Origin of the sequence: Terrabacter sp. 2RAF25 (assembly GCF_052115265.1) — a bacterium.
Classification (GTDB): Bacteria; Actinomycetota; Actinomycetes; order Actinomycetales; family Dermatophilaceae; genus Terrabacter.
Window position 1 is genome coordinate 171,479 of the sequence record NZ_JBFRGJ010000003.1, and the last position, 57,671, is coordinate 229,149.

The 57,671-nt window shown below is 71.3% G+C and carries 52 protein-coding genes (1 of these 52 cut by a window edge); 18 read left to right on the forward strand and 34 right to left on the reverse strand.

Going from position 1 to position 57,671, the window contains the following annotated elements; genetic code table 11:
• The 10 genes from mrdA to ileS all read right to left on the reverse strand — a co-directional run.
• Window positions 1–1,428, reverse strand: partial view of a penicillin-binding protein 2 gene (mrdA, locus tag AB4091_RS09755; RefSeq protein WP_442291552.1) — the 5' portion only. Its footprint begins 612 nt before the window's first position; 1,428 of the gene's 2,040 nt are visible here — the first part of the coding sequence; it begins with the start codon at window positions 1,426–1,428; the stop codon falls past the left edge of the window.
• The gene (locus tag AB4091_RS09760) at window positions 1,425–1,925 is read right to left on the reverse strand and encodes a rod shape-determining protein MreD (protein ID WP_442291553.1); all 501 of its coding nucleotides are present in this window, start codon (window positions 1,923–1,925) and stop codon (window positions 1,425–1,427) included. The genes mrdA and AB4091_RS09760 overlap by 4 nt, the downstream gene beginning before the upstream one ends.
• Complete coding sequence (gene mreC / locus AB4091_RS09765) at window positions 1,922–2,779, reverse strand: rod shape-determining protein MreC (RefSeq protein ID WP_442291554.1); 858 nt, start codon at window positions 2,777–2,779, stop codon at window positions 1,922–1,924. The genes AB4091_RS09760 and mreC overlap by 4 nt, the downstream gene beginning before the upstream one ends.
• Window positions 2,780–2,783: 4 nt before the next feature.
• Complete coding sequence (locus AB4091_RS09770) at window positions 2,784–3,809, reverse strand: rod shape-determining protein (protein ID WP_442291555.1); 1,026 nt, start codon at window positions 3,807–3,809, stop codon at window positions 2,784–2,786.
• Between the two features lie 97 nt (window positions 3,810–3,906).
• Window positions 3,907–4,329, reverse strand: coding sequence for a nucleoside-diphosphate kinase (gene ndk / locus AB4091_RS09775; RefSeq protein ID WP_442291556.1), 423 nt, complete (start codon window positions 4,327–4,329; stop codon window positions 3,907–3,909).
• Window positions 4,330–4,338: 9 nt separating this feature from the next.
• Window positions 4,339–4,761 carry a DUF4233 domain-containing protein gene (locus tag AB4091_RS09780; protein WP_442291557.1) on the reverse strand — a complete coding sequence of 141 codons (423 nt, stop codon included), beginning with the start codon at window positions 4,759–4,761 and terminating at the stop codon, window positions 4,339–4,341.
• Between the two features lie 103 nt (window positions 4,762–4,864).
• Window positions 4,865–5,308 (reverse strand): hypothetical protein, encoded by a 444-nt coding sequence (locus AB4091_RS09785; RefSeq protein ID WP_442291558.1) that lies wholly within the window; start codon window positions 5,306–5,308, stop codon window positions 4,865–4,867.
• Window positions 5,309–5,335: 27 nt separating this feature from the next.
• Window positions 5,336–6,727: a bifunctional folylpolyglutamate synthase/dihydrofolate synthase gene (locus tag AB4091_RS09790; RefSeq protein WP_442291559.1), complete on the reverse strand. Its 1,392-nt coding sequence runs from the start codon at window positions 6,725–6,727 to the stop codon at window positions 5,336–5,338.
• Window positions 6,724–7,326 carry a GNAT family N-acetyltransferase gene (locus AB4091_RS09795; protein WP_442291560.1) on the reverse strand — a complete coding sequence of 201 codons (603 nt, stop codon included), beginning with the start codon at window positions 7,324–7,326 and terminating at the stop codon, window positions 6,724–6,726. Before AB4091_RS09795 ends, AB4091_RS09790 begins: the two co-directional genes overlap by 4 nt.
• Complete coding sequence (ileS, locus tag AB4091_RS09800) at window positions 7,323–10,616, reverse strand: isoleucine--tRNA ligase (protein ID WP_442291561.1); 3,294 nt, start codon at window positions 10,614–10,616, stop codon at window positions 7,323–7,325. The genes AB4091_RS09795 and ileS overlap by 4 nt, the downstream gene beginning before the upstream one ends.
• Before the next feature lie 371 nt (window positions 10,617–10,987).
• Here ileS and AB4091_RS09805 point away from each other — a divergent pair, with 371 nt between their 5' ends.
• Complete coding sequence (locus AB4091_RS09805; RefSeq protein ID WP_442291562.1) at window positions 10,988–12,007, forward strand: M28 family metallopeptidase; 1,020 nt, start codon at window positions 10,988–10,990, stop codon at window positions 12,005–12,007.
• Between the two features lie 36 nt (window positions 12,008–12,043).
• Here AB4091_RS09805 and AB4091_RS09810 read toward each other — a convergent pair whose 3' ends face one another.
• On the reverse strand, window positions 12,044–12,688 hold the full coding sequence (locus AB4091_RS09810) for a head GIN domain-containing protein (RefSeq protein WP_442291563.1): 645 nt from the start codon (window positions 12,686–12,688) through the stop codon (window positions 12,044–12,046).
• A 162-nt stretch (window positions 12,689–12,850) separates the two neighbouring features.
• On the opposite strand from AB4091_RS09810, the gene AB4091_RS09815 reads away from it, so the two are divergent.
• On the forward strand, window positions 12,851–13,384 hold the full coding sequence (locus tag AB4091_RS09815; protein ID WP_442291564.1) for an NUDIX hydrolase family protein: 534 nt from the start codon (window positions 12,851–12,853) through the stop codon (window positions 13,382–13,384).
• Window positions 13,385–13,592: 208 nt separating this feature from the next.
• Here the strand turns inward: AB4091_RS09815 and AB4091_RS09820 are convergent, their stop codons facing one another.
• Complete coding sequence (locus tag AB4091_RS09820) at window positions 13,593–15,590, reverse strand: TIGR03960 family B12-binding radical SAM protein (protein ID WP_442291565.1); 1,998 nt, start codon at window positions 15,588–15,590, stop codon at window positions 13,593–13,595.
• Between the two features lie 118 nt (window positions 15,591–15,708).
• On the opposite strand from AB4091_RS09820, the gene AB4091_RS09825 reads away from it, so the two are divergent.
• Window positions 15,709–16,833, forward strand: coding sequence for an MBL fold metallo-hydrolase (locus AB4091_RS09825; RefSeq protein ID WP_442291566.1), 1,125 nt, complete (start codon window positions 15,709–15,711; stop codon window positions 16,831–16,833).
• 19 nt (window positions 16,834–16,852) lie between these two features.
• Here the strand turns inward: AB4091_RS09825 and AB4091_RS09830 are convergent, their stop codons facing one another.
• The 5 genes from AB4091_RS09830 to rbfA form a co-directional block, all read right to left on the reverse strand.
• Window positions 16,853–18,715 carry an AMP-dependent synthetase/ligase gene (locus AB4091_RS09830; RefSeq protein WP_442291567.1) on the reverse strand — a complete coding sequence of 621 codons (1,863 nt, stop codon included), beginning with the start codon at window positions 18,713–18,715 and terminating at the stop codon, window positions 16,853–16,855.
• A 156-nt stretch (window positions 18,716–18,871) separates the two neighbouring features.
• Window positions 18,872–20,122: a rod shape-determining protein RodA gene (rodA, locus tag AB4091_RS09835; protein ID WP_442291568.1), complete on the reverse strand. Its 1,251-nt coding sequence runs from the start codon at window positions 20,120–20,122 to the stop codon at window positions 18,872–18,874.
• On the reverse strand, window positions 20,086–21,057 hold the full coding sequence (locus AB4091_RS09840; RefSeq protein ID WP_442291569.1) for a bifunctional riboflavin kinase/FAD synthetase: 972 nt from the start codon (window positions 21,055–21,057) through the stop codon (window positions 20,086–20,088). The genes rodA and AB4091_RS09840 overlap by 37 nt, the downstream gene beginning before the upstream one ends.
• A gap of 44 nt (window positions 21,058–21,101) precedes the next feature.
• A complete protein-coding gene (gene truB, locus AB4091_RS09845; protein ID WP_442291570.1) occupies window positions 21,102–22,052 on the reverse strand; it encodes a tRNA pseudouridine(55) synthase TruB in 951 nt (316 codons plus the stop codon).
• Window positions 22,049–22,555, reverse strand: coding sequence for a 30S ribosome-binding factor RbfA (gene rbfA, locus AB4091_RS09850; protein ID WP_442291571.1), 507 nt, complete (start codon window positions 22,553–22,555; stop codon window positions 22,049–22,051). Before rbfA ends, truB begins: the two co-directional genes overlap by 4 nt.
• A 194-nt stretch (window positions 22,556–22,749) precedes the next feature.
• Here rbfA and AB4091_RS09855 point away from each other — a divergent pair, with 194 nt between their 5' ends.
• The 5 genes from AB4091_RS09855 to AB4091_RS09875 all read left to right on the forward strand — a co-directional run bounded on the left by AB4091_RS09855 (window position 22,750) and on the right by AB4091_RS09875 (window position 26,267).
• Window positions 22,750–23,826 (forward strand): sigma-70 family RNA polymerase sigma factor, encoded by a 1,077-nt coding sequence (locus AB4091_RS09855; protein WP_442291572.1) that lies wholly within the window; start codon window positions 22,750–22,752, stop codon window positions 23,824–23,826.
• Window positions 23,819–24,769 (forward strand): STAS domain-containing protein, encoded by a 951-nt coding sequence (locus tag AB4091_RS09860; RefSeq protein ID WP_442291573.1) that lies wholly within the window; start codon window positions 23,819–23,821, stop codon window positions 24,767–24,769. The genes AB4091_RS09855 and AB4091_RS09860 overlap by 8 nt, the downstream gene beginning before the upstream one ends.
• On the forward strand, window positions 24,766–25,185 hold the full coding sequence (locus AB4091_RS09865) for an STAS domain-containing protein (RefSeq protein ID WP_442291574.1): 420 nt from the start codon (window positions 24,766–24,768) through the stop codon (window positions 25,183–25,185). Before AB4091_RS09860 ends, AB4091_RS09865 begins: the two co-directional genes overlap by 4 nt.
• Entirely contained in the window at window positions 25,182–25,487 is a 306-nt protein-coding gene (locus tag AB4091_RS09870; protein ID WP_442291575.1) for a phosphatase RsbU N-terminal domain-containing protein, read from the forward strand. Before AB4091_RS09865 ends, AB4091_RS09870 begins: the two co-directional genes overlap by 4 nt.
• A 231-nt stretch (window positions 25,488–25,718) precedes the next feature.
• Window positions 25,719–26,267 (forward strand): ABC transporter substrate-binding protein, encoded by a 549-nt coding sequence (locus AB4091_RS09875; protein WP_442291576.1) that lies wholly within the window; start codon window positions 25,719–25,721, stop codon window positions 26,265–26,267.
• Window positions 26,268–26,426: 159 nt separating this feature from the next.
• Here AB4091_RS09875 and infB read toward each other — a convergent pair whose 3' ends face one another.
• The 4 genes from infB to rimP form a co-directional block, all read right to left on the reverse strand.
• Complete coding sequence (gene infB, locus AB4091_RS09880) at window positions 26,427–29,372, reverse strand: translation initiation factor IF-2 (protein WP_442291577.1); 2,946 nt, start codon at window positions 29,370–29,372, stop codon at window positions 26,427–26,429.
• 180 nt (window positions 29,373–29,552) lie between these two features.
• Entirely contained in the window at window positions 29,553–29,987 is a 435-nt protein-coding gene (locus AB4091_RS09885) for a YlxR family protein (protein ID WP_442291578.1), read from the reverse strand.
• Window positions 29,984–31,030 carry a transcription termination factor NusA gene (gene nusA, locus AB4091_RS09890; protein WP_442291579.1) on the reverse strand — a complete coding sequence of 349 codons (1,047 nt, stop codon included), beginning with the start codon at window positions 31,028–31,030 and terminating at the stop codon, window positions 29,984–29,986. Before nusA ends, AB4091_RS09885 begins: the two co-directional genes overlap by 4 nt.
• A complete protein-coding gene (gene rimP, locus AB4091_RS09895; protein ID WP_442291580.1) occupies window positions 31,030–31,626 on the reverse strand; it encodes a ribosome maturation factor RimP in 597 nt (198 codons plus the stop codon). Before rimP ends, nusA begins: the two co-directional genes overlap by 1 nt.
• Window positions 31,627–31,760: 134 nt before the next feature.
• Here rimP and AB4091_RS09900 point away from each other — a divergent pair, with 134 nt between their 5' ends.
• The 5 genes from AB4091_RS09900 (at window position 31,761) to AB4091_RS09920 (ending at window position 38,162) form a co-directional block, all read left to right on the forward strand.
• Complete coding sequence (locus AB4091_RS09900) at window positions 31,761–32,780, forward strand: hypothetical protein (protein ID WP_442291581.1); 1,020 nt, start codon at window positions 31,761–31,763, stop codon at window positions 32,778–32,780.
• Window positions 32,777–33,745, forward strand: a complete 969-nt coding sequence (locus AB4091_RS09905; protein ID WP_442291582.1) for an aminoglycoside phosphotransferase family protein — start codon at window positions 32,777–32,779, stop codon at window positions 33,743–33,745. Before AB4091_RS09900 ends, AB4091_RS09905 begins: the two co-directional genes overlap by 4 nt.
• Window positions 33,746–33,871: 126 nt before the next feature.
• Window positions 33,872–35,245 carry an MATE family efflux transporter gene (locus AB4091_RS09910; protein ID WP_442291583.1) on the forward strand — a complete coding sequence of 458 codons (1,374 nt, stop codon included), beginning with the start codon at window positions 33,872–33,874 and terminating at the stop codon, window positions 35,243–35,245.
• Between the two features lie 44 nt (window positions 35,246–35,289).
• Window positions 35,290–37,332, forward strand: coding sequence for a thioredoxin domain-containing protein (locus AB4091_RS09915; protein WP_442291584.1), 2,043 nt, complete (start codon window positions 35,290–35,292; stop codon window positions 37,330–37,332).
• A 35-nt stretch (window positions 37,333–37,367) separates the two neighbouring features.
• A complete protein-coding gene (locus tag AB4091_RS09920) occupies window positions 37,368–38,162 on the forward strand; it encodes a response regulator transcription factor (RefSeq protein WP_442291585.1) in 795 nt (264 codons plus the stop codon).
• A 6-nt stretch (window positions 38,163–38,168) separates the two neighbouring features.
• Here AB4091_RS09920 and AB4091_RS09925 read toward each other — a convergent pair whose 3' ends face one another.
• From AB4091_RS09925 to AB4091_RS09955, 7 genes are all read right to left on the reverse strand, one after another.
• On the reverse strand, window positions 38,169–38,591 hold the full coding sequence (locus AB4091_RS09925; protein ID WP_442291586.1) for a hypothetical protein: 423 nt from the start codon (window positions 38,589–38,591) through the stop codon (window positions 38,169–38,171).
• A 397-nt stretch (window positions 38,592–38,988) separates the two neighbouring features.
• Entirely contained in the window at window positions 38,989–39,780 is a 792-nt protein-coding gene (locus AB4091_RS09930; RefSeq protein WP_442291587.1) for an FAD:protein FMN transferase, read from the reverse strand.
• Between the two features lie 32 nt (window positions 39,781–39,812).
• Entirely contained in the window at window positions 39,813–40,436 is a 624-nt protein-coding gene (locus AB4091_RS09935) for an FMN-binding protein (RefSeq protein WP_442291588.1), read from the reverse strand.
• Window positions 40,437–40,461: 25 nt separating this feature from the next.
• A complete protein-coding gene (locus AB4091_RS09940) occupies window positions 40,462–41,880 on the reverse strand; it encodes a ferredoxin reductase family protein (RefSeq protein ID WP_442291589.1) in 1,419 nt (472 codons plus the stop codon).
• A 193-nt stretch (window positions 41,881–42,073) separates the two neighbouring features.
• On the reverse strand, window positions 42,074–42,856 hold the full coding sequence (locus tag AB4091_RS09945; RefSeq protein ID WP_442291590.1) for a TSUP family transporter: 783 nt from the start codon (window positions 42,854–42,856) through the stop codon (window positions 42,074–42,076).
• Window positions 42,853–43,638, reverse strand: a complete 786-nt coding sequence (locus tag AB4091_RS09950; RefSeq protein WP_442291591.1) for an HAD family hydrolase — start codon at window positions 43,636–43,638, stop codon at window positions 42,853–42,855. The genes AB4091_RS09945 and AB4091_RS09950 overlap by 4 nt, the downstream gene beginning before the upstream one ends.
• Entirely contained in the window at window positions 43,635–45,413 is a 1,779-nt protein-coding gene (locus tag AB4091_RS09955; protein WP_442291592.1) for a proline--tRNA ligase, read from the reverse strand. Before AB4091_RS09955 ends, AB4091_RS09950 begins: the two co-directional genes overlap by 4 nt.
• A 408-nt stretch (window positions 45,414–45,821) precedes the next feature.
• Here AB4091_RS09955 and mmsA point away from each other — a divergent pair, with 408 nt between their 5' ends.
• From mmsA to AB4091_RS09980, 5 genes are all read left to right on the forward strand, one after another.
• Window positions 45,822–47,360, forward strand: coding sequence for a multiple monosaccharide ABC transporter ATP-binding protein (mmsA, locus tag AB4091_RS09960; RefSeq protein WP_442291938.1), 1,539 nt, complete (start codon window positions 45,822–45,824; stop codon window positions 47,358–47,360).
• A 62-nt stretch (window positions 47,361–47,422) separates the two neighbouring features.
• The gene (gene mmsB, locus AB4091_RS09965; RefSeq protein WP_442291593.1) at window positions 47,423–48,715 is read left to right on the forward strand and encodes a multiple monosaccharide ABC transporter permease; all 1,293 of its coding nucleotides are present in this window, start codon (window positions 47,423–47,425) and stop codon (window positions 48,713–48,715) included.
• A 101-nt stretch (window positions 48,716–48,816) separates the two neighbouring features.
• Complete coding sequence (locus tag AB4091_RS09970) at window positions 48,817–49,920, forward strand: substrate-binding domain-containing protein (RefSeq protein WP_442291594.1); 1,104 nt, start codon at window positions 48,817–48,819, stop codon at window positions 49,918–49,920.
• Between the two features lie 150 nt (window positions 49,921–50,070).
• Window positions 50,071–50,874 (forward strand): methyltransferase domain-containing protein, encoded by an 804-nt coding sequence (locus tag AB4091_RS09975; RefSeq protein WP_442291595.1) that lies wholly within the window; start codon window positions 50,071–50,073, stop codon window positions 50,872–50,874.
• Window positions 50,875–51,035: 161 nt separating this feature from the next.
• Window positions 51,036–51,884 (forward strand): GNAT family N-acetyltransferase, encoded by an 849-nt coding sequence (locus tag AB4091_RS09980; protein ID WP_442291596.1) that lies wholly within the window; start codon window positions 51,036–51,038, stop codon window positions 51,882–51,884.
• On the opposite strand, the gene AB4091_RS09985 is transcribed toward AB4091_RS09980, so the two are convergent.
• From AB4091_RS09985 to AB4091_RS10010, 6 genes are all read right to left on the reverse strand, one after another.
• Window positions 51,868–52,284 (reverse strand): DoxX family protein, encoded by a 417-nt coding sequence (locus AB4091_RS09985; RefSeq protein ID WP_442291597.1) that lies wholly within the window; start codon window positions 52,282–52,284, stop codon window positions 51,868–51,870. The two genes, AB4091_RS09980 and AB4091_RS09985, sit on opposite strands and share 17 nt — an antisense overlap.
• 26 nt (window positions 52,285–52,310) lie before the next feature.
• Entirely contained in the window at window positions 52,311–53,156 is an 846-nt protein-coding gene (locus AB4091_RS09990) for a GNAT family N-acetyltransferase (protein WP_442291598.1), read from the reverse strand.
• Between the two features lie 186 nt (window positions 53,157–53,342).
• Window positions 53,343–53,999, reverse strand: coding sequence for a uridine kinase (locus tag AB4091_RS09995; RefSeq protein WP_442291599.1), 657 nt, complete (start codon window positions 53,997–53,999; stop codon window positions 53,343–53,345).
• Window positions 54,000–55,160, reverse strand: a complete 1,161-nt coding sequence (gene ispG, locus AB4091_RS10000) for a flavodoxin-dependent (E)-4-hydroxy-3-methylbut-2-enyl-diphosphate synthase (protein WP_442291600.1) — start codon at window positions 55,158–55,160, stop codon at window positions 54,000–54,002.
• Window positions 55,161–55,208: 48 nt separating this feature from the next.
• The gene (locus tag AB4091_RS10005) at window positions 55,209–56,555 is read right to left on the reverse strand and encodes a M50 family metallopeptidase (protein WP_442291601.1); all 1,347 of its coding nucleotides are present in this window, start codon (window positions 56,553–56,555) and stop codon (window positions 55,209–55,211) included.
• Window positions 56,556–56,640: 85 nt separating this feature from the next.
• Entirely contained in the window at window positions 56,641–57,567 is a 927-nt protein-coding gene (locus AB4091_RS10010; RefSeq protein ID WP_442291602.1) for a hypothetical protein, read from the reverse strand.
• Between the last annotated feature and the right edge of the window lie 104 nt (window positions 57,568–57,671).

Here is a 57,671-nt window from a genome sequence, read left to right on the forward strand (position 1 = left end):
CAGCCAGTAGTCCTCCTTCCACGTGCGGTCGGGCACGCGGCCGGCAGCCTCGCCCGGGACGTCGATGCCGGTGCGCCGTCCGAGACCGAAGGCCTTGGCCATGGTCACGAACGGGTCGGCGACGTCAGTGGGAGCGGCGAGGCCGCCCTGGGCCAGCCAGGCGGCGTACGCGAGGCGGTAGAAGACCGTGTCGCACGAGACGACGAGGGCCCGGTGCAGGTCGATCGGGCCGTAGCCGCGCGACTCGAAGTTGTTGAAGAGGCGTCCGCCGATCGACACGTTGGGCGAGCAGTCGTAGCGGGCGGTCAGCTTCGCCCCGGCGTTCACCGCGGCCGGCACCGAGACGACCTTGAAGGTCGAGGCGGGCGGGAACGTCTCTGCGGTCAGGCGGGAGGTCAACGGGCTGGCGTTCACCGGGCTCGTCAGTCGCGCGAGCTCGGCGCTGCTGATGCCACCGGCGAAGGCCGACGGGTCGTAGGACGGGTAGCTCGCGGCGGCGACCACCGCTCCGTTCGTCACGTCGAGCACGACGGCGGCGCCGGTGTCGGCCCGGAGCCCGAGCGAGTGCGCACGGGTCACGGCCCCCGCGAGCGCCGCCTCCGTGCGCGCCTGGAGGCGCGAGTCGAGATGGGTCACGACGTCGCGACCGGCGACGGGCGGCGTCACGCTGACGGTGTCGGTGACGAGGCCGCGCGGGTCGATGGCCACGACCGTGCGGCCGTTGGTGCCGCGCAGCACCGAGTCGTACTGCGACTCGATGCCCGAACGACCGACGAGGTCCTCCGCGTCGACCCGACCGCCGCTCCCGGAGACCTCGTCGGCGTTGGCGCGCGCGACCCAGCCGAGCAGGTGCGGAGCGAGCGCCCCAGCCGGGCGGGCGTACTCGCGGGCAGGCTGCGTGGTGACGTCGACGCCGGGAAACTTCTCCGGCTGCTCGACCAGGGTGAGCGCACGGCGGGCGTCCACCCCGGCTGCCAGCGGGACGGGCACGTAGGGAGAGCCGTTGAAGCAGGCAGGTGCCGCGGGAGCACCCGCGGTGCCGCACAGCATCGTCTTGCCCCACAGCCGGTCGAAGGGCAGTCCGAGCACGGCCGCGACACGAGCCACGAGGTCACGCCCACCGTCCTTCGACTCGACGAGCTCGGCCCGCTCCACCGTGACGACCGTGTCGAAGCTGTTGCCGACGAAGGGGACGCCGCGGCTGTCGAGGATGCGGCCTCTCAGGGCGTGCTCGGTGACCGTGCGCGTGTTGACCGTCGTCTCCGTCCTCGCGAGCTCGGGGCCCTGGACGAGCTGGAGCTGGCCGAGCCTGCCGAGGAGCAGTCCGAAGAGCGTGACGAGCAGCACGAGCACCACCCCGGCCACGCCGACCCGCCGCGGGGCCCGCGAGCGCCGGGACCGTAGGCCGGGGACGCCGCGACGGCTCACCCGAGCCTCCGACGCACCAAGGCTCGGTCGACCACGAGAAGGGCGGGCAGCAGCATCACTCCGAAGAGCATGGTCGAGACGAGGCGTGTGGCGTCGACGGCAGTCTCGACGCCGCCCTCGGCGAGCACGGCCGAGCCGACCCGGCCCGCCAGCACCACGACGGCCGCGCAGAGCAGCGCTGCCGGGGCACGCAGCCACGAGCGGGACGACGAGCGCCGGAACAGGCCCGCGACCAGTCCCGCCAGCATCGTGACCATCGCCATCAGGCCGAGCGGGCTGCCCACCGGAGGCACCAGCTCGACGACCCAGCCGGCGAGCAGCCCTGCGAGCGCCCCGTGCACCGGCCCTCGCAGGACCGCCGTGGCCACGACCCCGACCAGCACGAGATCGGGCACCCACGCCGGCGGGACGCCGAGTCTCGGGAGCAGGGTGGCCGTGAGCAGTGCCGCCACGACGACGTATGCCGTGCGCAGCACTCCCAGCAACGTCGGCCTCATCGTCTCGCGGCCGTCGGTCGCGACAGCGACGTCCGGGTGGTCGCCGCCGCCGACCTCGGGGCCGAGCGAGGGCTCGGCACGATGACCGCGACGACGTCGATCGCGTCGGGGTCGGTCGCCGGGCGCACCGTGGCACCCCGCGTGAGCTGGCCGCGGTCGGGGTCGACCGCGGTCACCGTTCCGACGACGATGCCTGCGGCATACGGCGTCTCGTCGACGCTGCCGAGGGTGCGCACGACGTCGCCGACGACGGCCGTGCCCGGTGCGATGGTCGACAGGCGCAGCGACCCGCGCGGACGCGACTCGGCGTCGCCGGCCACCGGAGACCTGACGGTGCCCAGCGTGCCGGCAGGCCCGACGCGCACGGCGACGACCGAGCCGGCGCTGCCCAGCACCTGCACGTCGCTGGTCCACGGCGCCACGGCGACGACCCGGCCGACGAGGCCGTCGGCGGACACCACGGTCGAGTCGGCCCGGACGCCGTCACGGGATCCCACGTCGAGCGTGACGGTGCGACCACCGAGCGGGCTCAGGTCGGTCGCGACCACCCGAGCGGCCAGCACGGTGCGGCCGGCTGTCGTGGCGGAGCCGAGCAGCTCGTCGAGCCGCCCCAGGTCGGCCGCGCGCCGCTGCTGGTCGGCGACGAGGGTGCGCAGGCGCACGTTCTCGCTCTCGACGGCGGCGAGCTCGTCGGGCTGGGCCCCCGAGAGCGCACGCTGCACCGGGCCCAGGACGAGGCCACCGGCCCGACGCACGCCGTCGGCCACGGCCCACCCGGCGAGGTCGGACAGCATGACCGCAACGGTCAGCGACGCCAGGACGACGAGGAGGCGGCGGCGGGCTGTCGACGGCATACGGCTAGAGGCGGTGGTCGCCGACGAGCACCCGTTCGAGGCTCGCGAACTCGTCGACGCAGCGCCCGGCGCCCCGAACGACCGCACGGAGCGGGTCCTCCGCGACGCGCACCGGCACCCCGAGCTCGTGGCGCATGCGCTCGTCGAGCCCCCGCAGCAGGGCGCCGCCGCCCGTGAGCGTGATGCCGCGGTCGAGGATGTCTCCGGCGAGCTCGGGAGGGCAGACGTCGAGCGTCGCCCGCACGAGCTCGATGATCTGCAGCACCGGTGCCTCGATGGCGCGCCGCACCTCGACGGAGCCGACCTCGACGGTCTTGGGCAGCCCGGTCACGAGGTCGCGACCCCGCAGGCGGGTCGTCAGCTCCTCCCGGAGCGGGAACACGGACCCGACCGCCACCTTGATGTCCTCGGCGCTGCGCTCACCGAGCAGGAGGGAGTACTCGCTCTTGACGTGGCTGACGAGGGCCTCGTCGATCTCGTCGCCCGCGATGCGCAGCGAGCTGGACGTGACGATGCCGCCGAGGCTGATGACGGCGACGTCGGTGGTGCCACCGCCGATGTCGACGACCATGCTCGCGGCCGTCTCGTAGACGGGCAGCCCGGCACCGATGGCCGCGGCCATCGGCTCCTCGATCATGTAGACCCGTCGGGCGCCGCAGCGGGTCGCGGCGTCCTCCAGGGCCCGCCGCTCGACGCCCGTGACCTCGCTCGGGACGCACAGCACCATGCGGGGGCGCACGAGCCGCGAGGTGCGCACCTGGTCGATGAACCAGCGCAGCATCCGCTCCGTCTCGTCGGCGTCGGAGACGACACCGTCACGCAGGGGGCGCACCGCCCGGATCGTGCCCGGCGCCCGGCCGAGCATCTCCTTGGCCCGGCTGCCCGCCGCGACCAGGCGACCGCTCGCCACCTCGACCGCGACGACCGAGGGCTCCTCGACGACGACGCCGCGACCGCGGACGTGGATGAGCGTGTTGGCCGTGCCGAGGTCGACCGCGAGGTCGCGACCGAGGGCGGGCCAGGTGCTCATGGCCGGGATTGTGTCGCGGTCTCCGGCGTGGCCCGAGGGCATCGGGGGCGTGTCGCGCGATGGGTGACGCGTGTGGCCCGTGTGACGCGTGTTCCCGTCAGAGCTCGGGGAACCAGATGCCGATCTCGCGAGCGGCCGACTCGGCCGAGTCGGAGCCGTGGACGATGTTCTGCTGGACCTTCGTGCCCCAGTCACGGCCGAGGTCGCCGCGGATCGTGCCCGGTGCGGCGTCGGTGGGGTTGGTGGCGCCGGCGAGGCTGCGGAAGCCCTTGACGGAGTCCTGCCCCTCGATGACGACTGCGGTGACCGGACCCGAGCTCATGAACTCGACGAGCGGCTCGTAGAACGGCTTGCCCTCGTGCTCGGCGTAGTGCGCGGCGAGCTGGTCGCGGGTCGGGGTGAGGATCGAGAGGCTGACGAGGGTGTAGCCCTTCGCCTCGATGCGGCGGAGCACCTCACCGGTGAGGCCGCGCTGGAAACCGTCGGGCTTGACGAGGACGAGGGAGCGTTCGATGGTCACCCGGCCACCCTATCGGCCGGGCTGCTGGGCCCCTGACGGCCCGTCGCCCGCGGCCGCCTCACGGCGGGCCATCTCGGCATCGACCTGGGCACCCTTGACGAGACAGGTGATCCAGAGAGCCAGGAAGAAGAGCCCGACGACGAACATCATCGGCACGACGAGCGCGCTGAGCAGGGTGAGCGCCTGCACGACCCACCCGAGGGTGAGCCCCCACGGGCGGCGCATCAGGCCGGCAGCCGCGATGCACAGGGCGCCGAGCCCGAACCCCACGAGCAGGTATGCCGTGCTGCGCGCCCCGCCGTCGTCGGCTGCGCTGACACCCCTCGCGACGAGGGCGCCGAGCAGGATGCAGATGGACTGCCCACCCAGCACGGTCGCGAGCATTCGGAAGGTGAACTTGCCGGTCTGGCCGTGGAACGGGATGGAACGCATGCGGTGGGCTGCCTCGGGCTGTCGAGATGGATCTGGCTGTCGGTCGGGCGGGGCGCCGGGCCTGGTGGACGAGGGTCGGCGGTCCCGGGTTGGTCGTTCCGGCTCAGTAGTCCTGGCTGGTGTCCCAGCTGCGGATGATCGCCTGCGCCTCGGAGCCGCTCGCCCCGGTCGCCTCGGCGTACAGGGTCATGGCGTCCTCGCGGCGACCGGCGAGGATGAGCTCGCTGATGCGGGCGCGTCCCTCGTCGGTCAGGCGCCCCTCGGTGAACGACGCTGCGGCGTCGCGCACCCCGGGGCCCTGACCCGGCACGAACCAGCTGTCGACCGCCCGCTTGGCGTCGGCCAGTGGCGCGCCCGTCGCCTCGCGGTAGATCTTGATCGCGTTGATCTTGTGCCCGGCGCTGATCTCACGGCTGACCTTGGCGCGTACGCCGTCGGTGAGGCCGACGAGAGGACGGTCGGGGTCCTTGCGGCCCATGACGCGCCCCCACAGCACGACGAGGACGACCACGACGGCGAGGATCAGGACGATCTTGGCGGGGTTCACGTAGCCAGCCTAGGTGGGGGCGCCGGTTCAGGCGTCGGTGAGGCCGAGGAGCATGCGCACCTCGCCGGCCGTGATGACGGAGCCGGTGGCGATGACGCCGCCGCCCATCCCGTCGGCCTCGGCGAGCGTGACCGCCTGCTCGAGGGCGTCGGGAAGGTCGCGGACGACGGTCACCCGCGAGTCGCCGAAGAGCTCGACGGCGAGCTCACCCAGCTTCGCCGGCGAGAGCGCGCGGGGGGACGAGCTGCGCGTCACCACGACGTGGTCCAGGACCGGCTCGAGGACCTCGAGCATGCCCGTCGCGTCCTTGTCGGCGACGATCCCGACGAGACCGACGAGCTTGGTGAAGGCGAACGACTCGTCCAGCGCCGCCACGAGGGACCGGGCGCCGTGGGGGTTGTGGGCCGCGTCGACCAGGACCGTGGGTGACCGGCGCACGATCTCGAGGCGACCGGGGGATGTCATCGCCGCGCAGGCAGCCAGGAGCACCTCGTGCTCGATGCGCTGCCCGCCTCCGCCGATGAACGACTCGACGGCCGCGACCGCCGTGGCGAGGTTGCTGGCCTGGTGCGAGCCGTGCAGGGGCAGGAACAGGTCGGGGTACTCCCCCGCCAGTCCGCGCAGCGACACCTGCTGGCCACCGATGGCGACCTCGCGGGCGAGGACGCCGAAATCGTTGCCCTCGAAGACGATACGGGCGCCGCCGACCTCCTCGACGCGGTCGAGGAGGACGCGTGCGACGTCTTCGTCCTGCACCGCCGAGACGGTCACGGAGTCCGCCTTGATGATGCCGCTCTTCTCCTCGGCGATGGTGACGACGTCGTCACCGAGCAGGTGGGTGTGGTCGAGGTCGACCGGGGTGACGACCGCGACCTGGGCGTCGATGACGTTGGTGGCGTCCCACGAGCCGCCCAGTCCGACCTCGATGATCGCGACGTCGACGGGGGCGTCGGCGAACGCCGCGTACGCGACCGCCACGAGCACCTCGAAGAAGTTCATCCGGCGACCACCGGACTCGAGCGACCTCGCGTCGACGATCTCGACCAGGGGCGCCACCTCGTCGTAGGCGGCGATGAACTTCTCACGCGGGATCGGCTTGCCCGAGAGGGTGATCCGCTCACGTATGTCGTGCAGGTGCGGCGAGGTGAACCGACCGGTCGACAGGCCGCTCTCACGCAGGATGGAGTCGATCATGCGGCTCGTCGAGGTCTTGCCGTTGGTGCCCGTGAGGTGGATCGACGGGTAGGTGCGCTGAGGATCGCCGGCGAGCTCCATGACCGCGTTGATGCGCTCGAGGGACGGGCCGATGTCGTTCTCCGGGGCGCGGGCGAGGATCTCCTCCTCGATCTCGCGCATGCGCTTGATCTCCTCGAGGTTGCGAGCGGCCTCGAGGGCGGAGGCGTCCGGGCGCCCGTTCATGCCCGGCCTCCGTCCGGATCGGCGTCGCCGGCACCGAGGTCACGCGCCATCCAGACGCTCTCGGGCAGCCCTGAGCCGGGGGTCTCGCGGTGCGTCTCGACGAAGCCGTGTCGCGCGTAGAAGCGCGCCGCCTGTCGGTTCCCCTCGAGGTAGGACAGCGTGATCCGCCTCTGGCCGTTCTGCTCCGCCCTCTCGACGACGGCCTGCAGGAGCCGGGTTCCGATGCCGTGCCCGTGGTGTCCCGGCAGCACGTACAGCTTCCACAGGACGAACGCGTCGTCCTGTGGGCCGTAGGTCGCCACCCCGACGACGTCGTCGCCCTGGGTCGCCACGAGGGTGCGGCCCTTGCGGATCGAGTCGGTGACGACGTCGCTCGTCCACCACTTCGCCAGGCCCATGGCGACGTACTCGGGACCAGCGATCGGCTCGTAGGTCGCGAGCCAGGTGCGGTGACCGACCGAGAGCACGCCGGAGAGGTCGTCGCCGACGGCCTCTCGCACGACCACCCGGTCGGCGTCTGCAAGCTCCTCGCGAGCGTGCTGCTCGTGGGTCATGTCCACCTCGGTGCCTTCCAGCTCGTCCTCACGGTTCACGATCATCGCTTCACGACCAGGATCGTCGCAGCATGGTTGTCGCCGACGACCACCTCGGTCGGCGTGCCGGGAAGGCCGTCGGGCAGAGCGTGCTCGGGGCCCGCAGCCGCGAACTGCGCCGCGAGGGTCTCGCCCACGATGAGGTCGCGGTGGGTGACCGTCGCCTCGAAGACCTCCGGCCCACCCTGGATGGTCAGGCTGATGCGGTCGCTCACGTGCAGGCCGGTGTCGCGACGAGCCTGCTGGACGGCGCGCACGAGGTCTCGGGCGAGGCCCTCGGTCGCGAGGTCCGGCGAGACCCGGGTGTCGAGCACGACGAACCCGCCGGAGGGCAGCATGGCGGTGGCGCCGATGTCGGCGGCGTCACCGGCGACGACGGTCTCCAGCGCGTACTCCCCTTCGACCAGTGCGAGGCCACCGGAGGTGACCGTGCCGTCGGCGTCGACCGACCAGTCGCCCGTCTTGCTGCCCTTGATGGCGAGCTGCACGTCCTTGCCCAGACGTGGGCCGGCGGCTCGGGCGTTCACGGTGAGGCGCTGGCTCACGCCGAAGTCGGCCTCGCTGGCGTTCGCGACGTCGACGAGGGTCAGCGCCTTGACGTTGAGCTCGTCCTGGATGATCCCGCGGAACGGCTCCAGCGCGGACGGGTCGGACGTGACGACGGTGAGCTCCGCCAACGGCAGGCGGGCACGCAGCGCGCGGGCCTTGCGCAGGCTCGACGCGGTCGAGCAGACCTCGCGCGCCCGGTCCATGCCGACGACCAGGGCGTGGTCGGCCGGCAGGTCGGCGGCGTCCGGGTAGTCGGCGAGGTGGACCGAGCGTTCGCCGGTGAGACCGCGCCAGATCTCCTCGGTCACGAGCGGCAGCAGCGGCGCCGTGGCGCGCGTGACGGTCTCGAGGGCCGTCCAGAGCGTGTCGAAGGCGGACAGCGACTCGTCCGACTCGCCGCCCCAGAACCGGTCGCGTGACCGACGGATGTACCAGTTGGTGAGCACGTCGAGGAAGCCACGCATCGTGTCGCACGCGGCGGCGATCTCGTACGCGTCGAGCTGCTCGCGCATGGCGCCGACGAACTCGCCGAGCTTGGCCAGCAGGTAGCGGTCGAGCACGTCGGTCGACGCCGTGGAGTGCTTCGCCTCGTAGCCCTGTCCGCCCCGGGCGGTGTTGGCGTAGAGCGCGAAGAACGACCACGCGTTCCACAACGGGATCATCACCTGGCGCACGCCGTCGCGGATGCCCTGCTCGGTCACGACGAGGTTGCCACCGCGCAGGATCGGGCTGCTCATCAGGAACCAGCGCATGGCGTCGGCGCCGTCGCGGTCGAACACCTCGCGCACGTCGGGGTAGTTGCGCAGCGACTTGCTCATCTTCTGGCCGTCGGAGCCGAGCACGATGCCGTGGCTGACGCACGTCTCGAAGGCGGGCCGGTCGAACAGGGCCGTCGCGAGGATGTGCAGGGTGTAGAACCAGCCGCGGGTCTGCCCGATGTACTCGACGATGAAGTCGCCCGGGAAGTGGTGCTCGAACCAGTCGGCGTTCTCGAAGGGGTAGTGCACCTGGGCGAAGCTCATCGAGCCGGAGTCGAACCACACGTCCAGCACGTCCTCGACGCGGCGCATCGTGGACCGGCCCGACGGGTCGTCGGGGTTGGGGCGCGTCAGAGAGTCGATGAACGGCCGGTGCAGGTCGGTGACGTCGACACCGAAGTCGGCCTCGAGCTCAGCGAAGGAGCCGTAGACGTCGATGCGGGGGAACTCCGGGTTGTCGGACTTCCAGACCGGGATCGGGCTGCCCCAGAAGCGGTTTCGCGAGATAGACCAGTCGCGCGCGTTGGCCAGCCACTTGCCGAACTGGCCGTCCCGGATGTGCGCGGGCGTCCACTCGATCTGCTGGTTGAGCTCGAGCATGCGGTCCTTGATCTTCGTGACCTCGACGAACCACGACGACACGGCCATGTAGATGAGGGGCTCGCGGCAGCGCCAGCAGTGCGGGTAGCTGTGGTCGTAGGTCTCGCGTCGCAGCAGCACCGTGCCGGCGGTCACCGAGCCGGTCTCGCCCTCGCCGCGGGTCGCGGCCTTGAGGTGGTCGATGATGTGCGGGTTGGCGTCGAAGACGTGCATGCCCTCGTAGTCGGTCACCGGCCACGTGAACCGCCCGTCGGGGCCGACGGGGACGACGGGCTCGATGCCGGCCGCGTCGGTGACGATCTTGTCCTCCTCACCGAAAGCGCCTGCGGTGTGCACCAGGCCGGTGCCGTCCTCGGTCGTCACGAAGTCGGCCGGGAAGACGAAGTGGGCGCGCTCATGCCCCTGGTAGTACGAGAACGGAGGCGTGAACGACCGCCCCACGAGATCGGAGCCCTTCAGTCGCTCGATGACCCGCTCGTCGAGCGAGCCGGTGTCGACGTCGGGTCCGAAGAGGTCCTTGGCGTATGCCGCGAGGCGCGCCGCGCCGATGACGTAGCGCTCGGTCGTGCCGGTCGCGTCGGACTCGACGACGACGTAGTCGATCTCGGGGCCGACCATGATGCCGAGGTTGGCCGGCAGGGTCCACGGCGTCGTCGTCCAGACCAGGGCGAGCTCGCCCGTCTCGAGCCGGAGGCCGATCGTCACCGCGGGGTCCTGCCGCATCTTGTAGACGTCGTCGTCCATGCGCAGCTCGTGGTTCGACAGGGGCGTCTGGTCGTTCCAGCAGTAGGGCAGCACCCGGAAGCCCTCGTAGACCAGCCCCTTCTCGTGCAGCTGCTTGAAGGCCCAGATGACCGACTCCATGTAGTCGGGCTCGAGCGTCTTGTAGTCGTGGTCGAAGTCGACCCAGCGGGCCTGGCGGGTGACGTAGTCGCGCCACTCCCCGGTGTACTTCAGCACCGAGCTGCGGCAGGCGTCGTTGAACGTGTCGATGCCCAGCTCGACGATGTCCTGCTTCGTCTTCAGGCCGAGCTGGCGCTGCGCCTCGAGCTCGGCCGGCAGGCCGTGGGTGTCCCAGCCGAACCGGCGCTCGACGCGCTTGCCGCGCATCGTCTGGTAGCGGGGGACGATGTCCTTGACGTAGCCGGTGAGCAGGTGGCCGTAGTGGGGCAGGCCGTTGGCGAAGGGCGGGCCGTCGTAGAAGACGAACTCGTTGTCGCCGTCGGTGCCGGCGTCGCGGTTCTCGACCGACGCGATGAACGTGCCGTCCTCGTCCCAGTACCTGAGGACGCGCTCCTCGATCTCGGGGAAGCGTGGGTTGGACGGGACACCGGCCCGGGTCGCAGGCTGCCCTGCGTCGTCGTTCGTGGTGACCTTGGGGTAGGTCATGCTCGTGGTCTCCTGCGGTCGCGTCGGTCACTCGTAGCCTGCACGAGGACGGCTGCCGGAGGCTGCCGCGGTACCACCCCGCTTGCCGCACGTCGTCCGCCGGAGTCCGGCAGTCCGCATACGACCGCTCTTGTCGAAGGCTGTGACGGGCCCACCCGTCCGGGTCTAGTGGGAGCTCGCGCTCTGTTCTTCCGGAGGCTCGCCGCTGATGACGGCTCGAACGCCTGTGCGCGCCAGTCTAGCCTGCCGTGCGACCGCTCCACGGTTCGGGACGAGGTCGAGGAGTCCTGTCAGCACTGGGCCCCGGAGATCCTCCACGACCCCGGGCCACACCGACCGAGGTCGCACAGCCACCCGGGTTAGCGTGAACGATGGGCATCCGCAGGGCGTTCCCGGTCGTCATCGCGACCTTCGCGCTCTCCGTCGCTGCCTGCACGGAGCAGTCGCCGTCGCCCACCCCGACGGCCGCCACAGCGTCGACGCCCACACCGGCCGACTCCCCGACGCCGACGGTCATCCTGCCGGCAGAGCCGGCACCGAGCGTCGTCTCCCCTGCCGCTCCCCCGCACGCGGCGCCGTTCGACGTGCAGCACGTGCTCGACGGCATACGCGACCTCGCAGCGATCGGCCCACGTGACGCCGCGAGCGCCGCCAGCGACCGCGCGGCCGCGTACGTCGCGGCCCGGCTGCGCGCCGCCGGCTACCGGGTGACGCTCCAGCCGTTCACCGTGCCGGCAGGGGTCTCCTGGGGCGTACGCGTCCCCGCCGGCAGCACCGTCGACGTCGTCGCGGACCCGCCCGGCTTCGACGCACGCAAGCCGCACGTCGTCGTGGGGGCGCATTTCGACACCGTCCCCCAGGCGCCCGGGGCCGAGGACAACGCGTCGGGCCTCATGGTGATGGCGGAGCTCGCTCGGATGGTCCGTGAGCAGCCGGCCGGCCTTCCGGTCCGCTTCGTGGCCTTCGGAGCGGAGGAGGCACGGGGCGGGAACGGCACGAGGTACGCGTTCGGCTCGCGGCACTTCGTCGCCTCCCTCGACGAGGCCGAGCGCAGAGCGGTGCGGGGCATGATCGCCCTCGACCGCGTCGGGGTACGCGCCGCCGCCGTGCCCGTCTGCTCGGGCGGGCGAGGCGGGCGAGGCGCGTCGGCGTTGGCTGAGGCGATCAGGGCCGCTGCGGCCGCATTGCCCGTGCCGGTGCCGACCAGGGCGTGCACCAACCGGGCGAGCGACCACGTGTCGTTCGAGAGCATCGGCATCCCGGCCGCCCGCCTCGGCAGCGTGCCGTATGCCGCCTACCACTCCGCGGGTGACGTGCCGTCCGTCGTGGACCGGGGACAGCTGTCCCGGTCGGGTGCCGTTGTGTGGGCGTGGCTCCGGTCGCTCGGCTGAGGCCCGGGCCGCCGTGGGTGGACGTCAGGGCGAGCGTCAGCGCCGGCCGATGGAACCAGAACCCGTGACCGACTGGGTCACCTTCGGGTTGCCCGAGTACGTGAGCGACCCGCTGCCCGTGATGGTCACGTCGAGGGCGGAGCTCGCGGCGAGGTCGGCAGAGCCGCTGCCCGAGATGGTGACGGTCGCCTCCTTGGAGGCGAGCTGGGCCGCGTTGTAGTCGCCCGAACCCGAGATGTCGACGTCCTGGCGGTCGGCGCTGCCGTCGACCGTGACCGAGCCAGACCCGCTGATCTCGACGCGCAGCCCGGTGTCGTTCAGCCCGGTGTCGCTCAGCCCGGCCGCCGTGATCGTGCCCGAGCCCGAGATCTCGAGCCCCTGGAGGTCCTTCACGGCGACGTCGTAGGTGATCGGCTCGCTCGTCGTGATCGCCGTGCCGTCCTTCGTGCCCAGCGTCAGGGTGCCGCCCGAGACCTCGCTCGTCAGCAGCGGGAGCAGGTTCTCCTGGGCCCTCACCGTGAGGGACTCCGACGACCCCGGCACGATCCGCACGTCGCCCTGGCCGGCCAACCGCACGATGGAGAAGCCGGAGACCTGCCGAGTCTCGGCGCGGGCCGCGCCGGATCCCACCGTGACCGAGCAGCCAGCGCAGGCACACGCCACCGCCAGTGCAGCTGCCACGGCCCGGCCCTGAGATCGTTGCCGCATCATGGTCTCCGATCACCGCGCCCCACCTCCAAGGATGGCACCGTGTCGTCCGCCCGGTCGGCGGTTCGCGACACCAGCACTGACCACGCCGCGGACCTCTCGGAGCCGCTGGGGCGCGTTTGGCAGGATGAGGCCATGACCGAAGTCGAGACGACGGGGGCGTGGCTCAGCCGCGAGGACCTCGACAACGCCCGTGACCGCCTGCCGATCCTCTACGTCCACGCGATCCCGGTGAGGGTGGACGAGCGCGGCGTCGTCACCCGCGTGGGGCTGCTGCTCCGGGCAGACAGCGACGGCGGCATCGGCCACGAGGTCGTCGGCGGACGCGTGCTCTACCACGAGCGCGTGCGCGACGCCCTGATCCGCCACATCGAGACCGACCTCGGCCCGGTCGCGCTCCCCCGCGTGCCGATGTCGCCGCAGCCGTTCACCGTCGCGGAGTTCTTCCCGACTCCGGGGGTGACCCCGTTCCACGACCCGCGCCAGCACGCGGTCTCGCTCGCCTTCGTCGTCCCGGTCATGGGCGACTGCCGCCCCCAGCAGGACGCCCTCGACCTCTCGTGGGTCACCCCGGAGGAGGCTGCGTCACTCGCCGCCCTCGGGGAGATGCCGGGGTCGCACGGCGTGCTCGTGCGCCAGGGCCTGGCCCACGTCGGCTTCCCCGTCTGAGCCACCCAACCGCTCGGCCGCGCGTCCCGGGCCACCGGCCCTCCACGCAAAACGGACGGCTTTCGGTGATCCCCTGTTGCGTCGTCCGCGACGTCCGTACCGTCAGATATGGGTGTCGCCGGGGCCCTAGTCGCCGTATGCCGCGTTGGTCATCCTCCCCTGTCACGCGGCATACGGCCCGGCGTGTTGCCCATCGGTGACCGGCCCCTCAGTGCTGGTGCTCGAGCAGCTCCTGGCGACCCGAGCCCAGGACGGTGAGCGGCAGCAGGGTCTTGCCGGTGGGGCCGATCTCGATCTCGGTGCCCATCTGAGGGCAGACCCCGCAGTCGAAGCACGGCGTCCAGCGGCAGTCGTCGACCTCGGTCTCGTCGAGCGAGTCCTGCCAGTCCTCCCACAGCCAGTCCTTGTCGAGACCGGAGTCGAGGTGGTCCCACGGCAGCACCTCGGACTCGCCACGCTCGCGCGTGGTGTACCAGGCGAGGTCGACGTCCCACGGCATCGCCGCGAACTGCTCTGCCGCACAACGCATCCAGCGGTCGTAGGAGAAGTGCTCGCTCCAGCCGTCGAAGCGGCCACCGTCGCGCCAGACGGCCTCGATGACCTGGCCGACGCGGCGGTCGCCACGCGACAGGAGTCCCTCGACGATGCCGGGCTGGCCGTCGTGGTAGCGGAAGCCGATCGAGGAGCCGTAGCGCTTGTCGGAGCGGATCGCCTCACGCAGCTTGAGCAGGCGGGCGTCGGTCTCCTCGACCCCTAGCTGCGAGGCCCACTGGAACGGCGTGTGCGGCTTGGGCACGAAGCCGCCGATCGACACCGTGCAGCGGATGTCCCGGCGGCCCGAGACCTGCCGGCCCGTCTCGATGACGCGCTTGGCCAGCTCGGCGATCTGCAGCACGTCCTCGTCGGTCTCGGTGGGCAGGCCGCACATGAAGTAGAGCTTCACCTGCCGCCAACCGGCTCCGTAGGCCGCGGCGACGGTGTTGATGAGGTCCTCCTCGGACACCATCTTGTTGATCACCTTGCGGATGCGTTCGGAGCCGCCCTCGGGTGCGAAGGTCAGGCCCGACCGGCGCCCGTTGCGGGTCAGCTCGTTGGCGAGGTCGATGTTGAAGGCGTCGACCCGGGTCGACGGCAGCGAGAGTCCGGTCTGCGTGCCCTCGTAGCGGTCGGCGAGGCCCTTGGTCATCTCGGCGATCTCGGAGTGGTCGGCCGAGCTCAGCGAGAGCAGGCCCACCTCCTCGAAGCCCGTGGCCGCGAGGCCGCGCTCGACCATCTCGCCGACGCCGGTGATCGACCGCTCGCGCACCGGCCGCGTGATCATGCCGGCCTGGCAGAAGCGGCAGCCACGCGTGCAGCCACGGAAGATCTCGACCGACATGCGCTCGTGCACCGACTCGGCGAGCGGCACCAGGGGCTGCTTCGGGTAGGGCCACGCGTCGAGGTCCATGACGGTGTGCTTGGCCACGCGCCACGGCACACCCGGGGCGTCGGACGACGGGGCGACGCGCTGGATGCGCCCGTCGGGAAGGTAGGAGACCTCGTAGAAGGCCGGCACGTAGACGCCGCCGGTGCGGGCCAGGCGCAGCAGCACCTCGCGGCGGCCGCCCGGGCGTCCCTGCGCCTTCCACTCCCCCACGATGTCGGTGACCGTGAGGACGGCCTGCTCGCCGTCGCCCACGATGGCAGCGTCGATGAACGAGGCGACCGGCTCGGGGTTGAACGCCGCGTGCCCGCCCGCCACGACGATCGGGTCGTCGTCGGTGCGGTCGGCAGAGTGCAGCGGGATGCCGGCGAGGTCGAGCGCCGTGAGCATGTTGGTGTAGCCGAGCTCGGTCGAGAAGCTGAGGCCGAAGAGGTCGAAGTCGCGCACCGAGCGGTGGCCGTCGACGGTGAACTGCGGGAGGCCGGCCTCGCGCAGCTGCGCCTCCATGTCGGGCCACACGGCATACGTGCGCTCGGCGAGGGCGTCGTCACGCTCGTTGAGGACCTCGTAGAGGATCATGACGCCCTGGTTGGGCACGCCGACCTCGTACGCATCGGGGTACATCAGCGCCCAACGCGTGGTGAGCTCCTCGCCGGCCGGGCCGTGGCCGCCGACGTGCCAGTCCTTGACCGTGGAGTTGAGCTCGCCACCGACGTACTGGATGGGCTTGTTGACCCGCTCCAGCAGGGGCTCGAGGGCGTTGAACAGGGACTCTCCGGGCATCCCGCCATGGTACGTGGGCTCGTGCGGACACCGAAACGCGCGGGCGGCCCACCCTCGGCGAAGGCCCGGACGCGCGTGCTCGCGGGTCCTAGTCTGGGGAGGAGGGAAGGGGGCCGGGGTGCCGACGGCGATCCACATCGAGGTCCTGCCCGCGCGGCTCGGCGACTGCCTGCTCGTCGAGTGCCCCCGCCCGTCCGGTGCTCCGTGGCGGATGCTCGTCGACGGCGGGCCGGGCGACACCTGGCCCGTGCTCGAGGAACGTCTTCGCCACCTCGGGCGCTCCGATCGTCATGTCGATGTCGCCGTCATCACCCACATCGACAGCGACCACATCGGCGGGATGCTGCCGTTTCTCTCGAGCGACCTCGCCGCCGGGGTCGGCGACTTCTGGTTCAACGGACGCACCCACCTGCCGGGGCACGGCCCGGGCACCGAGCGCAGCGTCGCTCAGGGCGAGAGCGTCGTGACCGCCCTGCTCGGCCCGGCGGGCGACCCTCTGTCCGCAGGCGCCACGAAGCCGGGCGACGCCGTGCTGCCGTGGAACGAGGCGTTCGGCCGCGGCCCCGTCGACACGGGGGCGGCCGGTGGGTTCGTCGAGGTCGCCGTGCCCGACGGGCCCACCATCACCCTCCTCTCGCCCACGACGGCGCGCCTGGCACGCCTCGCCGACGCGTGGGCCTCTGCCCTGCGCGAGGCGCGACGTGAGCGCGTGCGGGAGGTCGAGCCAGACGTCCTCGCACCGCTCGACGACCTGCGCCGGATCGCCGACCAGCGCACGCCCAAGGACGCGTCCGTGCCCAACGGCAGCAGCATCGCCCTGCTCGTCGAACACCGTGGGGCGAGCGTGGTGCTCGGCGCCGACGCCTCCGGTGACGTGCTCGCCGCCGCCCTCCACGGCCTGGCTCGCTCGCGCGGCACCGAGACCGTGGCCGTCGACGCGTTCAAGCTGCCCCACCACGGCAGCCGCGCCAACGTCACGGCGGCGCTGGTCGCGGCGGCGCCGGCCGCCCACTACCTCGTCTCGACGAACGGCGACACCTTCCACCACCCCGACGACGCCGCCCTGGCGCGGGTCGTGGTCGGCGCCCCGCCCGGGCCGACCCTGTGCTTCAACTACCGCACGCCGCGGACGGAGCGCTGGGCCGACCCGGGCCTGACCGAACGTCACAGGTACCGCGTCGCCTTCCCCGACCCGGGCCGGGCCGACGCCGGGTTCGTGCTCGACCTCCCGGCGCGGCCCTGAGACCGACCCGACCGGCCGGTCAGCTGCCGTCGTACATCGCGTCGAGCTCGGCGCGGTGCTTCTCGGTCACGGCCTTGCGGCGCAGCTTCATGCTGGGCGTGAGGTCGCCCTCCTCGATCGTGAGGTCCTTGTCGAGGATCGTGAACTTCTTGATCGTCTCCCAACGGTTCAGGCCGTCGTTGAGCCGGTCGACGTAGCCCTGCACGAGCGCTCGCGCCTGCGGCGAGAGGACGACCTCGGCGTACGTCTTGCCGCCCAGTCCCACGGTCGGCGCCCAGGCGGTCACGGCGTCGGGGTCGAGCGTGACCAGCGCCGTCGCGTAGTTGTGCCCCGCGCCGTGCACGAGGAACTGGCTGACGAAGGGGCACAGGCCCTTGAAGCGCGCCTCGATCTCGGCCGGCGCGATGTACTTGCCGCCAGAGGTCTTGAAGACGTCCTTCTTGCGGTCGGTGACGTAGAGGAAGCCGCGCTCGTCGATGCGGCCGATGTCGCCGGTGTGGAACCAGCCGTCCTCGGTGAGCACCTCGGCCGTCGCCTCGGGGTTGTTGTGGTAGCCACGCATGACGCCCGGGCCCTTGACGAGGATCTCGCCGTCTTCGTCGGCGACGCGCACCTCGGTGCCCGGCAGCGGCCAGCCGACCGAGCCGTACTGGTAGGAGCCGTGCGCCGGCTGGTTGACCGTCGTGCCCGAGGAGGTCTCGGTGAGGCCGTAGCCCTCCTGGACGAGCAGGCCCACGGCGCCGAACCAGCGCGCGACCTCGGCGTTGAGGGGCGCAGAGCCGCTGATCATGAACCGCACCCGCCCGCCGAAACGCTCCTGGACCTTGTGCAGGACGAGCTTCGTCGCGAGGCCGTGGCGGCGCTTGAGGCCGGGCGACGGCTGCTCGCCACGGGCCTGCACGTCGCGCATCTCGCCACCGACCTCCAGCGCCCAGTCGATGAGCTTCTTCTTGAGGCCCTTCTCCCCCGCGAACATCAGCTCGATGCGGCCGTGGGCCTTCTCGAAGATGCGCGGCGGGCCCGCCATGAAGGTCGGCTTGATGACCGCCATGTTGTCGACGATCTTGTCGACGCGGCCGTCGACCGCGGTCGGGAAGCCGATCTGCAGGCCCGTCGCGACGAGCATCTTGCCGAAGACGTGCGACAGCGGCAGCCAGAGGAACTGCAGGTCGTCCTTCGTGAGGGTGCCGATCGCATCGATGACGGCGCCCTCGTAGACGACGCTGTCCTGCACGAGGCGCACGCCCTTGGGGCGGCCCGTGGTGCCGGACGTGTAGATGACGACGGCGAGGTTGTCGGGACCGAGCTGGTCGATGCGTGAGTCGACGAGGTCGGGGGTCGCGGCGAGCCACTCGCGGCCCCGCTCAGCCAGCTCGTCGGTGGTGATGACCCAGCCGTCGTCGCTCGCGCTGCCCGTCATGGCGATGACGTGACGGACGCCCGGGATCTCGGAGCGGACGTGCTGCAGCTTGGCGACCTGCTCGTCGTTCTCGGCGAAGACGATGCCGCTGCCGGAGTCGGCGAGGATGTACGCGACGTCCTCGGCGATCGTCGTCGGGTAGACGGTCGTCGTGGCACCGCCGGCGCAGATGACGGCCAGGTCGGCGAGGATCCACTCGACCCGTGTCGTGGAGGCGATCGCGACGCGGTCCTCGGTCTCGATCCCCAGGCTGATCAGGCCCGCCGCCCACTGCTCGACGACCTCATGGGTCTGCTTCCACGTCAGGGTGGTCAGCTCGCTCGACCCCTCGGCGAAGTAGAGGTATGCCGGCGCGTCGGGGGTGGCGCGGACGCGGCTGCGGAAGAGCGCACCAACGCTGGGTGCGCGGCCGTCGAGGACGTTCTGGTCGACGTGGCGGTCGGCGAGTGCCTGGAGGGGCATGTGGACTCCTTTGTCTGCGGTGGCCCGTCATCGGCGTCTGCGGGCATCCGCCATGCCGGGATGATGTCAACAATCCCCGCGGCAGTCACGCATCTGCCGTGCTTCGACACCGCACCGTGACCGGCCGGTAACTTGGCTCCGGCGTCGCGCCGGGACTCAGCCGCGGACCGGCAGTCCCGTGCGGCGCGCCGCCCCGCTGCCGGACCGTGACCGCGCCTGGGAGGCGGCCGCCACGTTGCCGACGAGGCCCAGCGCGACCCACGAGGCGATGAGCGACGAACCGCCGCTGGAGACGAACGGCAGAGGCAGGCCGGTGACCGGCATGACGCCGAGGTTCATCCCGATGTTCTCGAAGGCCTGGACCCCGAACCACACGGCGACGCCGATGGCGACGAGCCGCCCGAAGGCGTCGGCTCGTCGTGCCACGAGCACGCATCGCACGACGATGAAGCCGATGAGCAGCACCAGGCCGGCGGCACCGAGGAAGCCCAGCTCCTCGCCGGCGACGGAGAAGACGAAGTCGGTCTCCTGGAAGGGGATGAAACCGCCCTGCGTCTGGCGGCCCTCGAACAGGCCCTGTCCGCCGAGCCCTCCCGAGCCGATCGCGATGCGCACCTGCCGCGTCTGGTAGCCGATCCCCTGTGGGTCGAGCGACGGGTCGAGGAAGGCTCGCAGCCGGTTGCGCTGATAGCCCGAGAGCACCGGCGTGAGGAAGGCCGCGGCGACGGCTGCCGACCCGGCGGCGAGCACGCCCAGGGTCCACAGCCCGGGCGCGCCCGCCGCCGCGATGATGACCACCGACATCGCGACGAGCACGAGCGCCGAGCCGAGGTCGGGCTGGGCGAGCACGAGCAGGACGGGGACGCCGGCGACCACCCAGGCCAGGGCGACGTCGCGGTGGCGCTGCGGCATACGGCGGTCGGCCCGCTCGGCCAGCAGCATCGCCAGCCCGATCGCGAGCGCCACCTTCATCAGCTCGGAGGGCTGGAGCGTCATCCCACCGGGCAGGCGGATCCACGAGCGCGACCCGTTGACGGTGGACCCGAGCGGCGAGACGACCGCCACGAGGCCGAGGACGGCCAGGCCGTAGACGACCGGAGCGAGGGCTCGGACGGTGCGCACGTCGAGCCGTGTGACGACGACGGCGCCCACCAGTCCGACCGCCAGCGCGACGAGCTGCTTGAGCGCCGCGGTGGCGCCGGCCTCGGCCCGCGTGGCCGACCAGATGAGCACGACGCCGACGAGGGAGAGCCCCGCGGCACCGATGAACAGGCCGAGGTCGACGCGCAGCCAGGAGCGCCGGGACCGGGGTCCGCCGCCGGCCCCCCGTGCTCCGGCTGTCTTGGCCGGCCCGCCGCCGACGCCGGCTGCTAGGACGGGACGATCGCCGAGAGGATCTCGCGACACCGTTGCACGTCCTGGGCCATCTGCTCGACGAGCGACTCGATCGAGTCGAACCTCAGCGTCGGGCGCAAGTGGTCGACGAATTCGACCGCGACGCGCTCGCCGTAGAGGTCGAGGTCGGTGCGGTCGAGGACGTACGCCTCCACCCTGCGCTGGTGCCCGTCGAACGTCGGGTTGGTGCCCACCGACACCGCGGCGGGCAGCGACCGGTCGGGGCCGGACGGGTCGAGCCCGAGGCGGAGCAGCCAGCCGGCGTAGACGCCGTCGGCGGGCACGAGGCCCTCGTGGTCCTGCGAGAGGTTGGCCGTGGGGTAGCCGAGCTCGCGGCCACGGTGGTCGCCGTGGACGACGGTGCCGGTGACCCGGTGCGGACGGCCGAGGATCTGCGCCGCGTGGGAGACGTTGCCGCCGAGGATCTCGGCCCGCAGCTGGGTCGAGCTCCACCGGGCACCGACGGCCACCCCCTCGCCGATGTCGTCGAGCGCGATGACCTCGAAGCCGTCGACCGCCCCGAGCTCGCGAAGCGTGTCGACGTCGCCGGAGTTGCGCACGCCGAAGCGGGTGTCCTTGCCGACGACGACGGCCGTGGCGCCCAGCGCCTCCACGAAGGTCGAGAGCACGAACTGCTCGGGGGTCTGCTGGGCGAACTCCGCGGTGAACTCGATGACGAGCACGGCGCCGATGCCGACGGACTCCAGGGCGTCGAGGCGCTGCTCCAGCGACATGACGGCTGCCGGGGCCCGGTCGGGATAGAGCACGGCGATGGGGTGCGGCTCGAAGGTGACGGCGACCGGCAGGGCGTCGCGCTCGGCGGCCTCGCGCACCACCCGGGTCAGCACCTCGCGGTGTCCGCGGTGCACCCCGTCGAAGTTGCCGAGGGTGACGACGGTGGGCCCGAGGTCGGTCGGGATGTCGTCGGGTCCGTACCAGCGCTGCACGGCGACCACTGTAGTGGCCGGCTTCTCGGGCTCGTGCACGCTGGTCAGACCGCAGCGTCGGACGGGAGGAAGACCACCTTCGCCCGTGCTGTCGCGCGGGTCTCGTCGAGCACGGCGACGAGGCGGCCCTCGGGGTCGATCGCCGCCACCGCCTCGGCGCCACCCGGGCCGCTGGGGATGCGCTGCCCGTGGCTGAGCCGCAGGGCGTCCGCAGCGGACACCTCGTGGACCGGGAGCTGCGCGCGAGCCGCGTCGGCGATCGGGAGCAGCCGTATGCCGGCGGGCCCCTCCGCCTCGGCCGTGGTCGTCAGCTCGTCGAGGGAGAGCGCGTGGTCGAGGCCGAACCGGCCGACGCGCGTGCGACGCAGCGCCGTCAGGTGGCCCCCGACACCGAGGGCGGACCCGAGGTCGCGGGCCAGGGCCCGCACGTACGTGCCGGAGGAGACGTCGACCTCGACGTCGACGTCGACGACGTCGATCGGGGGGCCGACCTCGACGGTCGCTGTGCCCGGCCGCACGGAGAGCACGTCGAAGCGGCTGACCGTCACGGGCCGCGGGGGGAGCTCGACGGCGTCGCCCTGACGGACCCGGGTGTAGCTGCGCACGCCCTTGACCTTGATGGCGCTGACCGCGCTCGGTACCTGATGGATGTCTCCGGTCAGTGCCGCGACGGCGGCCGGGAGCGCCGCCTCGAGCGCCGGCACGTCGTCCACGCCGAGCGCCTCGGTGGCCTCTCCCTCGGCGTCGTCGGTGAGGGTCGACATACCGAGACGGATCGTGGCGGCATACGACTTGTCACAGCCCACGAGGAAGGTGAGCAGCTTGGTGGCACGGTCGACACCCAGCACGAGCACGCCGGTCGCCATCGGGTCGAGCGTGCCGGCGTGGCCGACGCGGCGCGTGCCGCAGAGGCGGCGGGCGCGCGCGACGACGTCGTGGCTCGTCCATCCGGCCGGCTTGTCGACGACGAGCAGGCCACCCGAGCGGTGGGTCATCGGGCGTCGACGTCCGCGTCCACCTCGGCGTCCAGGGAATCGTGGTCGGCGTCGTCGGCGTGGTCGGCGTCGTCCTCGGAGCGGTCGGCGGGCTTGCGGTACGGGTCGGGGTCACCGGCGGGCTTGGCGTTGGCGGCAGCGCGCGCGAGCTCGGCGTCGCGGGCGCGCGTCTGCGCGACGAGGTCCTCGAGGTGGGCAGCTCCCTCGGGAAGGGCGTCGGCGATGAACTCGATCGACGGCGTCAGGCGGATGCCGATGCCCTTGCCGACGGCCGAGCGGATGCGGCCCTTGTTGGCCTCGAGCACCTCGGCCGTGGCCTGGCGGTCCTCGTTGCTGCCGAAGACGGTGTAGAAGACGGAGGCCTGCTGGAGGTCGCCGGTGACGCGTGCGTCGGTGATGGTGACGAAGCCGAGGCGTTCGTCCTTGAGCCGGAACTCGAGGTACTCGGCGACGATGACCTTGATCCGGTCGGCGATCTTGCGGGCGCGGGCGGGGTCAGCCATGACTACCTCTGCTTTCGTGTGTGGTGCGGTCGGTCCGGTCGGAGCCGGGCCGACGTGTGCTCACACTAGTAGCGGGCCGGTGCCGCCGCGCATTCCCACCCGCCCGTCCCCCGGCCCGGAGGGCTCTCCGACCCGCCGACTCGACTCTGCGGGTCAGACGACCACATTCCGCGCCAACCGGGTACGAGGTGCCCGTGGGCGGCAGCGACTCCGACCCCGACGGCCTCCATGCGCAGGCGGTCGCGGACCTCATCCCGATCGTGCGCCGCGTCGTCGGCGGACGGGTCGGTGGTCATCCCGCGGCCGAGGACCTCGTGCAGGAGACGCTGACGCGCGTCCTCGCGGCGTCGGCCACGATCGAGCCGGGCATGCTCGAGCCGTACGCGATCGTCACGGCCCGCAACGTCGTCGCCTCCATGTGGCGCGACGAGGACCGCAAGCGCCGCAACCAGCATCGCGCCGTCGACCTCACCGAGCCCGAGTCGCCCGAGGCACGGATCGTGCTGGACGAGGAGCAGGGCGCCATGGCCCAGGCTCTGGGGCGCCTCACGGATCGCGAGCGCCAGACCCTGCTGGCCCACGAGGTGGCCGGCACCGACACCAGGACGCTGGCACAGGAATCGGGCAGCACGGCGGGCGCCGTTGCGGCACAGCTGAACCGCACTCGGGCGCGGCTTCGGGTGGAGTACCTCCTGGCGGCTCGGCAGGTCGAGCCGCCCACCGACCGGTGCCGCCCGGTGCTCATCGCGCTGAGCAGCGCTGACCAGCGCCGCCAACGCGAGGTCGGGGCGGCGCAGCACCTGCTCGAGTGCGAGGTGTGCGCCGAGCTGAGCCAGCCGCTGCTCGAACGTGGGCAGCCGCGCGACGACACCCTCCGCATCCCCATCGCGGCCGATCCCGACATCGTCGCGGCCCGCACGGCCGCTCGCCGTCTGGCGTCGAGCCTGTCGTTCGGGCCGACCGACCTCACGGTGATCGCGACCGCCGTCTCGGAGGTCTGCCGCAACATCGTCCGTTTCGCCGGCTCGGGCGAGGTGGTCGTCGAGCTCCTGGACACGCCGAGGCGGGGCCTGCAGGTCGTGGCTCGCGACGCCGGACCCGGGATCGGTGACGTCGACGCAGCGATGACCGACGGGTTCAGCACGTACGGCGGGTTGGGCCTGGGACTCCCGGGCGTGCGCCGGCTGATGGACGAGTTCGCGGTCGTGAGCGAACCGGGCCACGGCACCACAGTGACCATGACCAAGTGGGAGAGGAACGACCATGGCTGACGAGGCACAGCGAACGACGGAGCAGGGGGCGCCGACCGACGAGGCGTCCGCCACCGCGCCGGACACGACGGCATACGACGGGGCGAGCACGCCCGGTAACGGGGAGCACCTGCTCTCGCAGCTCGTCGCGCACCTTCGCGAGCACCGCACGCGGCTGCGGGAGGAGTGGGCCGAGCGCATCCAGGAGGCGCACCTGCTCACGGCGATGACGCCCAAGGAGATGGCCGCGGAGACGACCTCCGTCTACGACAACTACGTCGAGGTGCTCGAGACCGGGAGCGTCGAGGCCCTGCAGCACTACGCCCGCGACCTCTCGGAGCGGATCATCCCGCGTGGCGTCGAGACGCACGAGGTCGTCGGCATCGTGCTGCTGCTGCGCGACGTGCTGGCGCGTTCCCTCTTCGAGAAGTACCAGCGTGACTTCTCGCTGCTCAACGAGGTGCTCGACGCCTACGAGCCGGCAGCCAACCGGATCGCCAACACCGTGGCCGTCAGCTTCGTCGACGAGCGCGAACGCGTCATCCGTCAGCAGCAGGACGCGATCCGCGAGCTGTCGACACCGGTCCTCCCCGTGCGGGAGCGCCTGCTCATCCTGCCGATCATCGGGGTGCTGGACAGCGAGCGTGCCCGGCAGCTCACCGAGCAGCTGCTCTCGGGCATCCGCAAGCACCGCGCCAAGGTCGTGGTCATCGACATCACGGGCTCGCCGGACGTCGACGAGACCGTCGCCAACCACCTCGTCCAGACGGTCGACGCGTCACGTCTCATGGGTGCGAGCGTCATCATCACAGGACTGTCCCCCAAGATCGCCCAGACCCTCGTGACCATCGGCGTGGACCTGAGCAAGATGAACACCATCGGCGACCTGCAGGGCGGCCTCGAGGAGGCCGAGAGACTGCTCGGCTACTCCGTCACCCGGAAGGAGGTCAGCAGCAGCTCGTGAACAGCGGACCAGCGCTGGTGTCGATCATGCGACAGGGAGTGAACCTGATCGCATCGGTCCACACTGCCCTCGACGACTCCGAGCTGGTGCGTTTCGAGCACGACCTGGTCGAGCAGATCGGCGAGCACCGCTCCCGCGGCGTCATCATCGACGTCGCCGCCCTCGACGTCATCGACTCGTTCGCCGCGCTCACGCTGCGGCGCATCGCCGAGATGGCCCGTCTGCGTGGGGCACGCACCGTCATCGTGGGCATCCAGCCCGACGTCGCCTTCGCGATGGTGCGACTGGGCATGCAGCCGGCGCCCGGTGGTGGCCATGTGACCACCGCGCTCGACCTCGAGGAGGGCCTGGAGCTGCTGTCAACGACGCAGGCTGCCGGCCTCCAGTCATCCGACGAGAGCGGCAGGCGGACGTGAACGGCCCGGCTGAGCGCTCCGTGCTGGGAGACCTGACCCAGAACTACCGCACGACCCTGCTGCGGTTCCTCCCCCAGCACGACGAAGGGGCCCGCGCTGCCGCGTACGAGCTGGGCCGACACGCGGTGGCCTTCGAGGTCAGCCTGCTCGACGTGTGCCGGGTGCACCACGAGGTCACCTTCGAGGTGCTGCGCGACGCGGCTGCCGACGAGGTCCTCGGCCTTGCCGAGGCGGCCACCGAGCTGCTCCTCGAGGTGCTCGCCGCGTACGACATGACCCATCGGGGCGTGCTCGGGCCCTGACGTGCAGGACCGTCTCGTCACCCGGACGCCTTGGGCCCTGCTGCATGACGCGAGTGTCGACGCGGGTTTCCCCAGCCGTGGCGCGATCCCGTGCTCAGCCGGCACCCGCCGGGCTCCCGCCACCGGCCGGGTCCCCACGTGACTCGCATCATGCACTGACCTGCCGCGCCTCTTCAGTGGCGACCGACGGCTCACCCGGCCGTTCGTGCACCGACGAAGGAGTCACACCCCATGAAGCTCGCCACCAAGCTGTGCGCCACCGGCGTCACCCTCGCCACCTCCGCTGCCCTCGGACTCATGCCCGCCGCTTCCGCCTCTGCGGCACCTGTGGCGGCGCCCGCGGCGGCGGCACCGACCAGCCCGGCGGCAACAGCGTCCTCCACCATCAACCAGACCATCCCGGGCGTCGGCAGCTTCGTCGGCACCTTCACGCCCACCCGCTTCGTCAACCAGCGTGGTCAGGTCGGCGTCACCGGCATCGTCGCAGGGACGTTCACGAACACCGCCGGCGTGGCGACCCCCGTGACCCAGGTCGTGACGACGACCGTCCAGAGCGCGGCCGCCGCGGGCTCGTGCGACATCCTCAACCTCGTGCTCGGCCCGCTGCACCTGAACGTGCTGGGCCTGGTCGTCGACCTCAACCAGGTGGTGCTGAACATCACCGGGGCGACCGGCGCAGGCAACCTGCTCGGCAACCTCCTGTGCGGCATCGCCGGGCTGCTGGACGGCAACGGCCTCTCGGGCCTGACGAACCTCCTGAACCGCCTGCTCGGCCTCTGAGCCAAGCCCCACCGGCCCTCGGCTGGCGGGCAGTCCCCCTCGCCCCGCTGCCGGGACGGCCTCTCCGGGCGGTGCTCTCACCCGGACAGGCGAACGGCGCCGACTCCCACAGGGAGTCGGCGCCGTGCCCGTGCCGGCAGCGGCTGCCGGCTGTCACGATCAGGCGCGAGGCTTCTCGCGCATCTCGTAGGTGGCGATGAGGTCACCGAGCTGCAGGTCGTTGTAGGACCCGAGGTTGATACCGCACTCGAAGCCGTCGCGGACCTCGGTGACGTCGTCCTTGAAGCGTCGCAGACCGGCCACCTCGACGTTCTCGGAGACGACGACACCGTTTCGGGTGATGCGCGCCTTGGAGCCACGCTTGATCTCGCCGCTGCGCACGATCGAGCCGGCGATGTTGCCGAACTTGCTCGAACGGAAGATCTCGCGGATCTCCGCCGTGCCGAGCTCGACCTCCTCGAACTCCGGCTTGAGCATGCCCTTGAGCGCCGCCTCGACCTCGTCGATGGCCTGGTAGATCACCGAGTAGTAGCGGATCTCGACGCCCTCGCGCTCGGCGTAGTCGGCGTTCTGGCCCTCGGCCCGGACGTTGTAGCCGATGATGACCGCGTTGGAGGCCATCGCGAGGTTGATGTTGTTCATCGTGATGGCACCGACGCCGCGGTCGATGATGCGCAGGTCGACGTCGTCGCCGACGTCGATCTTGAGCAGCGCGTCCTCGAGCGCCTCGACCGAGCCCGACACGTCACCCTTGAGGATGAGGTTGAGGGTCTCGACCTTGCCCGCCGCGAGGGCCTCGTTGAGGTCCTCGAGCGAGATGCGCTTGCGGGCCTTGGCCAGCACGGCCTGACGGTCGGCAGCCTCACGCCGCTCGGCGATCTGGCGGGCTGTGCGGTCGTCCGGCGCCACGACGAACGTGTCACCGGCGCGGGGCACCGAGCTGAGACCGAGCACCTGGACCGGGCGGGACGGACCCGCCTCCTCGACGTTCTGGCCGTGCTCGTCGAGCATGGCGCGGACGCGACCGTAGGCCGAGCCGGTGACGATGGAGTCACCGACGTGCAGCGTTCCGGTCTGGACGAGCACGGTCGCGGTGGCACCGCGACCACGGTCGAGGTTGGCCTCGATCGCGACGCCGCGAGCCTCCTTCTCCGGGTTGGCCCGCAGGTCGAGGGCCGCGTCGGCCGTGAGGAGGACGGCCTCGAGGAGTCCGTCGATGTTCTGCCCCTGGCGGGCAGAGACGTCGACGAACATCGTGTCGCCGCCGTACTCCTCGGCGATGAGGTTGTACTCGGTCAGCTGCTGGCGCACCTTGGCCGGGTTGGCACCCTCGACGTCGATCTTGTTGACGGCGACGACGATCGGCACGTCGGCGGCCTGCATGTGGTTGAGCGCCTCGATGGTCTGCGGCATGACGCCGTCGTCGGCAGCGACGACGAGGATCGCGATGTCGGTGACCTTGGCACCACGCGCACGCATGGCGGTGAACGCCTCGTGACCCGGGGTGTCGATGAAGGTGATCGCGCGGTCGACACCCTCGTGCTCACGGTGGACCTGGTAGGCACCGATGTGCTGGGTGATGCCACCGGCCTCGCCTGCCACGACGTCCTCGTTGCGGATGGCGTCGAGGAGGCGGGTCTTACCGTGGTCGACGTGGCCGACGACGGTCACGACCGGCGGTCGGGCCTCGAGGTCCTCGTCGTCCTCGCCCTCGATACCGGTCTCGAGGTCGATGTTGAAGGAGTCGAAGAGCTCCTTCTCCTCCTCCTCCGGGGAGACGACCTGGATGTCGTAGCCGAGCTCGGCGCCGAGCACCTTGAAGGTGTCCTCGTCGAGGGACTGCGTCGCCGTGGCCATCTCACCGAGGTGGAAGAGCACGGTGACGAGCGATGCCGGGTTGGCGTTGATCTTGTCGGCGAAGTCGGTCAGCGAGGAGCCCCGACGGACGCGGATGGTCGTCTTGCCGTCACCACGGGGGACGGTGACGCCACCCAGGCTCGGGGCCTGCATCTGCTCGAACTCCTGGCGCTTCGCGCGCTTGGACTTGCGTCCGCGCACCGGACGGCCACCACCGCGGCCGAAGGCACCAGCCGTCGAGCCACGGCCGCCGCCACCACCACGGGGGCCGCCGCCGAAACCGCCGGGGCGACCGCCGCCACCGGGGGCGCCGCCGGGGCCGCCGCCGAAGCCACCGCGACCGCCGCCGCCACCGGGGCCACCACGGCCCGGGCCACCGGCCGGGCGCTGGCCCGGACGGCCGACGGTGCTGCGCTCGGGCATCATGCCCGGGCTGGGACGCGGACCGCCTGGACGCGGGGCACCACCGGGTGCGCCGGGACGGCCGCCGGCAGCGGGGGCGCCGGGACGCGGCGCACCGCCGGGAGCACCGCCGGGACGCGGGGCGCCCTGGCGCTGCTGCGGACGCGGCATGCCCTGGCTGGAGCTGAACGGGTTGTTGCCCGGACGCGGACCGGCTTCGCCGCCGGGACGCGGGGGACGGGACTGGCCCATGCCCTGGCTGGGGGCGAACGGGTTGTTGCCCGGACGGGGCTGCCCGGGGCGGGGCGCCGGACGCGGGGAGGCCGGGACGCCGGAGGACTGCTGGCCACCGTCTCGGCTTGACTGCACCCGGCCCGGGGCCGACGCCGCCGGGGCCGCAGCGGCAGCCGGAGCGGCCGGTACGGGAGCGGCAGGGGCCGGAGCCTTGGGTGCCGGGGCCGGGGCTGCGGGTGCAGCCGGGGTGGCGCTGGGACCAGCTGCCCGGGTGGGGGCCGGAGCCGCCTCACGGGCCGCGGGCGCTGCCGGAGCAGGGGCCGGAGCGGCGGCGGGGGCAGCGGCAGCCGGTGCCGGTGCCGACGGTCCCGGGACGGCCTTCTGCGGCGCGGCCGGGGTCGCGCTGGGGCTGGCAGCCTTGGCTGCCGGCTTCTTGTCGCCGCCAGAAGCGCCTTCGCGGGGGAAGGTCTCCATGATCTTGCGGACGACGGGGGGCTCGATGGTCGACGACGCCGACCGGACGAACTCTCCCTGGCTCTTCAAGTGTGCGAGCAGTGTCTTGCTCTCGACTCCGAGCTCCTTGGCGAGCTCGTAGACTCGGACCTTAGCCACATCTCTCCTGTTCCTGGTCCGGCCTGAACAGGAAGTGGCCGAACCGTGGGTTATTGCTGGGGCTTGCTCATCGCTGAGTACTCATCGGGTGCTCATAGCGTTTTCAACCCGCCTTGGTTCGCTGACTGATTACTGACTGACTACTGCTCCGGTGCGCCCTCTCGGAGGGTGCCCGGGGTGTTACGGCTGCTGGATGCCGAGGTGTCGTGCGACCGCGCTCACGTCGACCCCGGCCTGCAGGCGCAGGCCACGACCGAACGCCTTGCGGCGCACTGCCAGCTCGAAGCACTTGGGCGTCGGGTGCAGCCATGCACCACGTCCGGGCCTCCGGTGCCTCGGGTCGGGACGAAGCGTGACCAGGGCGTTCCCGGTGTCTTCGTCCGTCGCCGCGACCACTCGCAGCAGAGCCGACCAGCTATCCGATCCTCGACATCCCACACAGGTGCGGGATGGCTCAGCACGGAGTCCAGTCCGGTCGGCCACAGAAGAGTCTACCGCGTTCAGGCCCCGGCCCGCTCCACGGGGTTCCGGCGGGGCCGGCGACACGCCGTCGGACCGGGGGCTGTCATCCGGCCGGTCGTATGCCGTCGCGCGCGTGGCCGGCGGGACCTTCACTCAGGGGCGACCTCGACGCCGCCGCCGCCGGGGGCGGCCCCGGCGTCGGTGTCGGGCCGGATGTCGATGCGCCAGCCGGTGAGCTTCGCGGCGAGGCGGGCGTTCTGACCCTCCTTGCCGATGGCGAGGCTCAGCTGGTAGTCCGGCACGACGACGCGCGCCGCGCGGGCGGAGGCGTCGACGATCTCGACCGACTGCACCCGGGCGGGCGAGAGCGCGGCTGCGACGAACGCCGCAGGGTCCTCGGCGTAGTCGACGATGTCGATCTTCTCGCCGCGCAGCTCGGTCATGACCGCCCGCACGCGGGCCCCCATCGGACCGATGCAGGCGCCCTTGGCGTTGACGCCGGACACCTTGCTGTGGACGGCGATCTTCGTGCGGTGCCCCGCCTCACGCGCCAGCGCCGCGATCTCGACGGTGCCGTCGGCGATCTCGGGCACCTCGAACTTGAAGAGGGTCCGCACCAGGTTCGGGTGCGTGCGCGACAGCCCCACCTGCGGGCCCTTCGGCCCACGCTTGACGCTGACCACGAAGCACCGGAGCCGCTCGCCGTGGACGTAGCGCTCGCCCGGCACCTGCTCGGCGAGCGGCAGGATGCCCTCGACCGTGCCGAAGTCGACGAGGACGTTCCGGGGGTCCTGGCTCTGCTGGATGATGCCCGAGATGACGTCGCCCTCGCGGCCCTTGAAGTCGCCGAGGATCGCTTCGTCCTCGAGGTCGCGCAGGCGCTGGACGATGACCTGCCGCGCCGTCGAGGCCGCGATGCGGCCGAAGCCCACGGGGGTGTCGTCGAACTCGGGTCCGGGCTCGCCGCGCTGGGGGCGCTCGCCGTCCTCGGTCGGGGGCAGCAGATCGCCTTCCTCGCGAGCCCAGACGATGACGTGGCCGGACTTGCGGTCGAGCTCGACGCGGGCGATGCGCTGGCTGCCGTCGGTGCGGTGGTAGGCCACGAGCAGCGCCTGCTCGATGGCGGGGATGAGGACGTCGAGGCTGATGTCGCGTTCCCTCTCCAGGGCGCGCAGTGCTGCGAGGTCGATGTCCATCAGTGGTCCCCTTCCGGAGCGGCCGCCTCGTCGAGGTCGTCAGTGCCGTCTCGTGTGCCGTCTCGTGTGTCTTCGTGTGCGTCGGCGGTGTCGACCCGCTTGAACTCGACCTGCACGGTGCCGCGCTCGACGCCGTCGAGGTCGAGCGTCAGGTGACGCGCCGGGGTCTTCTTCGTCGCGGGGACCTCGAGCTGGAGGGCGTCGGCACCGACCTCGGTCAGCCGGCCCGTGTCGGTGCCGCCCTGGTGGACGACCTCGACGAGGCGCCCCACCTGGCGGCGTAGCTGGTCGCGTGAGGAGAGCGGCCGACCGACGCCCGGCGAGGACACCTCGAGGACGTAGGGCGACTGGCCCATGACGTCGCTCGCGTCGAGCTCGTCGCTCACGGCGCGGGTGGCGTCGGCGACGGCGTCGAGCGAGAGCGGCGGGACCGGGCTGGTGGTGTCGGCGACGTCGAGGCCGCTGATGTCGGAGTCGACGAGGACGCGGACGATGCGTCGCTTGCCCGCGGGCGACACGGAGACGTCTTCGACGACGAGCCCGAGGGGCGCGAGAACCGGCTCGAGCGTCGCTCTGATCTCCTGGGCCGTGCTCATCGGTCGACGCCTCCTGCTCTTCTCGAATGTCCGGCGCCACGCCCCGTGGGGGCGGTGACGGCACCGCGTGGAACCCCACTCTAGTGGCGCCGGGGCGTCGTCGCCGACCGCCCGGCGCGTGCGAAGATCTCGGCATGGACGGCGACACCCGGGGGCGCGGGTCACGGGTGATGGACGGTCTCGGCCGTCCGCCGCGCCGGCTCCTCGTGCTCGGGGGTGGGGCAGCAGCACTGGCACTGCTCGTCGAGCGGGGCCTGCGGCTCGACCGCCCGCGCGCCCCCGCGCCGGCACCGACCCGCCGCCCGGCGCCCGACGAGACGGTGCTCCTGTCCGCGGTCGCCGACCTGACACGGCTCGACGCCGACGCGACCACAGTGCTCTCGGGGCCGGATGCGAGCGCCACGGTGCACCGCCTGCGGGCGGTGACCCGCGACCAGCTGCGGGTCTTCCGGGGCCGACTCACCAACGCGGGCGTCCCCGCTGCCGTGATCGCCGCTGCGGTCGCCGCCCCGCCCGAGGCAGCATCGCCCGCAGCCGTCACGGGCACCATTCCCGCATCGGGCACGCCCGACCCCACCACTCCCCCGGCGGACGCCCCGGTGCGCACCCGGGCAGCGCTCGCGGCGCGCTACGACTCGGTCGGACCAGACGACTGGGCCGCCCTGACGACTGCCACGCCGGCGACGCGGGAACTGCTCGCGGCGGCATACGGCGAACGGCTCGCGAGTGCCGTCGTGCTGGGGCACGAGGTCTCCGTGCTCGCGGGTCCGAGCCCGGCGCGGCCCGCGATCGTCGCGCGCACCGAGCCGCTCGTCTACGCCTTCGAGGTCGTCGCGGCGCAGAGCCGAGGCGCGCAGCGTCAGCAGGCCGAGGAGACGCTGGCCGCGCTCGTGCGGCTCGAGATCGCCGTCTCGGGCGCCTCGTCGACGGCCCCCGCCGGGTGGTCGCTGCCCTTTCCGGTGACGACCCCCGACGCTGCCCGCCGGCTGGCGACCGAGGTGCTCGCCTCTGCGGTCGCCTCCGCCACAGAGGTGGCCGGCGGCAGCCCTGGTGCGGCGTCACTGGAGGACGTCGGCCGGTGGAGCGCCGGCGTGCAGGCGCTGGCCGTCGACTGGGGCGTCCCCCTGACCGCCTTCCCGGGAGCCTCCGCGTGACCTACGACCCGATGTACGACCTCATCCCGGCCCACTTCGCCCACGACGTCAGCGGCTACGAGTCCACCGGCTACCTCTCCGGCGAGGACTGGATAGACGCACTGCCGGGCCTCATCACGGCCCTGCTGTCGGAGTGGGAGCTCGAGCCCATCGGCCGCCCCAGCAACGGCGTCTGTGCGGTCGCGATCCCCGTGCGCCTGCTCGGTGCCGGCCGCGACGCCGTCGGGGTGAGCGGTGAGGGCATCCTCAAGATCACCTGGCCCCACCCCGAGGCCGCCACCGAGCACCTGGCCCTGCAGACGTGGAACGGCCACGGCGCCGTCCGCCTCGTCCGTGCGGATCCGACGCGCTTTGCCATGCTCCTCGAGCGGCTGCACTCGCGTGACCTCACCAGGGTCGACATCGACGAGGCGTGCGGCGTCCTCGGTGACCTCTTGGCCGTGCTGCGCCAGCCGCCGCACCCTCGCGTCCCCAGCCTGACGGCATACGCCCTGAGGCAGGCCGACGGGCTGCGCGAGGCGCCCGCGGTGCTCCCCCGCCGTTACCTCGACCAGGCTGCTGCCCTCGCCAAGGAGCTCGTCGAGCGACCGGCCGCCGAGGACCGGCTGCTGCACACCGACCTGCACTACACGAACGTCCTTGCGGCCTACCGCTCCCCGTGGCTCGCCATCGACCCGAAGCCGATGGCCGGCGACCCGGCGTTCGAGGTGGCGCCGGCGCTCTGGAACCGCGCCGACGAGCTCGGCACCGGATCGCAGATCCGATGGTCCCTGAGGCGGCGCCTGGAGATCATCTGCGAGCGCGCCGGTCTCGACGAGGGCCGGGCGCGGGCGTGGACGATCGTCCGGGAGGCCGACAACGCCCTCGACGCGGCGCAGGGGATGTCGGGCCACGCGTCGGCCGATGCCCACGCGCACGACCGGGTGAGCCTCGCCGTCACGATCATCAAGGCGATGAACGACTGACACCCGGTCCTCGTCCACGCGTCGAGACGTCACGGTCAAAACGTTTCGATTTCGATGTCGAAACTCTGTAATCTGGGCCGGCTCCCCCTTACGACGTCGAAAGGCACTCGCATGCCTCGCCTTGCCATGCCCACCCTCCGCGACCCGCGCTCGGCCACGCCGACGCCGGCTCGCGAGATCGCGCGCATCGCCGTGCCGGTGAGCATGGAGTTCGTCCTGATGCTGGTGCTCAACTTCGTCAACCAGATCGTCGTCGGCAGTCTCGGCGCCACGGCCATCGCGGCCGTCGGCTTCTCCAACAGCCTCACCTTCATCCTCGGCGTCACGCTCGGCGCGCTCGGCACGTCCGTCGCGATCCTCGTGGCGCGCGCGGTCGGGGCCCGGCGCGCCGAGGCGCTCGACCACACCGTGACCGCGGCGCTCGTCGTCGCGTTGGCGCTCGGCGCCGTCGTCTCGCTCGTCCCGTGGTTCTTCGCCGACCACCTGCTCGGCCTGGTCGGGGCGTCACCGTCGGTCGCGTCCGCCGGCACGGACTACTTCCGCCTCACCGTCCTCGCGACGCTGCCGGTCATGCTGAACGCGATCCTCTCCGGGGTGCTGCGTTCGGCAGGCCGGCCGACGAGCCCGATGATCGCGACGATGATCACCGTCGTGGCGAACTCCGCCATCGCGTACTCCCTCGTCACCGGCCTCGGGCCGTTCCCCGCGCTGGGCGTCGCCGGCGCCGGCTGGGCCACCCTCGTGACGGCCGTCGTCAAGAGCCTGATCCTCGCGTGGATGGTGTTCGGGTCGCGGCGCACCGTGCGCTGGAGCCTGCCCGACACCCGGAACCAGTGGCGTGCGGTGATCGTGCCGCTCTTCGTGCTCGCGCTCCCCCTCGGTGTCACCGAGCTCTTCTGGACCGTGGGCACGTTCCTCTACAACGTCGTCTTCCAGCAGCTCGGCGACGAGGCTCTCGCGGCCGCCCAGATCGTCACGACGCTCGAGGGCATCTTCGTCGTGGGCAGCATCGGGCTGATGGCCGCCACCACGACGCTCGTCGGTCGCTCGGTCGGCAGCGGCGACATCGGCGCCGCCGTCGCCTGGGTGCGACGCGTCAAGCGGGCCGGCGTCGGAACCGCCGTGGCGTTCGGGGTGCTCTTCGGGGTGTCGGTGCTGCTCCTCGAGCCGCTCTTCGGCGAGGCAGGCACCGACGTCCGACTCATGGCCGGGGTCGGCATCCTGCTGAACGCCGCGTTCCAGGTGGTCAAGGTGCGCAACATGATCGTCGGTGCGGGCGTGCTGCCGAGCGGCAACGACGTGCGTGGCGTGATCCTCGGCGACGTCGTCGGCGCGTTCGTCGTGGGGCTGCCACTGGCGGTGCTCCTCGGTCTGCACACCCCCCTCGGCTATGTCGGGATCTTTGCCGCGCGCATCGTCGAGGAGTTCGCCAAGCTCGCGATCTTCAGCTATCGCGCCAAGCGCATCCGCTGGGAGTCGCTCGTCGCGCAGGCAGCCTGACGCGCGAGTGGGGGTGCGACGCCGCCCTCACCTAGCGTGGGGTCATGACGAACCGCCTGGCCGACGCGACGAGTCCCTACCTCCTGCAGCACCGCCACAACCCGGTGCACTGGCAGGAGTGGGGCGCCGCGGCCTTTGCGGAGGCGCGTGAGCGCAACGTCCCGGTGCTGCTCTCGGTCGGCTACGCGGCGTGCCACTGGTGCCACGTCATGGCGCACGAGTCGTTCGAGGACGACGCGGTGGCCGCAGCACTCAACGAGCGCTTCGTGTCCGTCAAGGTCGACCGCGAGGAGCGCCCCGACATCGACGCCGCCTACATGTCGGCCGTCACGGCGACGACGGGCCAGGGTGGCTGGCCGATGACGGTCTTCCTGACGCCGGAGGGCGAGCCGTTCTTCTGCGGCACCTACTTCCCCCGCGACCACTTCCTCCGCGTGCTCGCAGCCCTCGACGAGGCGTGGCGCACCCGCGAGCCCGAGGTGCGCGCGTCGGGCACGCACATCGCCACGACCCTCGCCGGCGCCCTCGAGCCGCCGACCCCGTACGCCGTCGAGCAGGGTGCCCTCTCGTCAGCGGTCGCGCTGCTGGCCCGTCAGTTCGACCACTCCGCAGGAGGATTCGGCGACGCGCCGAAGTTTCCTCCGTCCATGGTGCTCGAGTTCCTCGTCCGCCACCACGCGCGCACCGGCGACCGTGACGCGCTCGAGATGGCTTCGAGCACCTTCCGGGCCATGGCGCGCAGCGGGATGTACGACCAGCTGGCAGGCGGCTTCGCCCGCTACGCCGTCGACGCGCGCTGGGTCGTCCCCCACTTCGAGAAGATGCTCTACGACAACGCCTTGCTGCTCCGCGCGTACACCTCGTGGTGGAAGGTCACCCGGGATCCGCTGGCGGAGAAGGTCGTCCGCGAGACCGCAGAGTTCATGGTGCGAGACCTCGGCACGGCAGACGGCGGGTTCGCCTCGTCCCTCGACGCCGACGCCGACGGGGTCGAGGGTCTGACCTACGCCTGGACTCCCGAGCAGCTGCGTGAGGTGCTCGGTGAGGATGCCGAAGCAGCCGCACACCTGTTCGTCGTCACCCCGGCCGGGACCTTCGAGCACGGGTCGTCGACACTGCAGCTGCCCGTCGACCCCGTGGACCCGGCGTGGTTCGACGACGTGAGGAAGCGGTTGCTGGTGGCCCGCTCGAGACGCCCGCAGCCCGCGCGCGACGACAAGGTCGTCACGTCGTGGAACGGGCTGGCGGTCGCGGCGCTCGCGGGTGCCGGCTCGACCTTCGGGGTGAGCTCCTGGGTCGAGGCGGCCCGCACCTGCGCCGGCCACGTGCTCGACGTCCACCTCGTCGAGGGTCGCCTGCGACGCGCGTCCCGGCTCGGCGTGGTCGGCTCCGCCGGAGCGGTCGCGGACGACCACGGGAACCTCGCGGAGGGTCTCCTCGTGCTGCACCAGGTCAGCGGCGAGTCGCGCTGGCTCGCCGCGGCGCGCGAGGTGCTGGACGCCGCTGCGGGCTTCGCCGCTGACGACGGCGGGTTCCACGACACCGCCGACACCGCCGAACGGCTCTACCTGCGTCCACGCAGTGCGGCCGACAACGCCGAGCCGGCGGGCCAGTCGGCGCTCGCCGGCGCACTCGTCACACTGGGCGCGGTGACCGGTGACCCACGGGCGCTCGACGCCGGCGCGCGCGCCACAGCCGCCGGGCTGGGCCTCGCAGTCCGCGAGCCGCGCTTCGGCGGCTGGAGCCTCGCCGTCGCGGAGGCGCTCGTCGCGGGTCCGCTGCAGGTGGCCGTCGTCGGGTCGGGCGAGCGCGCCGACGCCCTGGAGCAGGTCGCACGGCAGTCGCCCGGCGCCGGGCTCGTCGTGGTGCGCGGTGAGCCCGACCAGCCCGGGATGCCCCTGCTCGCCGACCGTCCCCTCGTGGACGGCAGCCCGGCGGCCTACGTGTGCCGCGGCATGGTCTGCGACCTTCCCCTCACCGACCCGGCAGCACTCGTGGCGAAGCTGTGGCCGGCCGCTCGCGTTGGCTCCGACGATCGTTCTGGCGCAACAGAACCGGGCCACGAACCGCCGGACAACCAGAACTGACGGGTCAAACGCGCGCATTCTGCAACAATCACGGCATGACGGGCTCTGAACGCACTGCGGTCGTCGTCGAAGACGACGACGACATCCGCGAGCTCATCACGCACAGCCTGACGATGCAGGGCTTCGAGGTCGCCGCGGCATCCACCGGTCAGGCGGGTCTCGACCTCGTGATGGCCAACGACCCCGACCTCGTGACCCTCGACCTCGGGCTGCCCGACCTCGACGGCATCGAGGTCTGCCGGCGGGTGCGCGACGTGAGCCAGGCGTACGTCGTCATGATCAGTGCCCGCACCGACGAGATCGACCGGCTCATGGGCCTCGAGATCGGTGCCGACGACTACCTCACCAAGCCGTTCAGCCCACGCGAGCTGCAGGCTCGGGTCAACGCGATGTTCCGTCGCCCACGCGCCGTGCGCGCCCCCGCGGAGGCGCACGCGGCAGGCAGCAACGGCAGCGCGCCCCCGCCCGCCCCGGTCCCGACAGGGCCTGCGGCGGCGGACACCGAGTCGCACGTGGCCCTGCTGAGGCACGGGCGCATCGCCGTCGACGCCGAGGGCCGCGTGGTCACCGTCGACGGCAAGGAGGCCGACCTGACCCGCACCGAGTTCGACCTGCTGACGACGCTGCTGAGCGCCCCCCGTCGCGTGTGGTCGCGCGCCGTCCTGCTCGACGGCCTCTGGGGGCCGGGCTGGTCGGAGGAGCACCTCGTCGAGGTCCACGTCGGCAACCTGCGCCGCAAGCTGACCAAGCTCGGCCCCACGGGCGGTCGGGCTCCGATCCGCACCGTGAGGGGCGTCGGCTACCGCATGGAGGAGCCCGGCGCGTTCTGACGAACGTCAGGACGGTTCGTCTGCGGACGCCGGGGTCGACGTCGAGTCGAGGTGCGCCCTCAGGGCCGTGCCGGCAGCCGGCGCGTTGCGGGCCATCGAGGCACCCAGCTCACACGCCACGCCGGGGTCACCACGTCTCACGGCGTCGATGACGCACAGCACCGCGGCCTCCAGGCGGACGAGGCCGACGGTCGCGGACGAGACGCGAAGGCTCAGCAGCACGTCCATGGCCGCGTTCTCGTCGTGCCGAGCCAGGGCGTCCGATGCCCTGGACAGCCGGCCGTCGAGCATCCGGAGGTAGGTGCGGGCGATGGAGCGAGCGAGGTCGGTGCTCTCGAGCTCGGCCGCGAGCCGGGTCAGTGCCGCGGGGTCGAGCTCCTGCGTCGCGAGCGCCGGGCAGGGCCGGCCCACGACGACGTCAGCAGCCACGGCCGGCCCCTGGGCGACACCGACACCCACATCCACGGAGCGGGGCGGACCGGCCTCCCACCAGCCGACCCGCCCCGGCCCCCACGACTCCCCCCACGGAAGTCCTCGAGGTGGCCCGCCGACCGGGGTGGGTGCCAGGAGCACGCGCCGTCGTCGCAGGGTCGACGTCGGCGATGTTCGTCATGGCACTCCTTCCCCGGATCGGCGGGCCCTCGCCCGAAGGTCTCTGCGTCAGCGACCCGCCACCCGTCGGACCTGCTGATGCATCGACTGTGACGAGCCAAACGCAAGTCGTGAGCGCCGGGCCTCGCAGGTTTTCCGCAAGATCGCCGCAAGGCCGCCCCGGTTGGGACGGCCTTGCGACTTTTGTCCTGGCGTCGGTGGTCAGGAGGGTGGGTCAGAGGGCTGTCGACAGGTAATCGGGGGCGCTCGTCGCGAAGGCCTCCCTCGTGGCCTCCGATCCGACGAACAGGGCGGTGGCCCAGATGTCGGCCCACAGCAGCGTCGGGCCGGTCACCGTCACGGATCCGGGTCGTCCCACCGGCTTGCCCGTCACCGGGTCGTAGAGGTGGGCGCCGCGGGCTGCCGTGCCGGACGTGGCCACTGCACCTCTCGCCAGGGTCACGGTGCTCGCGATACGCGTACGGTCGCGGGGGTCCTCGATGCCGACCCTCCACATGATGGCGTCCGCACCCGCGACCGGCAGGTCGTCATGGGCGCCGACGAGCAGGTCACCACCGGCGTTGATGCAGAAGGAGATTCCCCGAAGCTGCCGCAACGGGACGGAGGCACGGTCGACGGCCCATCCCTTGACCAGCCCGGTGGGGTCGAACGCGAGGTCGCCCTCCCCGGTGGGGAGCAGCGTGGTGAACGCACCCTTCGTCAGGGCCTCTGCCTGCTGCCCGAGGCGGAGGGACTCCTCGACGAGAGGGTTGCACTGCGCGAGCTGGACCTGCTCGCGGCGCAACCGCATGAGGTCGGAGTCGTCGCGGTACGTCGAGAAGATGGAGTCCATCTCGCGCAGGATGCCGAAGGCCGCCTCGACGGCGCTCCCGGCGGCGGGCGCCTCGACCCCTGCGCCGCGCAGGTGGATGCTCACCGGCATCCCCATGACCTGCTCGACCCAGGCCCGTCGCTGCGGCCCCGGAGTGGGTTCCCTCTGGCCGTCCCGCGCCACGGATCCGTTCATCCTTCGCTCCCTCGTCGGTGTCTGCACGGCGGTCAGATGTTCGCTCGGTCGATGGCCGACTGCAGCGACTGGGTGTAACCCTCCCAGGTCACCGTGGCACCCGAGACGACGTCGATGGTCGCCGACTGCGCCTGGACGACCTCGTCGTTGTAGACGGGGACGGCACGGGAGTTGATCATCTGGTCGTGGCGGTCCTCCCAGGGGACCTGCAGCACCTCGGCGGCCGTGATCTTGCCGTTGGCGACGGTGATCTTCACCTGGACGTTGCCGTAGCGGGTCATCACGGCGTCGCCGTCGACGGTGGTCGAGGCAGGGCTGGATCCCGAGGAGGACGACGACCCGGTGCCCGATGACCCGGTGCCCGATGACCCGGTGCCGGACGAGCCACTCGTGCCGGTCGTCGTGTCCGCGGTCGTGTCGTCGGAGGATCCCGATGCCGCGCCACCGGCGGCGGACGGCTCCTGCCCGGAGGAGTCGCTGGACGACGCCGAGGAGGACCCCGAGGAGGAGCCGCTGCTCTGGGACGTCTTGCTCGTGGTGGTGACCTGTCGGCTCTCGGCGGCCACGACGGCGGTCGAGGAACGCGAGGTGCTGTAGCTGAAGAGGAGCACGAGCACGGTGAGCGTGCTCATGGCCCAGAGGACGATGCGGCGCATGGGGGTCTCGTTTCGTGTTTCGGGGTCAGTAGCTGAAGCGCTCGTGGTGGACGGCCTCGCGCGGCACGCCGGCCCCGTGGGCGGCGGCGATCACGGCATCCATCCAGGTGGGGTTGCCGCAGACGTAGACGTCGCGGTCGGCGATGTCGGGGACGATCCGGAGCAGGGCCTCGGCGTCGCCGAGGTGTCCCGCGTCGACGGGAAGCCAGCTGTCGCGGTCGCGCATGCGGTGGCCCACGACGGCCACGACGCGCCCACCCTTGGACCGCGCGATGTCGAGCAGCTCGTCACCGAGGACGATGTCGGACTGGCTGCCCACCCGGTAGATCACGACGACGCCGTCCGGTGAGGCCGGCAGCTCCTCGAGGATGGCTCGCAGCGGGGTGATCCCGATGCCGGCGCCGATGAGCACGGCCTTCTCACTGGTGCCGACGCCCGTGTGCAGCCGGCCGTAAGGGCCCTCGACAAGGACCTGCGTGCCCGGGCGCAGGCTCGCGAGGCGCTCGCTGGACGTGCCGACGCGCTCGGCGGTGATGCGCAGGGAGCGTCCGTCCGGGGCCGCGGAAAGGGAGTACGGGTTGGCGCGCGTCCAGCCGGGCCCGTCGAGGAAGCGCCACTGGAAGAACTGCCCGGCACGCACGGAGAGGCGGTCGAGGTGGCGTCCGGTCACGACGACCGAGGTCACGGTCGGTGACTCGGCGACGACGTCCGACACGACGAGCCGGTGCCGACGCGAACGGACGACCGGGAGGACGACGCGGAAGGCGAGGACGGAGACCAGCGCCGCGGCATACAGCCCCCACCAGAAGACCGTGGCGGCGGGCGAGGACTTGAAGTCCGCACCGGTCCACAGCTGGTGGGGCAGAGCCAAGCCCGCGCCGAGGTACGCGTACAGGTGGAGCAGGTGCCACGACTCGTATCGCAGACGCGCACGCGCCTTCTTCACCGAGGTGACGACGACCATGACGAGGGCGATCATGCCGGCGAGGGCCAGCAGCATGCCGGGCGAGTGGAGCACCTCGTCGACGAACGTGCCGACGACTCCGATGTCGGTGCCTGCGTTGTAGCCCATGATCGTCAGCACGATGTGGGCGAGCATGAGGTTGAACGACGTGAAGCCGACGAGGCGGTGCACCCGGGCGAGCTCGTCCTGACCCCAGGCCTGTTCGACGAACGGGATGCGCGCCATGAGCAGCACCTGCAGCAGCATGAGCACCGAGGCGAGCAGCCCGCTGAGTCGGCCGACGTTGATCAGTGCCTCACCGGCAGAGCCGAAGTCTGTCAGCCCTCCCCCGGACACCCACAGAGCCACCACGAAGAGCGTTGCGCCCCAGGCGAACACGGCTGAGGCGTCACGCCACCAGCGCGGCGTGGGGCCGAGTGCCCGTCGGGGGCTGCGGGCCGCGGTGTGCTCACGGGCCTCGGGGAGGGCGAGGGAGGTCATGGCACTCAGGTTCGGGTCGCAACCTGTGTGCCTGCTGTGGTCGGCGGATGTCAGGGGTGTGAGTCGTGGACGGCGTCGACGTTGTTCGGCCGCTGCCGTGCGCTCGGGGTCACCGAGCAGGAGGCCGCCGGGCTCGCCTCGCTGCTGCTCGTCGCCGGCACCGAGACTGCGGCCGGCGACCGCGTGCTGACGGTCAGGCCCACCAGCCGAGGAGGCTGCCGCCGATCTTGACGATGAAGGCGCTGACGATGATGACGAACACGCCGCGCACGAAACCGCTGCCACGGGCGACCGCGGTGCGGGCGCCGACGTAGCCGCCGACGAGGTTGGTGGCGGCGATGACGACACCGACCTTGAGCACCACGAGGCCCATCGGGGCGAAGATCGTCAGGGCCCCGAGGTTCGTCGCGAGGTTGGCGATCTTCGCCTTCGCGCTGGCCTCGAGGAAGTTGTAGCCGAGCAGGCCGACGAGCGCGAAGACGAGGAAGCTGCCGGTTCCCGGGCCCAGTGCCCCGTCGTAGGCGCCGATGACGAAGCCGGTGACCATGGCCAGGACCGTGTGCTTCGCGCCGTGGAACCGGCGGATCGACTCCTTGCCGAGGTCGGGCTTCAGCAGCGTGTAGGCACCGACGACGACGAGCAGCACGAGGATGATCGGGTTGAAGGCGGACTTCGGGATGTGGAGACCGATGAGGGCACCGCCGAGGGAGCCGACGTACGCGACCGCGGCCATCGGCAGCGCCGTGCGGAGGTCGGGGCGCACCCGTCGGTAGAAGGTCACCGAGCTCGTCGTGGTGCCGAAGACCGAGCCGAACTTGTTCGTCGCCAGCAGCTGGGCAGGGGTCGCACCCGGCAGACCGACGAGCAGCGCCGGCAGCTGGACGAGGCCGCCGCCGCCGACGACCGCGTCGATCCAGCCCGCGACGAAGGAGGCGACGCCGAGGAAGCCCAGGGTCGTGAGGGTTGGGTCGCTCACGCGTGGTCGCCGTCCGCGGCCTCGTGGTTCCAGAGCGCGACGATGCCGGCGACATCGAGCAGCTCGTCGGCGACGGCGTCGGGTCGCGCGTCCACCGGCATCCGCTGGCCCGCCGGGATGTCGGAGTGCGGCACGAGGATGGCGCGCATCCCGACCTGGTGGGGGCCGTGCACGTCCTCGAACAGGCGGTCCCCGACGTAGACGGCCCGCTCCGGTGCGACGCCGAGGGCGTCGCAGACGGCGCGGAACGCGTCGGGGTGCGGCTTCACCACGTGGATCTCCGAAGAGTAGACGTCGGCATCGAGCAGGTCGAGCACGCCGTCGCGCTCGAAGACCTCGCGGTGGTAGGCGCGGGTCCAGATCGTGTTGGACAGCACCCCGACCCGGATTCCCTTGCGCCGCAGCGACTCCCAGAGTGGACGGACCTGCTCGTCGGTGTGGGTGTGCGGCTCCCAGAAGCGCTGGTAGGCAGCCAGTGCCAGGTGGTGCCGGTCGTGCTCGGGGTCGACGCCGGCGTCGTCGAGGATCGCGGCGATCGACGCGCTCTGGTGGGTCTCGCGACCGCGGCGCCACGCACGCTCCTCGGCCTCGTGGATGCGCACGGCCAGGGAGTCTGCCTCCGCGAGGTCCTCGGCCGGCATGTCGGGGTCCTCGACCGCGAGGCCGTGGACCGTTCGGGCGAAGACGCGCCACTGCTGCGGCAGGTCGACCTCGTGCCACGGCGTCAGGGTGCCGCCCCAGTCGAAGACCACCGCCTCGACGGGCCGTGCGGCGGCCGTCACGAGCGCTCGACCTCGGCCGTCACCTCTGCGGTCAGGGCGGCCACGACGTCGTCAACGGCGACCTCGCGGCGCTCGCCCGAGCGGCGGTCCTTGATCTCGACCTTGCCCTCGGCCAGACCACGGCCGATGACGAGGATCGTCGGCACCCCGACCAGCTCGGAGTCCTTGAACTTGACGCCGGGGCTCACTCCCTTGCGGTCGTCGACGAGCACGGACAGGCCCTGCACCTCGAGCTCACGGGCGATCTCCTCCGCCTTGACGACGAGGGCCTCGTCCTTGCCGGCGGCCACGATGTGGACGTCGACGGGCGAGAGCTCGCGCGGCCAGATGATGCCGGCCTCGTCGTTGTTGCCCTCGACGACGGCGGCGACCGCCCGCGACACGCCGACGCCGTAGGAGCCCATGACGACGGTGACGAGCTTGCCGTTCTGGTCGAGCACCTTGAGGTCGAGCGCTTCGGCGTACTTCGTGCCCAGCTGGAAGACGTGGCCCATCTCGATGCCGCGCGCTCCCTCGAGCACGTGGTCGCAGTTGGGGCACGGGTCGCCGAAGCGCACCTCAGCCGCCTCGATGGTGCCGTCGGCGGTGAAGTCCCTCCCCGCGACGAGGTCGATGACGTGCTGGCCGGGCGCGTTCGCGCCGGTGACCCAGCGCGTGCCCTCGGCGACGCGCGGGTCGAGCAGGTAGCGGATGCCGGTGCTTCCGTCGGTGCCGAGCGCGCCGGGGCCGATGTAGCCCTTGACGAGAGCGGGGTTCGCGGCGAAGTCGGCCTCGGTGAAGGCATCGACCTCGGCCGGCTCGACCTGCGCGCCCAGACGCTTCTCGTCGACGTCACGGTCACCGGGAACGCCGATGGCCAGCGGCTCGCGGGTCCCGTCCGGGTGCACCAGGGTCACGACGACGTTCTTCAGGGTGTCGCCGGCCTCCCAGGCGCGGTCCTCGCGCGGGAACCGCTCGTTCAGGTGGGCCACCAGCGCCTCGATGGTCGGCGTGTCGGGGGTGTCCTCGGCGTGCGCGGCGGGCACGCCGTCCCACCCGACCGCGTCGGGTGCCGGCACGCGTACGGCCTCGACGTTGGCGGCATACCCGCAGCTGGTGCAGTGGACGTAGGTGTCCTCTCCGACCTCCGCCGTGGCGAGGAACTCCTCGCTCTTGCTGCCGCCCATGGCTCCCGCCATCGCCTGGACGATGACGTAGTGGAAGCCGAGGCGGTCGAAGATGCGGACGTACGCGTCGCGGTGCAGCTGGTAGCTCTTGTCGAGGCCGGCCTCGTCGACGTCGAAGGAGTAGGAGTCCTTCATGACGAACTCGCGGCCGCGGAGCACGCCGGCACGCGGGCGGGCCTCGTCGCGGTACTTCGTCTGGATCTGGTAGATCGACAGCGGCAGGTCCTTGTAGGAGCTGTAGAGGTCCTTGACCGTGAGGGTGAACATCTCCTCGTGGGTGGGGCCGAGCAGGTGGTCGGCGCCCTTGCGGTCCTGGAGGCGGAAGATGTTGTCGCCGTACTCGGTCCAGCGCCCGGTCGCCTCGAACGGCTCCTTGGGCAGCAGGGCCGGGAAGAGCAGCTCCTGGGAGCCGATCGCGTCCATCTCCTCGCGCACGATCCGCTCGACGTTGCGCAGCACCCGCAGGCCGAGGGGCAGCCACGTGTAGACGCCCGGGCTCACCCGGCGGATGTAGCCGGCGCGGACGAGGAGCCGGTGACTCGGGACCTCTGCGTCCGCCGGGTCCTCGCGAAGCGTGCGCAGGAACAGGGACGACATGTGCAGGGCCACCGGGACTCCTCGGGTGCAGCGCGCGCAGGGCACGCGTGGGTGCGGAACCTGCGCAGGATATCGGCCGCTCGGCAGTCCCCTCTTGGCACGTGTCCTGTCCTGTTCCTGTCCGGTCAGGACAAGAACCGGTCACGGGCTTGACCGGTGGCCCGGCCGCGTGTTCAGTGAGCCTGCCGGAGACAACGATGTCAGCATCGTCCGGCGATCGTGACGTCCTTGTGACAACACACCGCGGTGTTCGGCGACGTGAGCACGAACCGTGAGCAACAATCGGGATTGGGCATGCGCCCGTGGACACCACAAAGGAGTGTTGACGACCAGATGAGCGACCCCTCCACCCCTGCTCCGGCCCACGCGCGCGGCGATGTCACCGGCGCCGCAGCCCAACCGGGCAGCGTCATCCTCGAGATGCGCGAGATCACCAAGGAGTTCCCGGGGGTCAAGGCCCTCTCGAACGTGTCGATGGCCGTCCGCCGCGGCGAGGTCCACGCCATCTGCGGCGAGAACGGCGCCGGCAAGTCGACCCTGATGAAGGTGCTCTCCGGGGTGCACCCGGCCGGCACCTACGACGGCGAGATCCACTTCGAGGGACAGCTCGTCGAGTTCCACAACATCCGCGACAGCGAGCACGCCGGCATCGTCATCATCCACCAGGAGCTCGCGCTCATCCCCGAGATGTCGATCGCCGAGAACATCTTCCTCGGCAACGAGACCGCCAGCGGTGGCGTCATCGACTGGCTGGCCACCCGCGTCAAGGCACGCGAGCTGCTGGCCCGGGTCGGCCTCCAGGAGGAGCCCGACACGAAGATCCGCGACATCGGCGTCGGCAAGCAGCAGCTCGTCGAGATCGCCAAGGCGCTCTCGAAGGACGTCAAGCTGCTCATCCTCGACGAGCCGACCGCAGCGCTCAACGAGGGAGACTCCCAGCACCTGCTCGACCTGATCGCCGGACTGCGCTCCAAGGGCGTGACCTGCATCATGATCAGCCACAAGCTCAACGAGATCGAGCAGATCGCCGACTCCATCACGATCATCCGCGACGGCAAGTCCATCGAGACGCTGCGCGTCAAGGAGGACGGTGTCGATGAGAACCGGATCATCCGGGGCATGGTCGGCCGCGACCTCGAGTCGCGCTTCCCCGACCACACGCCGAAGATCGGCGAGGTCTTCTTCGAGGTGAAGAACTGGACGGTGCGCCACCCGAGCGTGCCCGACCGGCTCGTGGCCAAGCACAGTGACTTCTTCGTGCGCCGCGGCGAGATCGTCGGCTTCGCAGGACTCATGGGCGCCGGCCGCACCGAGCTGATGCGCAGCCTCTTCGGCCGCTCCTACGGCACCTACGTCGAGGGCACCATCGTCAAGGACGGCAAGGAGGTGAAGCTGCGCACGGTCGCCGACGCCATCGACGCGGGCCTCGCCTACGTCACCGAGGACCGCAAGTCGCTCGGGCTCAACCTGCTCGACGACATCAAGCGGACCACCGTCTCGGCACGCCTCTCGCGCATCACCAAGGGCTTCGTCGTCGACGACCGCCAGGAGTACAACTACGCCGAGTCCTACCGGAAGTCCTTGCGCACCAAGGCTCCCAACGTCGACGAGGGCGTCGCCAAGCTCTCGGGCGGCAACCAGCAGAAGGTGGTTCTGGCCAAGTGGCTCTTCACGGAGCCCGACCTGCTCATCCTCGACGAGCCCACGCGTGGCATCGACGTCGGTGCCAAGTTCGAGATCTACGGGATCATCCAGCGCATGGCGTCCGAGGGGAAGGGCGTCATCCTCGTCTCCTCCGAGCTGCCCGAGCTGATCGGTTTGTCCGACCGCATCTACACCATCAGTGAAGGTGCCGTCACCGGCGTGCTCGACCGCGAGCGGGCCGACCAGGAGTCGCTGATGCGGCTCATGACCCGCCGAACGCACGGTGGCGGCGATCCGTCGCGCGAGAGCGCCTGACCCGCCGCCCCGGCGCGCCCACTCCCCTCCCCATCCACACCCGACAGAGCCAGGAAGCACCAATGGACAAGGTCAAGAAGATCTTCGGTGGCGACACCCGTCAGCTCGGCATGATCTTCGCCCTCGTGGCGCTGATCATCTTCTTCCAGATCTGGACGGGAGGGCTCACGCTGACGCCCGACAACGTCATCAACATCTTCCAGCAGAACTCCTACATCCTCGTCCTCGCGATCGGCATGGTGCTCGTCATCATCGCCGGCCACATCGACCTCTCGGTCGGGTCGGTCGCGGCGTTCGTCGGCATCTCCGTGGCGATCGCGATGCGCGACTGGGGGCTCAGCTGGTGGCTGGGCATCCTCTTCGGGCTCGCTCTCGGCGCGCTGGTCGGGGCGTGGCAAGGCCTGTGGACGGCATACGTCGGCATCCCGGCGTTCATCGTCACCCTTTCGGGCATGCTGCTCTTCCGCGGCGCCAACCAGTACGTCGGCAAGTCGAACTCGGTGCCCGTGTCCGACGACTTCCAGGTCATCGGCGGTGGTTACCTGCCCGAGGTCGGCCCCAACACCGGCTACAACAACCTCACCGTGCTGCTCGGTCTGCTGCTCGCCGTCGGCATCATCTACGGAGCCATCCGCAGCCGCCGGGCCCTGGTCAAGCTGGGCGCCGAGGTCGAGGAGGTCTGGGTCATGTGGGTGCGGCTGGCGCTGATCTGCGCTGCCATCATCGCCGCGACGCTGCTCTTCGGCTCGGGCCGCCCCGGCACGTCGTTCCCGATCGCCGGGATGATCCTCGCCGTGCTCGTGCTCGTCTACGGCTTCATCTCGAACCGCACCGTGATCGGCCGCCACATCTACGCCGTCGGTGGCAACCGCCACGCGGCCGAGCTCTCCGGTGTGAAGAGCAAGAAGGTCAACTTCCTCGTCATGATGAACATGTCGATCCTGGCGGCTCTCGCCGGCATGATCTTCGTGGCCCGGTCCACCGCCTCGGGCCCGTCCGACGGTGTGGGCTGGGAGCTCGACGCCATCGCGGCCGTCTTCATCGGTGGCGCGGCCGTGACCGGCGGTGTCGGCACCGTCGTCGGCTCGATCGTCGGAGGCCTCGTCATGGCCGTGCTCAACAACGGCTTGCAGCTCAAGGGAATCGGCGCCGACGCGACCCAGATGATCAAGGGACTCGTGCTCCTGGTCGCCGTCGCCTTCGACGTCTACAACAAGTCGCAGGGGCGCGTCTCGCTCCTCGGCCTGCTCATGAGGAACTCCCGCGGGCGGGGCGGGGGCGACGACACGTCGCCGCCGCCGTCGGCGGCCGTGGAGACCGCTCCCATCAGCGAGAGCATCCGCCAGTCCGGCTGAGCCCACCAGGCCCAGCCGACTCCGCAGACACGGTCAGGGCGCCCGCCCGAGACCGAGAAGGATCCGCGTTCGCCCGGACGCGATGAGAGGAAAGAGAGCACATGCGTACCTTCACCAAGGTGCTGGGCGTCACGGCTGTGGCCGCCCTTGTTCTGACCGGTTGCGGTCGGAACAGCGACACCGGCACGACGCCGGGCGCTTCCAACGGCGGCTCCGCGGCGGCGGGCTTCCCCGCCAACTCGGTCATCGGTATCGCCCTGCCGCAGAAGACGTCGGAGAACTGGGTGCTCGCCGAGCAGCTGTTCAAGGACGGGCTGCAGCAGGCCGGGTTCCAGGGTGACGTCCAGTTCGCCAACGGTGGCGTGTCCGAGCAGCAGAACCAGATCTCGGCCATGGTGACCAAGGGCGCGAAGGTCATCGTCGTCGGTGCCATCGACGGCTCGCAGCTGGGCACCCAGCTCAAGGCCGCCAAGGACGCCGGCGCCGTCGTCATCGCCTACGACCGGCTCGTGAAGAACACGAACGCCGTCGATTACTACGTCGCCTACGACAACTTCAAGGTCGGCGAGCTGCAGGGCCAGGCCCTGCTCGACGGCATGGCCAAGAAGAAGCCGAACGGCCCGTACAACATCGAGCTGTTCGCCGGCTCCCCCGATGACGCCAACGCCCAGGTCTTCTTCGACGGCGCGATGAAGGTGCTCCAGCCGAAGATCACCGACGGCACGCTGAAGGTCGTCTCGGGCCAGACGCAGTTCAACCAGGCCGTCACGCAGGGCTGGAAGGCCGAGAACGCCCAGAAGCGCATGGACACGCTGCTGGCGGCGAACTACACGAGCGCCCCGCTCGACGGCGTGCTGTCGCCCAACGACACGCTGGCCCGCGCCATCCTCACGTCGGTCAAGGCGGCCGGCAAGCCCAACCCGATCGTGACTGGTCAGGACTCCGAGGTCGAGTCGGTCAAGTCGATCATGGCGGGTGTGCAGTACTCCACGATCAACAAGGACACCCGCAACCTGGTCAAGGAGACCATCGCCATGGTGACGGCCCTCCAGAAGGGTCAGACGCCGACGGTCAATGACACCAAGTCGTACAACAACGGCGTCAAGGTCGTCCCGGCCAACCTGCTCCCCCCGGTCATCGTGACCAAGGAGAACGCGGCACAGGCCTACGCCAACGACCCGACGCTGGCGCCGCTCACCAAGTGAGCTGACGCCCTCTCGGGCACGCATCGCACGACGGCCCGTCCCCTTTTGGGGGCGGGCCTTCGTCGTGGCCGACCTGGCCTGCGTATGCCGTCCGGCCGGCTCCGTGGACACCCCCGGCACCGTCCGACAGGAGGCGCGTAGCGTCGCGCCATGGGTGACGTCTACCTCCACGGGCACCACGCGAGCGTGCTCGCGTCGCACGGTGCCCGCACTGTCGCGGACTCCGCGGCCTACCTGCTCCCCCACCTCGGCGACGGGATGCACGTGCTCGACGTCGGCTGCGGACCGGGCACGATCACCCTCGACCTCGCCGCTGCCGTCGCTCCCGCGGGCCGGGTGGTCGGGGTCGAGAACGTGACCGGCCCTCTCGACCAGGCCAGGCGCAACGCGGCCGGTCGCGGCGACCTCCGCACCGTCTTCGCGCCCGGCGACGTGATGTCCCTCCCGTATGCCGCAGGCTCGTTCGACGTCGCCCATGCCCACCAGGTGCTCCAGCACCTCACCGACCCCGTCGGGGCCCTGCGCGAGATGGCCCGCGTGACACGACCCGGCGGGATCGTCGCGGTGCGCGACGTCGACTACGCCTCGATGGTGTGGCACCCGGCGTCGGAGGGCATGACGCTGTGGCTCGACGTCTACCGTCGGCTGGCCCGCCTCAACCACGCGGAGCCGGACGCCGGTCGTCACCTTCTCGCCTGGGCGCACGCGGCCGAGCTCCACGACCTGGAGCCGTCGGCGTCGGTGTGGACCTACGCGACGCCGACACAGTGCGCCTGGTGGGGAGGCGCCTGGGCCCGGCGCACCCTCGAGTCGACGTTCGCCACGCAGGCGCTCGAGCGAGGCCTGCTGACGGAGGCAGAGCTCGACGGGATGAGCGCGGCGTGGCGAGCCTGGTCGACGCATCCGGACGCCTGGTTCGCGATGACCCACGCCGAGCTCGTTGCGCGGGTCTGACCGCGGCGGCTGCCCGCACCTGGCGGAATGCCTCACGGGATCCTCCCGGGATCCTCACGGCGACAAGGAGACCCGAAACTCCTTGTCGGGTCTGGCCTGCTGTCGACGAAGCACCGTCCAGGCGACGCCCTTCCCAGTCGCGCATCGGCGACACTGGGGTCATGCCACCCTCCTCGACCTCGTTCACCCTCTTCACCGAGGCCGCCCTCGCGCGAACAGCTTTCGCCGCACTGGTGGAGCGGGAGCCCCAGGCGCTGAGCGTGGTGGCGAGTGTCACCGACGCCCTCGTCGCCGACCCCACCCGCTACGCCGGGCCGCGCTGGTGGGCCGGCACCGGTGCCGACGGCAAGGTCGTCGCAGCGTTCATGCACACGCCACCGCACCACCTCCACATCGCGTACGCCACGCCCGCGCAGGCTCGCGGGCTGGCGGCCCACCTCGCCGAGGGCCACGACTCCCTGCCGGGCGTGGGAGGGCTCCGCGAGCCGACGGAGGCATTCGCGGAAGAGTGGGCCACCCGGACCGGCGTGACCGGAACCGTGGCGATGGAGATCGGGCGGTTCGACCTTCCGGTGCGGCCTCGCCTCTCCTTCGCGGTGCCCGGGCGGTTCCGGGCTGCGACGCCGGATGACGCCGCCCTTCTCGACGAGTGGAACCAGCAGTTCTACGAGGCCGTCGACGGCCACGGTGCCCGTGCGTCGTCGCTCGACGCGCACGTCGCGTCGGGTCGCGTCGGGCTGTGGGAGGACGGAGGCCGCCCCGTGTCGATGGCGTACGCCTCGCCCGCCAACGGGGGCGTCACCCGGCTGTCAGGGGTCTGGACTCCTCCGGAGCTGCGCGGACACGGCTACGCCAGCGGTGTCGTGGCCGCCCTCAGCTCGGCCCGCCAGGACGCGGGTGAGTCGTGCATGCTCTACACCGACCTCGCCAACCCCACGTCCAACGCGATCTACCAGGCGATGGGCTACCGCCGGGTCGGCGACAACGTCACCATCACCTTCGGCGCATGAGCCCTCCGGCACGCAGGGCCGCCCGGATCATCGGCCACTGGAGGGGCAGTCGCGCCACGGTCGCCGCGAGGTAGCCCTGCCGAGCCGTGTCCTGCGGGTCGCGGTCGAGTCGGCGCTTGGCCTGACCCGTCATCGTGACGTTCGCCGGGAAGACGGCGACGAGCAGGGCCGCGGACGCCAGCCCGGCCACGCGACGAGTGCGAGGGACGAAGAGCCCGACGGCACAAGCGATCTCGGCCGCGCCAGACGCATACACGAGGGCTCGGCGGGACGGCAGCTGCTTGGGCACGATCGACTCGAACGGCTCAGGTCGCACGAAGTGCATGGTGCCAGAGGTGAGGAAGAGTGCCGCCAGGGCGATGGCGTCCTTCGGGAGAGGCGCGTTCGTCGCTGTCTTCATCCCCTCACACTAGGCGGCCGCGCGGATCACAGGAGAACGGTGGTGAACGCACCCACCTCGTGGAAACCGCACCGGGCGTAGGCCGCTCGGGCCGCGACGTTGAAGTCGTTGACATAGAGCGACACCTCGTCGGCCATCCCCGAGAGCACCTGCTCGACGACGCTGGCCATGGCCGGGACCGACAGCCCTTGCCCGCGCAGGCGAGGGTGCAGCCACACGCCCTGGACCTGGGCGCAGCCGAGCGCCAGCGACCCGACGTCGGCCTTGAAGACGACCTCGCCGTCCTCGACCTTGACGAAGGTGTGGCCCGCGCGCACGAGGGCTGCCACGCTTGCCCGGTAGCCACGGTCGGAGCCGAAGTAGGGCGGGTAGCCGATCTCCTCGGTGAACATGTGCGCGGCGGCCGGCAGCACGATGTCGACCTCGTCGATGCGGGCCGGCCGCACGTCGGGGTCGATCTGCACGCCGATGGTCGAGGGCCGCTCGCGCGTCGTGAGCAGCGGCTGGTGGGTGCGTACGGCACGCACCGGACCCCATGTCGGACCGAGTCGGTCCCACAGCCCGGCGACCTGCGCGCTCGGGCCGAAGATCGAGGCGCACTGGCGTCGCATCTTCGTGATGCGCGCGGCCACGGCCGCAACCCCGTCGTCGTCGAGCTCGACGGGCACGACGTTCGCACTGACCCAGACGAGTCCACGCAGCTGGCCGTCATCCCAGTGCCCGAGCAGCGAGCCCGGTGACGACCTCAGCGATCCCTCTGCGATGCGTGCCGCGACGAAGACGTTGGACACGCGGTCGCGGGCACACACGGCGAGCGCAGCGTCCTTGTCGGCCGCCGACAGCGGCCGCACTGGGAGGCGTTGGCGCAGCACCACCCAAGAGTGCCTGCCCGCGGGCCGGGTGTCACCCCGGCGCGCCCCGCGGCCACCTCACGAACCCGTCACAGTGCCCCGGCGACGCCCCTGTTCCGCCCCCAGCACCCGATCGAGAGAACACTCCGTCACGAGCGAGAGCTCGCCCGACCCCTCCCCTCCCGATCGAGAGAACACTCCGTCAGGTCAAGGGCGCAGGACCGGTCGGGCCAGGTCGGTGTTGTCGAAGACCCAGGTGGCGCGCCCACGCGGGTCGGCCTCGGCGAGATAGAGGCGTTGGCCCCCGACGTAGCGGGCGTTCGACGACGCCTCGGGGTCAGGGTCGTGCCCCGCGCCGAAGCGGGGGTTTCCCCGCGGCACCGAGACCTCGAGGGGCACGTCGACCCAGACCGTCGCGTCCCACACGCCGTCGAGCTGCGGACGCTGGAGGAAGATGCCGTCGACGAGCAGCACCGTGTCTGGTCCGACGTCGACCGGGTGCGGGTGCACGGCCCGGTCCTGCTCCACGTCATGGACGGCGGGTGTCACTGGTCGGCCGAGACGGAACGGCTCGATGACCGCGCGCCGGAACGAGCGGTAGTCGTAGGAGTCCTCGTAGAAGGTGTCGGCGCCACGGCCCCGGCGCTTGCGCTCGGCCTCGGGCCGGTGGAAGCCGTCGATCGACACGCGCAGCACGTCGCGGTCGCCGGCGACGATCTCGCCGAGCTGGTCGGCGAGCACCGTCTTGCCGGCGCCGTCGAACCCGTCGATTGCCACCGTGGCCCGCTGCCCCGGCCTCAGCGTGAGGACGCGGTCCGCGAGCTCGCGCACCACGGCATACCGGATGGTGCCGGGCCGGCGCACTCAGCCGACGGTGACGCTGGGGGCGCCGGCGGAGTCCTCGTCGACGGGTTCGCCCATCTCGTCGGCGAGGCGCATGGCCTCCTCGATGAGGGTCTCGACGATCTGGGCCTCGGGGACGGTCTTGATGACCTCGCCCTTGACGAAGATCTGACCCTTGCCGTTGCCGGAGGCGACTCCGAGGTCGGCCTCCCGGGCCTCGCCCGGGCCGTTGACGACGCAGCCCATGACGGCGACGCGCAGCGGCACGGTCATGCCCTCGAGTCCGGCGGTCACCTGGTCGGCGAGCGTGTAGACGTCGACCTGGGCGCGGCCGCACGAGGGGCAGGAGACGATCTCCAGCTTGCGGGGCCGCAGGTTGAGGCTCTGCAGGATCTGGATGCCGACCTTGACCTCCTCGACCGGCGGGGCGCTCAGCGAGACGCGGATCGTGTCGCCGATGCCGCGCGAGAGGAGCGCGCCGAAGGCGGTCGCCGACTTGATCGTGCCCTGGAACGCCGGACCGGCCTCCGTGACGCCGAGGTGCAGGGGCCAGTCGCCGCGCTCGGCGAGCAGCTCGTAGGCGCGCACCATGACGACGGGGTCGTTGTGCTTGACCGAGATCTTGAAGTCGTGGAAGTCGTGCTCCTCGAAGAGGCTCGCCTCCCAGACCGCCGACTCGACGAGCGCCTCGGGCGTCGCCTTGCCGTACTTCTCCATGATCCGCTTGTCGAGCGAGCCGGCGTTGACGCCGATGCGGATCGAGACCCCGGCATCCTTCGCGGCGCGGGCGATCTCCTTGACCTGGTCGTCGAACTGGCGGATGTTGCCCGGGTTGACCCGCACCGCCGCGCACCCGGCGTCGATCGCCGCGTAGACGTACTTCGGCTGGAAGTGGATGTCGGCGATGACCGGGATCTGGCTCTTCCGCGCGATCGCGGGCAGCGCGTCGGCGTCGTCCTGGCTGGGGCACGCGACGCGCACGATGTCACAGCCGGACGCGGTGAGCTCGGCGATCTGCTGGAGCGTCGCGTTGATGTCGGTCGTCGGCGTCGTCGTCATCGACTGCACGGAGACCGGGAAGTCGCTGCCGACGCCCACCTTGCCGACCTGGATCTGGCGGGTCTGGCGACGGGGCGCGAGGACCGGCGGGGGCAGCGGCGGCATACCGAGGGAGACGCTCATGCCGCCATTATGTCTCGCCCGGGCCACCCGCTCGGTCGCGGGCGGGCCTCAGCCGAACAGCTTGATGGGCTTGACGATGTCGGCGTAGATGAGCAGCACCGACATCGTGATGAGCACGAGGCTCATGGCGTACGCGACGGGCAGGCCCTTGGCCACGTCGACAAAGCCCGGGTCGGGCCGGTTGCGCAGACGGGCCCAGCCCTTCTTGACAGCCTCCCACAGGGCCCCCGCCACGTGGCCGCCGTCGAGCGGCAGCAGCGGGACCAGGTTGAAGACGAAGAGGGCGAGGTTGAGCGAGGCGATGAGCAGGATGAGCTGGGCGATCTTGAGCCAGTTGCCACCCTCGTCGGCCGGGATGTCGAGCGCCGCCACCTCGCCGCCGATGCGACCGACGCCGACCACGGAGATCGGCCCGTTGGGGTCGCGCTCGTCGGAGCCGAAGGCGGCCTGGACGACCCCGGCCATCTTCTGCGGGATGCGGACGATGATCGAGGCCGTGTCGACGGTGCGGTCCCAGACGAACTTGGGCGCCTGGAGCAGCGGCGTCTTCACCAGCTCCTGACCGGGCGTGATGCCGGCGAAGCCCATGGAGGCGAGCACGAGCCTGCCGTCCTTGGCGACGGCGTTGCCCTGGTCGTCGTAGGTCGCGCGCTGGAGCACGGCGGGCGTGATGGTGACCGGCACCTTCTGGTCGCCGCGCTGGACGACCCAGGTCATGGCGCGGCCCTGGCTGTCGCGGATGGCGCCCGAGACCTGCTCCCACGTGGTGACGGCCTTGCCGTCGACCGAGACGACGCGGTCACCCTCCCGCAGCCCGGCCGCCTTGGCCGGTGCGACGGGGTCACCGGGCTGGCACTTCGGCTGGGGCACCTGGAGTGTGGGTGCCGCGGTCGGCACGCACTGGGACAGCAGGCCCACCTTCGGGGCGACCTGAGGCAGCCCGTAGAGGGTGATGACGCCGGTCAGGAGCACGGCCGCGATGACGAGGTTCATCACCGGACCGCCTAGCATGATGACGATCTTCTTGGCCGGGTGGAGCTTGTAGAAGACGCGGTCCTCGTCGCCCGGCTGGACCTCCTCCATCGAGTCGGCGCGGGCCTGGTCGACCATCTGGCTGAACCGGCCGGTCGAGAGGGTGCGCAGCTCGCCGGGCTTGTCCCCGGGGCGTGGCGGCAGCATGCCGATCATGCGGACGTAGCCACCGAGCGGGATGGCCTTGATGCCGTACTCGGTCTCGCCGCGCTTGCGGGACCAGACGGTGGGTCCGAAGCCGACCATGTACTGGGTGACCTTGACGCCGAACTTCTTGGCCGGCACCAGGTGGCCGATCTCGTGCAGCGCGATGCTCAGCGCCACGCCGATGACGACGACCAGGACCCCTACGAGAAACAGCACAGTCCCATTGTCACATCCACTCCCTGTGATTCCGTTCGAGGTGATGCCGCGTCAGATGTGACGCGGGATCACCTCGAACCATCAGTCAGGCGGCCGCCTCCCCGCCCAAGCCGACTGCTACCTGGCCCATGAAGAGGTCCGTCTCCAGTCGCAACCCGATCACGTCGATCCTCAGCACACGATCGCCACCGAGCACGACCGCGTTCTGTCGCAGGTTGTCCGTCGTCACGGCCAGCCCCCAGCGGTGCTGTGCGCCGTCGATCTCGACGATCAGGTCGTGGTCGTCCCATCCGACATCGAGGTAGATACGGCCTCGCGGTCCACGTCGAACCCCCTGACGATCGGGCTCCGGCAGGCCCCGAACCCTGCAGAGGCGCGCGAAGTCGAGCTCACCGAGACTCTGGACGCCGAACGCGATGTCGCGAACCACCGCGCGGATGAAGGCCCGTCGGGTGCGTCCACGGACGACCTTCTGCGCCTCGGCAAGCCGCTGGGATGTGGTGAGCCTCTGCTGCACGGTCATGAGGAGGATCAGGGCGGCCTGACGGTCGCTCGCGGCCCAGTGGGAGGCTCGGACCGCCGCGACCTCGGGACGGGTGCGCGGCAGCCCGGACAGCACCAGCTCACCGGGAACGCGACGGATCACCTTGTGGATCCGCGCTCCCGGCAGCGGTGCGGTGTCGTGGCGGTGGACGACGGACAGGTGCACCGACTGCTCCTCGAAGCCGGCGAGACCTGCCTGCCGCAGCGCAGTCACACCGTCGACCGCCGCGATGTCGATGCCCGTCTCCCACACCGCCGTCCAGCACCGGGCGAGCTCGGACAGTCGGTCGAGAGGCTCCAGCGAGGTGCCGACGGTCTGCGAGCCGAGGACCAGCCAGCGCTCGGCGCGGACCTCGCTGCGGATGTCGTGACGGGTGATGCCCACCTCGGCCAGCTGGGAGCGCGACACCACACCGCCCTGGGGCTCGGCCAGCTCCTGCGCCCGTGCGCGTCGGTCTCTCCCCTGCACACCTCGACTGTGCCGGGCGCCAGGCCGACCGCGCTGGGCTCGCTGTCGGACCTGTGGACAACCCTCGTCCGTTCGAGGTGATCCCGCGTCACATCTGACGCGGG

Bases quoted from the DNA above. Each gene is read 5' to 3' on its own strand.
- AB4091_RS09760 (WP_442291553.1), bottom strand. From the start codon at position 1,925: ATGAGGCCGACGTTGCTGGGAGTGCTGCGCACGGCATACGTCGTCGTG.
- mreC (WP_442291554.1), bottom strand. From the start codon at position 2,779: ATGCCGTCGACAGCCCGCCGCCGCCTCCTCGTCGTCCTGGCGTCGCTG.
- AB4091_RS09770 (WP_442291555.1), bottom strand. From the start codon at position 3,809: ATGAGCACCTGGCCCGCCCTCGGTCGCGACCTCGCGGTCGACCTCGGC.
- AB4091_RS09780 (WP_442291557.1), bottom strand. From the start codon at position 4,761: ATGCGTTCCATCCCGTTCCACGGCCAGACCGGCAAGTTCACCTTCCGA.
- AB4091_RS09790 (WP_442291559.1), bottom strand. From the start codon at position 6,727: ATGAACGGGCGCCCGGACGCCTCCGCCCTCGAGGCCGCTCGCAACCTC.
- AB4091_RS09795 (WP_442291560.1), bottom strand. From the start codon at position 7,326: ATGATCGTGAACCGTGAGGACGAGCTGGAAGGCACCGAGGTGGACATG.
- ileS (WP_442291561.1), bottom strand. From the start codon at position 10,616: ATGACCTACCCCAAGGTCACCACGAACGACGACGCAGGGCAGCCTGCG.
- AB4091_RS09805 (WP_442291562.1), top strand. From the start codon at position 10,988: ATGGGCATCCGCAGGGCGTTCCCGGTCGTCATCGCGACCTTCGCGCTC.
- AB4091_RS09815 (WP_442291564.1), top strand. From the start codon at position 12,851: ATGACCGAAGTCGAGACGACGGGGGCGTGGCTCAGCCGCGAGGACCTC.
- AB4091_RS09820 (WP_442291565.1), bottom strand. From the start codon at position 15,590: ATGCCCGGAGAGTCCCTGTTCAACGCCCTCGAGCCCCTGCTGGAGCGG.
- AB4091_RS09830 (WP_442291567.1), bottom strand. From the start codon at position 18,715: ATGCCCCTCCAGGCACTCGCCGACCGCCACGTCGACCAGAACGTCCTC.
- truB (WP_442291570.1), bottom strand. From the start codon at position 22,052: ATGACCCACCGCTCGGGTGGCCTGCTCGTCGTCGACAAGCCGGCCGGA.
- rbfA (WP_442291571.1), bottom strand. From the start codon at position 22,555: ATGGCTGACCCCGCCCGCGCCCGCAAGATCGCCGACCGGATCAAGGTC.
- AB4091_RS09860 (WP_442291573.1), top strand. From the start codon at position 23,819: ATGGCTGACGAGGCACAGCGAACGACGGAGCAGGGGGCGCCGACCGAC.
- AB4091_RS09875 (WP_442291576.1), top strand. From the start codon at position 25,719: ATGAAGCTCGCCACCAAGCTGTGCGCCACCGGCGTCACCCTCGCCACC.
- nusA (WP_442291579.1), bottom strand. From the start codon at position 31,030: ATGGACATCGACCTCGCAGCACTGCGCGCCCTGGAGAGGGAACGCGAC.
- rimP (WP_442291580.1), bottom strand. From the start codon at position 31,626: ATGAGCACGGCCCAGGAGATCAGAGCGACGCTCGAGCCGGTTCTCGCG.
- AB4091_RS09900 (WP_442291581.1), top strand. From the start codon at position 31,761: ATGGACGGCGACACCCGGGGGCGCGGGTCACGGGTGATGGACGGTCTC.
- AB4091_RS09910 (WP_442291583.1), top strand. From the start codon at position 33,872: ATGCCCACCCTCCGCGACCCGCGCTCGGCCACGCCGACGCCGGCTCGC.
- AB4091_RS09915 (WP_442291584.1), top strand. From the start codon at position 35,290: ATGACGAACCGCCTGGCCGACGCGACGAGTCCCTACCTCCTGCAGCAC.
- AB4091_RS09920 (WP_442291585.1), top strand. From the start codon at position 37,368: ATGACGGGCTCTGAACGCACTGCGGTCGTCGTCGAAGACGACGACGAC.
- AB4091_RS09930 (WP_442291587.1), bottom strand. From the start codon at position 39,780: ATGAACGGATCCGTGGCGCGGGACGGCCAGAGGGAACCCACTCCGGGG.
- AB4091_RS09935 (WP_442291588.1), bottom strand. From the start codon at position 40,436: ATGCGCCGCATCGTCCTCTGGGCCATGAGCACGCTCACCGTGCTCGTG.
- AB4091_RS09940 (WP_442291589.1), bottom strand. From the start codon at position 41,880: ATGACCTCCCTCGCCCTCCCCGAGGCCCGTGAGCACACCGCGGCCCGC.
- mmsA (WP_442291938.1), top strand. From the start codon at position 45,822: ATGCGCGAGATCACCAAGGAGTTCCCGGGGGTCAAGGCCCTCTCGAAC.
- mmsB (WP_442291593.1), top strand. From the start codon at position 47,423: ATGGACAAGGTCAAGAAGATCTTCGGTGGCGACACCCGTCAGCTCGGC.
- AB4091_RS09970 (WP_442291594.1), top strand. From the start codon at position 48,817: ATGCGTACCTTCACCAAGGTGCTGGGCGTCACGGCTGTGGCCGCCCTT.
- AB4091_RS09975 (WP_442291595.1), top strand. From the start codon at position 50,071: ATGGGTGACGTCTACCTCCACGGGCACCACGCGAGCGTGCTCGCGTCG.
- AB4091_RS09980 (WP_442291596.1), top strand. From the start codon at position 51,036: ATGCCACCCTCCTCGACCTCGTTCACCCTCTTCACCGAGGCCGCCCTC.
- AB4091_RS09985 (WP_442291597.1), bottom strand. From the start codon at position 52,284: ATGAAGACAGCGACGAACGCGCCTCTCCCGAAGGACGCCATCGCCCTG.
- ispG (WP_442291600.1), bottom strand. From the start codon at position 55,160: ATGAGCGTCTCCCTCGGTATGCCGCCGCTGCCCCCGCCGGTCCTCGCG.